Origin of the sequence: Chromobacterium sphagni, assembly GCF_001855555.1 — a bacterium.
GTDB classification, from domain to species: Bacteria; Pseudomonadota; Gammaproteobacteria; order Burkholderiales; family Chromobacteriaceae; genus Chromobacterium; species Chromobacterium sphagni.
Genome location: NZ_MKCT01000001.1, coordinates 1 through 56,593, shown reverse-complemented (window position 1 = coordinate 56,593; position 56,593 = coordinate 1). Strand labels below are relative to the sequence as shown.

The following is a 56,593-nucleotide window of genomic DNA, read 5'->3' as shown; positions in this document are numbered from 1 at the left end:
GGCACCGGCAGCGCCATCGGGCCGGCGCCGCCCAGGTAGCGGTACAGCGGCAGGCCGGCGTCTTCGGCGGCGGCGCGGGCCACGGCCATCGAGACCGCCAGAATGGCGTTGGCGCCGAGGCGGGACTTGGTCTCGGTGCCATCGAGTTCGATCAGGGTCTTGTCGATGAAGGTCTGGTCGGAAGCATCCAGGCCGAGGATGGCTTCGCAGATTTCGGTGTTGATATTGTCGACGGCCTTGAGCACGCCCTTGCCCAGATAGCGGCTCTTGTCGCCATCGCGCAATTCCAGGGCTTCGCGCGTGCCGGTGGAGGCGCCGGACGGCACCGCGGCGCGGCCCATTACACCGGATTCCAGCAACACGTCGGCTTCCACCGTCGGATTGCCGCGCGAATCCAGAATCTCACGAGCTACCACGTCAACGATCGAACTCATTGTCTTTCCCTTCATAGCTTTCGGTTGAACTTGCAGAGGCGGTCCGCCGGGCGTGCCCGGCGGACTCTACCGGCTGTGTATTACAGCGAGTGCTCAGGCCAGGGAGTTTGCTTGACCAGCTCGTCCAGCGTCTTGAGCGTGGTCAGCAATTCCTTGATGCGCGACAGCGGCCAGGCGTTCGGGCCGTCCGACATCGCGCAGGCGGGATCCGGATGGGTTTCCATGAAGATGCCGGCGATGCCGGCTGCGACGGCCGCGCGCGCCAGCACCGGTACGAAGTGGCGCTGGCTGGCGAGGCTTGCGCTGCCGGGCAGTTGGACCGAATGGGTGGCGTCGTACACCACCGGGCAGCCGGTCTCGCGCATCATGCTCAGCGAGCGCATGTCCGACACCATATTGTTGTAGCCGAATGAGGCGCCGCGCTCGCAAACCATGAAGCTGTCCTCTTCCAGGCCGGCTTCGCGCGCGGCCTCGCGGGCTTTGAGGATGACCTGGGTCATATCGTTCGGGGCCAGGAACTGGCCCTTCTTGATATTGACCGGCTTGCCGCATTGGGCGACTGCGCGGATGAAGTCGGCCTGGCTGCTGAGGAAGGCCGGCGTCTGCAGCACGTCGGCCACGCTGGCGACCTGCACCACTTCGTTCTCGGTGTGGACGTCGGTCAGCACCGGCACCTCGATCTGGCGCTTGACCTCGGACAGGATGCGCAGGCCCTCGTCGATGCCGAAGCCGCGGAACGAGTCGCCGTAGGTGTAGCTGGCCTTGTCGTAGCTCGACTTGTAGATGAAGTGGATGCCCAGCGCCTGGGCGATCTCCTTCAGCTGGCCGGCGGTATCCAGCGCCATCTGTTCGCTCTCTATCACGCTGGGACCGGCGATCAGGAACAGCGGCTGGTCCAGGCCGACTTCAAATCCGCACAATTTCATCTACTTCAGTTTCCTTGCTTGTCGGCCTGGTACGCCAGAGCGGCCTTCACGTAGGCGATGAACAGCGGGTGGCCGTCGCGCGGGGTGGAGGTGAACTCGGGGTGGAACTGGCAGGCAAAGAACCAGCGGTGGTTGGCCAGTTCGACCGTTTCCACCAGCTTTTCATGGCCGGACGAGCGGCCGCTGATGGTCAGGCCGGCCTGCTCCAGCCGCTGGATGTAGTAGTTGTTCACTTCATAGCGGTGGCGGTGGCGTTCGACGATCTCGGTGTTGCCGTAGACGCGCGCCGCCAGCGAGCCGGCTGCCAGATCGCACTGCTGGCCACCCAGGCGCATGGTGCCGCCCAGATTGGAGTTTTCGTCGCGCTTTTCCACCTTGCCGTCGTGATTGACCCACTCGTCGATCAGCGCCACCACCGGGTAGTTGGTGTCGAGGTCGAACTCGGTCGAGTTGGCGCCGGCGAGGCCGGCCACGTCTCGCGCGTATTCGATCAGCGCGATCTGCATGCCCAGGCAGATGCCCAGGTAGGGGATGTTGTTTTCTCGGGCGAACTTGACCGCCTTGATCTTGCCTTCCACGCCGCGCTTGCCGAAGCCGCCCGGCACCAGGATCGCGTCCATGTCCTTCAGCGATTCCGCGCCGTCGCGCTCGATCTCTTCCGAGTCGACATAGACGATGTTGACGCTGGTACGGGTGTGGATGCCGGCGTGCTTCAGCGCCTCGGTCAGCGACTTGTACGACTCGGTCAGGTCAACGTATTTGCCGACCATCGCGATATTGATGGCGTGGTCCGGATGCTGGATGGCGTCGATGATGCCGTCCCACACGGCGAGATCGGCCTTCGGCAGGTCCAGTTGCAGCTGTTCGGCGATGATGTCGTCGATGCCTTGAGCGTGCAGCATGCTCGGCACCTTGTAGATGGAGTCGGAGTCGTAACAGCCGATCACCGCGTTCTCTTCCACGTTGCAGAACAGGGCGATCTTGCGCTTTTCGTCTTCCGGCAGCTCGCGGTCCATCCGGCACAGCAGGATGTCCGGCTGGATGCCGATCTCGCGCAGCTCCTTCACCGAGTGCTGGGTCGGCTTGGTCTTGATCTCGCCGGCGGTGGCGATGTACGGCACGTAGGACAGGTGCACGTACAGGGTGTTCTTGCGGCCGTGATTGGAGCGCATCTGGCGGATGGCTTCCAGGAAGGGCAGCGATTCGATGTCGCCGACGGTGCCGCCGATCTCGACGATGGCGATGTCGGCGTCGGCTGCGCCTTCCTTCATCTTCAGCTTGATTTCGTCGGTGATGTGCGGGATCACCTGCACGGTGCCGCCCAGATAGTCGCCGCGGCGTTCCTTGGTGATGACCGATTCGTACACCTGGCCGGTGGTGAAATTGTTGCTCTTCTTCATCTTGGCCTGGATGAAGCGCTCGTAGTGGCCGAGATCGAGGTCGGTTTCCGCGCCGTCTTCGGTCACGAAGACCTCGCCGTGCTGGAAGGGGCTCATGGTGCCCGGGTCGACGTTGATGTACGGGTCGAGCTTCAGCATGGTGACTTTCAGCCCGCGAGACTCGAGGATGGCGGCGATGGACGCAGCGGCAATGCCCTTACCCAGGGAGGACACCACACCGCCGGTAACGAAGATGTACTTGGTCATGAGATTACGGCTCTATGGGAATCCGGGATTTTACCCTGAAATGGTCGTAAGTTAAATCACCTGACAGCATCTTGTTGCAGGAAAGAATGCAACACCGGATGCCGCCCTTAACGATAGTACTCGCGTCGCTGTGGCGAATCCGTTACAATCCTGCCGAATGTTTGATACGAGAATCGCACCCGGCAGCACCAAGGGTGCGTTTTATGCTTGAATGTCTGGCTTTATTTATGTTATAAATCCAGCTTTTACCGGTTTTGGGAGTTTAACCATGGCGCGTGTTTGCAAAGTCACCGGCAAGCGTCCGATGACCGGGAACAACGTTTCCCACGCCAACAACAAGACTAAACGTCGTTTCCTGCCGAACCTGCAATATCGCAAGTTCTGGGTAGAAAGCGAAAACCGCTGGGTACGTCTGCGCGTATCCAACGCTGCACTGCGTACCATCGATAAAGTTGGCATCGATGTAGTGCTGGCTGATCTGCGCGCTCGCGGCGAGATCTGAGCGGTCAACCAGATAAAGCACTGAGGTAGACATCATGCGCGATAAAATCAAGCTGGAATCCACTGCTGGTACCGGCCACTTCTACACCACCACCAAGAACAAGCGCACCATGCCGGAAAAGATGGAGATCAAGAAATTTGATCCCGTTGCCCGCAAGCACGTTCTGTACAAAGAAACCAAGCTGAAGTAAGCCTTGTTTCCGGTTGGTTGAAGAGCCCTTCTCTGGTGCACGGAGAAGGGTTTTTTATTGCCTGCGGCGCGCCGCAGGGCAGCGCATATGAAAAAGCCAGTCCGCGGACTGGCTTTTTGCGTTTGCGCGCGGCGCGGTCAGTTGCCGCCGGCCTGTTCGAACACCCGTTTGGCGAGCAGCAGGTCCTGCCAGGCCTTGGCCTTGTCCGGCTGATTGCGCAGCAGGTAGGCGGGGTGATAGCTGACCACCATCGGCACGTCTTGGTAACGATGTACCTGGCCGCGCAGCCGGCCGATAGACTCTTCAGTCTGCAGCAGGGTCTGGGCGGCGAAACGGCCCAGCGCCAGGATCAGCGTCGGCTGGATGTGATGGATCTGCTGCTGCAAGTAGCCGTGGCAGGCGGCGATCTCATCCGGGGCGGGGTTGCGGTTGCCTGGCGGGCGGCACTTGAGCACATTGGCGATATAGACGTCCTGCTCGCGGTCGAGGCCGGTGGCGGCCAGCATATTGTCCAGCAACTGGCCGGCCTTGCCGACGAAGGGAAGGCCTTGCCTGTCCTCCTGCTCGCCGGGGGCTTCGCCTATCAACAGCCAGCGCGCCTTGGGATTGCCGCGGCCAAATACGGTCTGCGTGCGGGTTTCGCACAGTCGGCAGCGCTGGCAATCGGCAACCTGGCGTTCCAGTTGTGGCCAGTCCAGCGTTTGTTCGGGCCGGGCTTGGACAATGGCGGTGGCGACGCTGGCGGCAAGCGGAGCCGGCTCAGGAGATGGCGGCATGACCGGGAGCGGCGCTGGCGCGGCATCCGCCGTCGCCAGCTGGATCGCGATAGGCTCGGCATCCATGGCGTCTTGCATGGCTTGCGGGGATGCAGGCGTGATGCCGGCATCGGTTGCGGCGTCTGCGGCGATTTTGGCTTGCAGCAGGATGGCCGGGTGTTGTTCGAACCAGCTGTCGCGCGGCTGCCAGGCGGGGCCCAGTCCCATGGTTTGCTGCAGCAGGCTATTGCGGCTCACAGTGTGGCCTCCATCAAAATGGCGTGTTCGCGGCCGTTGCCGGCCGGATAGTAGTTCTTGCGCAGTCCGCAGGGTTGAAAGCCGCAATATTGGTAAAGGCGCCGCGCCGCCGCGTTGCTCTCTCTGACTTCCAGGAATAGGCGCTTGACGCCGCTGGCGGCCAGCGCCTGCATGCTGGCTTGCAGCAACCGCCGGCCCAGGCCTTGCCCTTGATGACCGCTGGCGACGACGATATTCAGGATTTCGGCCTCGTCCAGTACGCGCATGATCAGCATGAAGCCCAGCAGGGCGTCTTCGCCATCGAACAGGCCGTGACAGGCGTAGCCGGCGGCGATGGCGTCGCGGTACTGGCCGCAGCTCCAGGCATGCTGCGCCGCTTGCTGTTCGATATCGGCCAGCAGTTGGGGATTGTCCGGAGCGAACGGGCGGACCGAACTCATCGATTGCGGACCTGCTGCTGCTCGATCGAGGTGAGCGCTACTTTGTTGCGCACATAAAGTAGTTCCGCCTCGCGCGGATGGCCGGCCGGGTAGCGGCCGCTTCTGGCTAACTGGATATAGGCCTCGGCGTGGGGGCGCGGGTGGGGAGACAGGGGCAGCTGCGCGCGGCTGTCGGCCAGCAGTTGCGGATAGCTGTCGAAACCGTCACCAGCCAGCAAGGTGGAGCCGGCGGGCAGGCTGACTTCCTCCGGCGAGACCACGCTGATCGGGGATAGCCGCTGCCAGTCCGCGCCGGTCTGGTACAGCGCGGTGTATACCTGTTGCATGCGGGCGTCGAAGCAGACCAGCACCTGGCCTTCCCCTGCCTGCCAGGCGAGATTGTCCAGCGTCGGGATGCCGGTTACCGCTAGGTCGGCGGAGTAGGCCAAGCCCTGAGCCAGGCCGCAGGCGATGCGCAGGCCGGTGAAGGAACCCGGCCCCTGGCCGAAGACGATGCCGTCCAGCGCCGACAGGGAGACGCCGGCTTCGGCGAGCAGGCGCGACACCTCCGGCAGCGTGCGCTCGGCGTGCTTCTGGGCGACGCATTGGTGGAAGACCAGCGTTTCCGTTTCCAGGCTCAGCGCCAGGGAAAGATAGGTGGTGGAGGTGTCTAGGGCTAACAGTTTCATTGGGCTTGAGGCAACCTTGCAAGGTTGTGGATTATAAGCCCAGTTCCTCCACCCAGGCGAGCGCGGAGATATGGGCCTGGTTCAGTTGCTCGCTTGAGAGTCCCAATTGATCGCATAGTTGCGGTACGCCATCCAGACTGCCGTCTTCGCAGGCCCTGGTTAGCCGCAGGTAGTGGCTCATGGCGCCGCGTTCGTGCAGCAGCGCGTCGGTGATGGGGGCGGGAAGCTGCAGATGCTCGATGATCTTGTCCATCGGCATGTCGAACAGCACGTCCAGCAGGCTGAACAGGCCGACGATGAACAGGTTGTCGTTGACGTCATGGCGTTCGCCCAGCGTGATGCCCAGCAGCTCCATGAAGCGGCCGCGGGTGACGGCGGTTTTCTGCAGCGCCGGCGGCGCATGGTTGTCGTCTGAGGCGGTGACCAGCAGCAGCGTCAGCCAGCGGTATAGCTTCTGGTAGCCCAGCACGGTGACGGCGTGGGAGAACGAGCTGATCGAGGTATTGAGCCCGGCGGCGGCGGAGTTAACATAGCGCAGCAGCTTGTAGGACAGCGCCACGTCGCGTTTGAGCACCTGCTCGATGTCGCGGATGTCGGCATCCAGCCGCAGCAGATTTAGCAGTTCCAGGGTGTTGCTGAAGGTGGGGTGGATCACCTTGGCGGTCAGGGTTTCCGGCTTGGCGAAATAATAGCCCTGGAAGCCGTCCATGCCGAGTTCCTTGCACAAATGGAACTGGGCGTGGGTCTCCACGCGTTCGGCGATGCGGATCAGCGGATAGCTGCGCAGCCGCGCCGCCAGCATCTGGAAGCGGGTGGTGTCCTGATTCTGGATGTCCAGCTTGACGTAGTTGGCCAGCTCGAGAAAGGCGGCGGCGGGTGACTCGAAACTGAAGTCGTCCAGCGCGATGCCGAAGCCCATCGAACGCAGATGGCGCGTGCGCGACAGCAATTCATTGCTGGGCACGATGCGTGGCGAAATATCCAGGATGATGCGGCGCGGCGGCAGCAGCTCGAGGAATTCGCTGTTGAGCATGGCCTCGCCGATATTGATGAAGGCCAGCTTGTTGCCTATCAGCCAGCTGGTGCCCATATTGTTGAGCGTGTTCACCAGCACGTCGGTGTCGGCCTGCAGTTCGGTATGCTTGCCGACGTCCACCGCATCGCCGCTGGGACGAAAAAGCAGCTCATAACCTATGAGCTGCTGATTGCGGTTGAGGACCGGCTGCCGTCCGATGAAGGCGGTGTTTGAGGTCATTATTGCACCTTACGGTAAGGTTAGGTGGCAATCACATCGGTCGTCCGCACCGTGGTGTTGTTGCTTTCGCTGGAGGCGAGCAGGTCTTCCATGTCGAGCACCAGCACGACGGAGCCGTCGCCGGACAGCGTCGCGCCGGCCACGCCTTTGGGGCGGATGTTCTGCAGCGGCTTGATCACGACGTCGTCGCGGCCGACGAAGGAGTCGATCGCCAGGATGAAGGACTTTTCCGCGGACTGCATCAGAACGCCGAAATACGGTTTCTGCGTCGGCGCCCAGCCTAGCAGGCCGGCCAGCGTCTTCAACGGCAGGATTTCATCGCGCACCACGATGGTGGGCTTGCCTGAGACCTCCTGGATCGCGCTGCTGTCGATGGTGATGATTTCACGCACCATGGCCAGCGGAACGGCGAACGGTTGATTGCAGGCACGCACTACCAGCACCGGCAGGATGGCGAGGGTCAGCGGCAGCGAGATGCTGATGCGGGTGCCTTCGCCGGCTACCGAGTTGATGTCGATGCGGCCGTTCAGTTTCTGGATGTTGGTGCGCACCACGTCCATGCCGACGCCGCGGCCGGATACGCTGGAAATCTGATCCTTGGTGGAGAAGCCCGGCAGGAAGATCAGCTGCAGGCATTGCTTCTCGTCCAGCGAGTTGGCGGTTTCCTGGTCGATCAGGCCCTTTTCGATGGCTTTGCGGCGCAGCGCGTCGGGATTCATGCCCTTGCCGTCGTCGGTGATCTCGATCAGGATGTGGTCGCCCACCTGTTCGGCGGTCAGTTGCACCAGGGCCTGCGGCTTCTTGCCGCTGGCGATGCGGTCTTCCAGCGACTCGATGCCGTGGTCCACCGCATTGCGCACCAGGTGAACCAGCGGATCGTTCAAGTCCTCGATCATGGTCTTGTCGAGTTCGGTTTCCTCGCCGGACAGCACCAGCTCCACTTCCTTGCCCAATTGGCGGGCCAGGTCGCGGGCCAGGCGGGGGTATTTCTGGAACAGGCGGCCGATCGGCTGCATGCGGGTTTTCATCACCGCGTTCTGCAGATCGCCGACCAGCAGATCCAGCTGGCTGATGGCTTCGTCCAGCGAGCGCAGCGTGTTGGTGTCGCGGTTGCCCTGCAGGATTTCCGTGCGCAGCGTGGTGAGGCGGTTCTTGGTCAGGCCGATTTCGCCGGACAGGTTGAGCACCATGTCCAGGCGCACAGTGTCGATGCGGATGGTGTTTTCCTGCGGGCCGCTGGCTGCGGGGGCGTTGCCGCTGGGTTTGGATTGCTGCGCAGGTTTTGGCGCTGGCGGTTTTGCCGCCGCGGGTGCAGGAGGCACGGCTTCCACGCGAGCGGGCGTTGCCGGGGCAGCCGCCTGCGGCGCTGCCGGAGCGGGCGCGGCGGTCGCTGCTGCGGGGGCGACGGCTTGGTACAGCTGATTCCAGTCCGGACTGCCTGCGGCCGGAGCGGCTTGAGGCGCGGCTGGAGCAGGCGCAGCCGCCTGAGCGGCGACCTCCGCCAGCGGCTGGCCGGCCAGCGCTGCGTCCAGAGCCGACAGGATGCGCGGATCGGCGTCGCCCGGCATCAGGCCCTGGCCCAGAGTGCCGAACATGTCGCGGACGATGCCGGTGGCGTCCAGAATCACATCCATCACTTCCGAACTGATGTGCAACTCGCCGTTGCGCAGCTTGTCGAACAGGTTTTCCGTGCGGTGGCACAGATTGACCATGGGGATGACATTGAGAAAGCCCGCCCCGCCCTTGATGGTATGGAAGCCGCGGAAGATATCATTGAGCAGCGCTTTGTCTTCCGGACGCTTTTCCAGTTCGACCAGTTTATTGTCCACATCGGACAGAAGGTCGGTGGACTCCATCAGGAAGTCCTGTAGCAACTCTTCCATGCCGCCAAATTCGCTCATTTTTCCACCCCACGCGTCGTGCGTTGTCTGCTTTTGCTTGCGTTGCTCAGAAGCCCAGGCTTTCCAGCAAGTCGTCGACCTGCTGTTGGCTGCCTACCACGTCGGTCCGTCCTTCGGGATTGATGACCGGGCCGTTCAGCAGGCTGCTGTTGAGCTCGCCCTTCTTTTCATCTGGGGAGAACTCGATCAGGAAGCTGACCAGTTCGGTCTCCAGGATCTTGACCATGCCCATCATCTTCTTGATCACCTGGCCGGTCAGGTCCTGGAAGTCTTGCGCCATCACGATTTCAAGCAACTGGGTATTGGTGGCCTGGGTCTGGTTCGGCACGTCCTTCAGGTACTGCCGGGTCTCGTTGGCCAGGTTCTTGAACTCTTCCACGCTCAGCAGGTTGGCGAACAGTTTTTCCCAGCGCTCGCTCAGCGCCTGGGCCTGGCGTTCGAGATTGTCCTGAAACGGTTTGGCGATGTCTGTGGCGTTCAGCACGCGCTCGGCCGAGTTTTCCGTCAGCGTGGCGATATAGGCCAATCGGTCCTTGGCATCGGGAATGGTTTCCGCTACCCTTTCCAGTGATTTGTCATAGCCGAGGTCGCGCAGGGCGTCATGCATCTTGCGGGTCATCTGCCCGATGTGTTCATACATCGTGGAGGGATTGGTTTCGCTTGAGAATATCTTGGAGTCCGCGCCTTCGCCCGCCGATTCGACTGCTGGCGGCTCCGGCTGCTGCTGGCGCGCGACGCTTTCAAACAGGGCTTCGAGCTCTGGCGAGTCTCCATTATTCAAAATAGGGTCCGGCACTTTCAATCCTCCTCAATGCGAATGCGGGCAGTCTTGTGTGATGCTCAGGCTGGCTTGTTCATATTCTGGAAGATTTTGTTCATCTTCTCTTCCATGGTGGCTGCGGTGAAAGGTTTCACAATGTAGCCACTGGCACCGGCCATCGCCGCCTCGATGATGTTTTCTCTCTTGGCCTCGGCGGTAATCATCATGAACGGGAGATGCTTCAGTTGGGGATCTGCCCGGACTGCCTTGAGTAGCTCAATACCCGTCATATTGGGCATGTTCCAGTCGGAAACGACGAAGTCGAAGCTTTGGGTCTTCAGCTTGTGCAACGCCACCTGGCCGTCTTCAGCCTCGTCGACGTTGGTGAAGCCCAACTCTTTCAACAGGTTGCGGACGATCCTTCGCATGGTGGAGAAGTCGTCCACGACCAGAAATTTCATATTCTTGTCTGACATCGAGGTATATCCTGAATTATCTGTGTTCCATCAAGGCGCACATTGTAGCGACTACCTTTGCAGGAATGGAATCAAAGTTTCTGCCAGCACGCCCGGGTCAAACTTCGCCACATAGGAATCCACGCCCACGCTGGAACCCATTGCACGGTTGGCATTGGACGACAGCGAGGAGTGCATGATCACCGGTATGCCCTTGAAACGCTGGTCGGATTTGATCAGCTTGGTCAGCACGTAGCCGTCCATTTCCGGCATTTCGGCATCGACCAGAATGATCTTCAGATAGTCGTGCAGGCATTCGCCTTCTCCCCAGTTGCGTCCGGCAAGCACCTGCAACCGGTCCCAGGCTTCGCGGCCATTGGTGGCCTGCTGGAACTTGATGCCCATTTTCTCCAATACGCCGGTGATCTCCTTGCGCGCGACTACCGAGTCGTCGACAAAGAAGATGTATTGGTCGATTTCCAGCTGCGCGGTGGGCACGTCCGGCAGGCGGGGTTCGCCCACTACGCTGGCGAGGATCTGTTCCACATCGAGAATGGATACCAGCTTGCCGTTTTCCAGTTCGGTGATGGCGGTGATCAAGTTCTGATTGGCGCCGGCGGCCGCCATGATGTTTTCCGGCGCGCGCACCTTGTCCCAGTCCACCCGAATGATGCGGTCCACCGAGTCCACCAGGAAGGCCTGGGTGCTCTTGTTGAATTCGGTGACGATCATGGTGTCGAACTTGCTTTCGTTGTTCTCGTGTCGGATGAACTTGGCGAGCGAGATGACCGGAATGATGTTGCCGCGCAACGACAGCACCCCTTCGACGCCGAACGGCATATTGGGAGTCTTGGTGATGGCCGGCGTCTGCGAAACTTCGCGCACCTTGAACACGTTGATGCCGAATGTCTCACGGGTTCCCAGCGAGAACAGCAGAATCTCCATCTTGTTGGAGCCGGCAAGCTTGGTCCTGGCGTCAACACTGGCAAGCAAGGAGGCGTCGGTGCTAGGCATGTCTGATCCCTATCCCTTGAAAATCTTGAAGAAGACTGTATTTAGTTGCTCGGTTCCAGTTTCAGCATCTGGCGCAGCTTGCTGGCCAGTTTCTGAGGTTCGAACTTGGCAACATAGGAGTCGACGCCGACCGATTCTCCGAGCTTCTGGTTGGACGAGCCGGAGAGTGAGGAGTGCATGAGAACCGGAATGCCGGCAAAGCGCGGGTCGCTCTTGATCATCTTGGTCAGCATATAGCCGTCCATCTCCGGCATTTCAACGTCGGTCAGCACCAGATGCAGCTCATCGCACAGCTGGCGGCCGGCGGCCTCGGCCTGGTGGGCCATCTTCTGCAGGTCTTCCCAGCCGCGCATGCCGTTGATGGCGGAGGTGTACTTGATGTTCATCGCCTCCAGCGTGCGCTCGATCTGCTTGCGTGCCACGGCGCTGTCGTCGGCGAAGAAGATGCGGCGTTCTTCCTTGACCGGTTCGATATTGATGAAGGTATGCCCGTCTTCGACGATGCTGGTTTCCGCCAGCACCTTTTCCACATCCATCATCATCACCAGGGTGCCGTTGTCCAGCTCGGTGACGGCTGTCACCAAGCCGGCCATTCGGTTGGTGATCATGTCGGGCGGGACGCGCATGGCAGACCAGTCCAGACGCAGGATGGTGTCGACAGCCTCAACCAGGAAACCTTGCGTGTGGGCGTTATATTCGGTGACGATCATGATTTCCGGGCGATTGCTGGTCACAATGCCGGCATACTTGGCCAAGTCGATCACCGGCACCAAGGAGCCGCGCAGGCTGACCATGCCTTCGACCGAAGAGGGCATTTCCGGAGCGGATGTGATTTCGGGGGTGCGCATGACTTCACGCACCTTGAACACGTTGATACCAAAAACTTCTTTGCGGCCGGTACGCTGATCATGCCCTAGTGAGAACAGCAGGATTTCCAGCTTGTTGGTGCCTGCCAGTTTGGTTCTGGCGTCGATTTTTTTGAGAAGCTCTGACACAGAAACCTCCGCAGCATCTTTTGGAATGGCGTACTACTTCCCTTTATACGCCAGATATGAGTTTTTCCCGGTTTTTTTTGCTCGCGGCCATGTCGGACGCAAGTTGGCTCACCGTGGATGGATCATTATCATACTGTTTAAGGGGTTTTTACAAATGACAGTGAAGCGATGACGACTATGGTTTCAAGCCTGAAGGATCAGCAGCAGCTTGAGGCGGCATTTGAGCAGTTCAACGCGGTATCCAGTCAACTCATTGATGCATATAGGCAACTTGAGGTTCAAGTCAATGTTTTGAATGCCCAATTGGACGAGGCTAACAATCAGTTGCGAAAGCAACGCGACGAAAACGCGGCTCTGGCTGAACGGCTGGCACTGTTGCTTAAAGTGTTGCCGGCCGGGGTGGTGGAGTTGTCGCCGGAGGGGAGGGTCATCGCGGAGAACCTGGCGGCGGGGGTGCTGTTAAACCGCTGTTATATAGGTGAAAGCTGGTCGGATTTCCTGAGCGGGTTGCAGCGTTCGGAGCAGGACGACACCTATGCCTTGGCGCTGGAAGGCGCGACTAGGCGACTGACCTTGCAATATCAGGATTTGCCGGCATCGGGCGGAAGGATTGTGCTTATTCACGATGTGACCAGGCTGCACCAGCTGACCGGAGAACTGGCGCAGCAGCAAAAGTTGGCTTCGATGGGGAGCATGGCGGCGGCGCTGGCGCACCAGCTGCGCACGCCGCTGGCCAGCGCGATGCTGTATACCGCCAATTTGAAGCAGGACATCCCTCGTCCGGAGGACCGCGCGCGTTTCGTCGACAAGAGCCTGGCGCGGATGCGGGCGTTGGAAGGCCTGATCCAGAACATGCTGGGTTATGTGCGTGGCCAGGTTTCTTCGCTGGAGAAGGTGGAGGTGGTGGCGCTGCTGGAGGATGTCTGTTCGGTATTGGCGCCGCAATGCCATGACAAAGGTGTGTTTTTTGATTGCAATCTGCCGGAAAACTCTGCCATAACGGTCTTGATAGATCGCAAAGCCTTGCAAGGGGCATTGATCAATCTGCTGGAAAATGCCTTGCAGTTCACGCCCGCCGGAGCGAGGGTCGGGCTGGAGGTGGTCCGGGAGCCGGATGGCGTGGCTTTCCGTGTCGATGATGGCGGTCCCGGGGTGGACGTCGCGGTGGCGGACAAGATTTTCGAACCGTTTTTCACCTTGCGTCCGGGCGGCACCGGCCTGGGGCTGGCGATCGTTAAGAAGGTGGTGGAAGAGCTGGGTGGCAATGTACGTTGCTACAACAAGGCGGAGGGCGGGGCCTGCTTCGAATTGAAGCTCCCGGCTTGCCAGGATTAATGCCCGGTGCAGGCGGCGCCCATTCAATTTGTCTCGAATCTAAGGAAAGCCGAGGATCAGTGATGAAACCGATTGTGAGTGTAGAGGGGCGTGTCGGAACCATGCGGCTGATTGGGCAGTTTGATTTCAATCTGCACAAAGACTTCCGTCAAGCCAGTCAGGAATTGCTGGACAACGGGTCGGTGCAGGAGATTCATGTCGATTTCGATCAGGTCCCGTTTCTGGACAGCTCCGCGCTAGGCATGCTGCTGCTGTTGAAGGAGCGCGCCGCAGGACAGAAAAAGTCGATGATCCTGATCAATTGCCGCGAGGCGGTGATGCAGGTCTTCGAAATTGCCTGCTTCAACAAGATGTTCACTATCCGGCCCACCGCCTGAGACTGGGTGCCCCGGTCCGTGCCGACACCGCGCATCCATGCCGGCTTGATGGCCGTCGTCGCTGACCGGTGATGGGCATGGTTTCGTGCGCGGTTGCCGTATTGCGACCATTAAGCGGGGCAGCCGGGATGGTTTCTCCTTGCTAAAGACCCTTGCTTGGTAAGGGCGCAGCGGCTTGTCGCGTCGAGAGCTTGAAGGATGACGGGTATCTGGAACTAAAAACGCGCGTGGCGCGGCCGGCCGGGCATGTGGCGTCACGCCGCTGGCGCCTGATCCGGTTGCTTGCGTTATTGCTGCAAGGGGGCGGGGGGCGCATGCGTCTGGCTTGCTTGGCTTGTGTGCCCGCTCGGCCGATTGGAAGGCAAACCCGAGGAAAGCCGGGGATCCGCGATGAGACCGATAGTCAAAGTTGAGGGAAGCATCGGGCTGATGATTTTAATCGGACAGTTCGATTTCAATATGCACAGGGAGTTTCGAGAAGCCAGCCAGGGGTTGCTGGAAAACGATCAGATCAGGACGATCCGTATCGATTTCGCCGAGGTTCCGTGGATAGACAGCTCCGCGCTGGGGATGTTGCTGCTGCTTAGGGAACGGGCCAGCGCCACCAGAAACATTCCTCTGGAGCTGCTCAACTGCCGACCGGACGTGAAGCAGATTTTCGCGGTTGCCAGCCTTCTCAGAGAGTTCAACTTCCAACCCGCCTGAATGGTTGCCGGCCTGCGCTGCACGCGATTTCCCCGCACTGCGCTGCGTGCGGGGATGCTCCCGCAACGGGGTGGCGGCGGGTTCGCTTTTCCCTTCTTTCGAAACGCCTTTTCCAATTGGGCGCTTTCCCATTTTTCCGGATGTGTCTATGGCGATTCCGTCTGCTGGTTCCCAATGATTGCGTGTCTGCGGATATCCCGCATCTCATTTCGGCTATGTGAATGCCATTGCGCAGAATAAGCTTGATTCGCTACCGATTATTGCTGATCACGTAATGGAGGCGCGGGGGCGCGTGGCCCAGTATTGCCATGGCGACGGGCGGGGAGACGAGTTTGGTCCGTCAGGCGCGCCGGAGAGGCGTGTCTGACCCGATGTCGATAATTATTCTTCGTTTTATGCCGATATTGTCTAATCTGCGAATGGAATAACTGTTTTCGCAGTGGGGAATGCGCTTGCTGTCCGACCGGGCGCGGGCGGTTGCCAGGCTGAGCCTAGGGGAAGGGCGCCGCGAGGCTAGAGCGCCGGTCGGCATCCCGAATGGGCAGGACTGAAAAGGTTGCAGTGGTTGTATCAACTGGAATCACTAAATAGCGGAAATGCCATGTCTAAGAGAATCCTCACAGTGGACGATTCGGCATCGATTCGTCAGATGGTCAGTTTTACCCTCAAGAGCGCAGGTTACGAGGTGGCGGAGGCGGTTGACGGCAATGCCGGGCTGAGCAAGGCGCAGAGCGCGCAGTTCGATCTGGTGCTGACTGACCAGAACATGCCGGGCATGGATGGCTTGACCTTGATCCGCTCGCTGCGCAAGCAGCCGGCCTACACTTCCACCCCCATCCTGATGTTGACCACCGAGTCCAGCGACCAGATGAAGGCGTTGGGCCGCGCGGCCGGAGCCTCGGGCTGGCTGGTCAAGCCCTTCGACCCCCAAAAGCTGCTGGATGTCGTCAAGCGTTTGGTCGGCTAACGCTTCATCGCTACGAGGGGGGACGATTGTGGCGATCGATATGTCTCAGTTTCATCAGGTTTTTTTTGATGAAGCGGATGAGCACCTGGCAACCATGGAGTCGCTGTTGCTGGCGATGGATATCGCCAGCCCGGAGTCGGAAGACCTGCACGCGGTTTTTCGGGCTGCGCACTCGATCAAGGGCGGCGCCGCCACCTTCGGTTTTTCCGACATGGCCGATCTGACCCATGTGCTGGAAAACCTGCTGGACCGGGTGCGCAAGGGCAGTATGGCGCTGACTGCGCCGATGGTGGACGCCTTCCTGCAATCCAAGGATGTGCTGCAAGGCATGCTGACCGCCCACAAGGGCGGCGAGCAGGTGGACCCGGCGCAGGTGGCGGAGGTCAAGCAGCAGCTGGTGGACATCGAGAGCGGTGGTGGCGAAGTGCCAGCCGCGCCGCCGCCGTCGGCGGAGGACGGCCTCCCAGACCATGGTCCGGACAAGATCTGGACGTTGTTCCTCGAATTTACTCCGGCTGATGGCGTAGACGTGCGTCCGGTGCTGGATTCGCTGGCGCAGCATGGCGATCTGACCGTGGTTCAGGAAGGCGGCGCTGCCGAGGAACTGCCCTGGGTCGCGGTATTCACCTCCGGGCTGGAAGCCAGCGAGGTGGCCGAGTCGCTGGCCTTCATGCTGGCGCCAGAACAGTTTCGCATCAGCATCGATCACGGCGGCGAAGAGAGCGGCGATTTCGGTTTTTTCCTGCCTGGCGACAGCGTGAATCCCGGCCAGGGCCGCCCGGCCGCCGGCGCCGACTCCTTGCAGGAGGATGGCGGTTTCGGTCTGTTCGAGCCATTGTCGCATCCTGCGGCCGCCAAAGCGGCGGAACAGGATATCGAAGGCGATGGCTTCGGCTTGTACGCCAAGGCGCCGGGTGTGCCCAAGGCCGCGGACGAGCAGGCAGCCAAGCCTGCGTCGGTCGCCGCCAGCCCCCGCCTGGCGGACAAGGCCGATAAGGCTCCCGCTGCGGCCGGCGCGGCGGCGGCCGGCGAGAACTCGATCCGCGTCAATATCGAAAAAGTGGACCTGCTGCTCAACCTGGTGGGCGAGCTGGTGATCACCCAGTCGATGCTGATGCAGTCCGGCAGCGCGCTCGATCCTGTCGAACACGAGCGGCTGTTGAACGGCATCAGCGCCTTGCAGCGCAACTCCCGCGAGCTGCAGGAGGCGGTGATGTCCATCCGGATGACGCCGATCGCCTTTGTTTTCAACCGCTTCCCGCGCGTGGTGCGCGATCTGGCCAGCAAGTTGGGCAAGCAGGTGGATCTGAAGATGGTGGGGGAGAATACCGAGCTGGACAAGGGCTTCATCGAGAAGCTGTCCGACCCCCTGACCCACCTGGTGCGCAACAGCCTGGACCATGGCATCGAATCCCCCGATATCCGCCGCGGCAAGGGCAAAGCGCCGTCGGGCAGGCTGACGCTGCGTGCTTTCCACCAGGGCGGCAGCATCGTGATCGAAGTCAGCGACGACGGCGCCGGGCTCAACCGCGAGCGCATTCTGGCCAAGGCGCGCGAGCGTGGCATGGCGATAAACGACGGCATTTCCGATTCGGAAGTCTGGGGGCTGATCTTTGAGGCCGGTTTTTCCACCGCGGCCGAGGTCACTGATGTATCGGGCCGCGGGGTGGGGATGGATGTGGTCAAGCGCAATATCCAGAACATGGGCGGGCGGATCGAGATCGATTCGATGGTCGATGTCGGCACCACCATGAGCATCCGCCTGCCGCTGACGCTGGCCATCATGGACGGCATGTCGGTGCGGGTGGGCAAGGAAATCTATGTGCTGCCGCTGGGCTTCATCCTGGAGTCGCTGCAGCCTGAGCCGCGTGAAATCAAGACCGTGGCTGGCCGTGGCGAGGTGGTGCACATCCGCGGCGAATACCTGCCGATTGTCACGCTGGGCAAGTATTTCGGGGTGGCGGACGCCAGGGTTTCCGCCGAGGAGGGCATTCTGGTGATCGTCGAGGCGTCGGACTCGCGGGTGGCCTTGCTGGTAGACGATCTGATTGGCCAGCAGCAGTTCGTGGTGAAGAACCTGGAAACCAATTACCGCAAGGTGGATGGCCTGTCGGGCGCCACCATTCTGGGAGACGGCCAGGTGGCGCTGATCCTCGATATTTCAACCATCGCCCGCTGCAATAGCAGCCAGCGGAGCGCGCAGAACGCCGCGCCGCAGGCGGCGACCGTTGCCGAATAACCGGCGGAGAGGCCAGACATGCAGGCGGACAACCTGAACGATATCCAGGCGCGGGGCGCCGAGGCGCGCGAGCTGCTGGTTTTCACGCTGGGTAGCGAGGAGTACGGCATCGACATCCTGAAGGTGCAGGAGATCCGCGGCTATGACACGGTCACTCGCATCGCCAACGCGCCGGACTTCATCAAGGGCGTAATCAACCTGCGCGGCAGCATCGTGCCGATTGTCGACTTGCGCCTCAAGTTCGGCCTGGGCGATCCGCAATACAACGAATTCACCGTGGTGATCATCCTCAACGTCAGCAAGCGGACGGTCGGCATCGTGGTGGACGGCGTCTCCGACGTGATCCAGCTGGACAAGGATTCGTTGCGCGCGCCGCCGGAGTTCGGCGCTTCCGTCGACACCGCCTATATCGAGGGGCTGGGGACGGTGGAGGAGCAGATGATCATCATTGTCGATATCGAGCGCCTGATGAGCAGCGACGAGATGGCGTTGACCGACGTGACAGCCCGGGCCTGATGCCCGCACCCTTGGGAGAAGCAAACATGAGCGACATCAAGTTGAAGCACCTGCTGACCCTTGGTTTCGGGTTGTTGGTAGTGGCGATGGCGGCGGCGCTGTATTTGGCGCAGTCGCAACTGCACCGGTTGCAGGGAGCTGCGGACGATTTTTCCTCATCCCAGTCGGTACAGGTCGCTCAATTGGTGCAGGCCAGCCGGGCGCAGGAGGCGGCCGGCCAGTTGGCGCGTCAGCTGGCTGGCCTGCTGGCCGGCGGCGAGACTGCGCAGCTGCGCGCCGCGCAGCCGCAGGTGGACGCCGCGCTGGACGGGGTGACGGGCAGGTTGAATACGTTGTCGGCCCACGTGTCCAACGAGGGAAAGCCGCTGCTGGACGCCGCGCGGGGCGGAGACTCGCTGCTGCGCAACCAGGTGGCGAGCTATCGCCAGTTGCTGGCGGCGAACCATGGCGACGAGGCGCGCGGCTACCTGCAAGCCACTTTGTGGCCGACGGCGCTGAAGTATCAGGACGCGGTCAGCCAGTATGCCCGCTTCGAGAGCGAGCTGTCGTTGAAGATGGCCCCGGCCGCAGGAGCGGGCGCGGCCGATCAGGCGGCGAACGAAATCATCGGCATGGGCGGCGCGGTGGCGGCACTGGCCATCGTCCTGGCCTGGCTGCTGACCCGCGCGGCGGAGCGGCAGATCGGCGGGGATCCGCAAGTGCTGGCGGCGGTGCTGCGCGAATTGGCCAGCGGCGAGGTGCGCACCGAGTTCCGCGTCCGCAAGGGCGACCAGAGCAGCCCGTTCGCCTTCCTGCACGACGTGGTGGCGCGCACGCTGGAGAATCTGCGGCTGCGCAGCGCGCTGGACGTGTGCACCACCAATGTGATGATCGCCGACGCGGAGCATCAAGTGGTGTATGCCAACCGCGCGGTGCTGGACATGTTCCAGCAGGCCGAGGCGGACATCCGGCAGGATCTGCCGCAGTTTTCCGCGCGCGGCATCCTGGGCAGCAATATCGACAGCTTCCATCGCAATCCGGCCTACCAGCGCGGCGTGCTGCAGCAGCTGCGCAACACCCATCGCGGCACCATCAAGGTGGGCGGACGCACTTTCAGCCTGGTGCTGACCCCGATACTGGACGGGCAGAACCGCAAATTGGGCTCGGTGGTCGAGTGGGTGGACGCCACGAGGGAGCTTGAGCGGAAGGCCGCCGAGGACGGGCGCCAGGCCGTGGATCGCCAGGCGGCGGCGGAGAACGCCCGCATCCGCAGCGCGCTGGACGTATGCACCACCAATGTGATGATCGCCGACGAGAACCATCAGATCATCTACGCCAACCAGTCTGTCCTCAATATGTTCCGCAACGCGGAGGCGGATATCCGCAAGGATATTCCGCGCTTCTCCGCCAGCAGTCTGCTGGGCGCCAATATCGACCAGTTCCACAAGAATCCCAGCTACCAGCGCGGGCTGCTGCTGCAAGTGAAGGAGACCCATCGTTCATCCATCGTGGTGGGCGGACGCACCTTCGGCCTGATCCTGTCGCCGATATTCAACGACAAGGGCGAGCGGCTGGGCGCGGTGGTGGAGTGGCAGGACAACACCGAGATGCTGCGCCTGCAGCATGAGGCCCAGCTGCGGACAGACAAGGAACGCGAGCAGGCGGCGGAAAACGCCCGCATCCGCAGCGCGCTGGATGTCTGTACCACCAACGTGATGATCGCGGACGAGCAGCATCGCATCATCTACGCCAACCAGTCGGTCCTCGATATGTTCCGCAACGCGGAGGCGGACATCCGCAAGGATATCCCGCGTTTCTCCACCGGCAACCTGATGGGGACCAAGATTGACGAATTCCACAAGAACCCCAGCTACCAGCACGGCATGCTGCAGCAGGTGAGGGAGACGCACCGCTCGTCCATCATGGTGGGCGGGCGCACTTTCGGCCTGATCCTGTCGCCGATATTCAACGACAAGGGCGAGCGGCTGGGCGCGGTGGTGGAGTGGCAGGACAATACCGAGATGCTGCGCCTGCAGGCCGAGGCCGATGTCCGCGCCGCGGAGGAGCGCAAGGTGGCGGCGGAGAATGGCCGCATCCGCAGCGCGCTGGACAATTGCACCACCAATGTGATGATCGCCGACAATGATCGCAAGATCATCTACATGAACCACAGCGTCACCGACATGCTGCGCGGAGTGGAGGGCGATCTGCGCAAGGCCTTGCCCAATTTCGATGTGCGCGCGCTGATGGGCTCCACCATCGACGAATTCCACAAGAACCCGGCGCACCAGCGCGACCTGCTGGCCAATATGCGCTCTACCTACCGTACCGAGATCGTTGTGGCCGGACGTACCTTCTCCCTGGTGGCCAATCCGGTGTTCGGCGCCGATGGCACCCGGCTGGGTTCGGTGGTGGAGTGGAAAGACCGCACGGCCGAGGTCGAGATCGAGCGCGAAGTGGCGGAAATCGTCAGCGCGGCCTCCGCGGGCGAGTTCGGCAAGCGCATCGAGGTGGAAGGCAAGCAGGGGTTCTTCAAGCTGCTGAGCGAAGGCATGAACCAGCTGATGGGGGTGACCAGCCAGGGGCTGAGCGATATCGCCACGGTGCTGGGCGCGCTGGCGCGCGGCGATCTCACCCGAACCATTGCGGCCGACTATCAGGGGCTGTTCGGCCAATTGAAGACGGATAGCAATGCCACCGTGGACAAGCTGAAGGAGATCGTCACCAATATCAAGGACTCCACCGACGCGATCAATACCGCGGCCAAGGAGATCGCCGCCGGCAACTCCAACCTGTCCGGCCGCACCGAGCAGCAGGCGGCCAGCCTGGAGGAAACCGCGTCCAGCATGGAGGAGATCACCAGCACGGTGCGGCAGAACGCCGAAAACGCCAAGAAGGCCAACTCGCTGGCAACCGGCGCTTCCGACATCGCCGCGCGCGGCGGCAAGGTGGTGGGCGACGTGGTGTCCACCATGAACGAGATCAATGAAAGCGCCAAGAAGATCGTCGACATCATCAGCGTGATCGACGGCATCGCCTTCCAGACCAATATTCTGGCCTTGAACGCGGCGGTGGAGGCCGCGCGGGCGGGCGAGCAGGGCCGTGGCTTCGCGGTGGTGGCGAGCGAGGTGCGCAATCTGGCGCAGCGCTCGGCGGCGGCGGCGAAAGAGATCAAGTCGCTGATCGGCAATTCGGTGGACAAGGTGGAGTCGGGCAGCCGGCTGGTGGACGAGGCGGGCCGCACCATGAACGAGATCGTGGTTTCCATCCGCCGGGTGGCGGACATCATGAGCGATATCTCGGCCGCCTCGGCGGAGCAAAGCTCGGGCATCGAGCAGGTGAACCTGGCCGTCACCCAGATGGACGAGAACACCCAGAAGAACGCCGCGCTGGTCGAGCAGGCCGCAGCCGCCGCCGAGTCGCTGGAGGAGCAGGCCCGCTATCTGTCCGACGCGGTGGCGGTGTTCAAGCTGGACGAGAGGCTGTCGCATGGCAGGCCGCCGGCCGGCAAGCCGTCGGTCCAGCATGGCTTCACCAGCGGCAGCACCAGCCATCTGAGCAACCAGCACTCCACGCACCAGCTGGCTTCCGCCGCGGCCGGCAAAAGCGCCAGCCATGCCGGCAGCTATCATGTGAAGTCCCGGTCGCCGGAGCCGATCCGCCCGCAGGGCGACTCGGGCGAAGGCTCGTGGGAGGAGTTCTGATCCGCTGAGTCGGCGAGGCTCCCTCCATCCCGCTGCGATGCGCACCGCTGGATGGAGGGAGCCGCGGCGCGGATAGGCCGGCGGAGCGGGCGCAGAGCGGGGATGGCTACATGGCGGAAGACACGGAACTCAAGTTCACCCAAAGCGATTTCCGGCGCGTGCGTGACATGCTTTACCAGCGGGTGGGCATCTCGCTGAACGAGTCCAAGACCCACATGGCGTATGCGCGGCTGGCCAAGCGCGTGCGTTCGCGCGGGCTGCGCAGCTTTACCGAGTATCTGGATTTGCTGCAGGACAGCCAGGAGGCCGATGAGTGGCAGGGGTTCATCAATGCGTTGACCACCAATCTCACCTCCTTCTTCCGCGAGTCCCACCATTTCGACATGCTGCGCGAGCATGCCCGCCAGCACCGCCGGGCCGGGGAGACGTTCCGGGTATGGAGTTCGGCCTCCTCCACCGGGGAGGAGCCCTACTCCATAGCCATCACCATGCTTGAGCTGTGGGACGGGGCCGGCGGCGGCTTCGAACTGCTGGCGTCGGACATCGACACCAATGTGCTGCAGCAGGCGGCGCTTGGCGTTTATGGCCGGGAACGCACCGAAAAAGTCTCGCCGCAACTACTGAAGAAGTATTTCGACAAGGGCGTCGGCGCCAACGAGGGCAAGGTCAGGCTCAAGCAGAAGGCTAGGGACGCGTTGTCGTTCTTCCAGTTCAATCTGGTGGAACCGCGCTGGCCGGATATCGGGCGGTTCGACGTGATTTTCTGCCGCAATGTATTGATCTATTTCGACAAGCCCACCCAGGCGGAAATACTGTCCAAGATGGAGAGTTGCTTGAAGCCGGATGGTCTGCTGCTGCTGGGGCATTCGGAGAATATCGTGCATCTGACCGATGCTTTTGTCGGTTGCGGCAGGACGGCTTACCGCCTGGCGCATCCGGAGCGTGGAGGGTAGGAGACATGGCGGCTGCCATCCAGAACAGAATCAGGGTGGTGGTGGTGGACGATTCGGCGCTGATCCGCAATCTTCTGACCGCCATCATCAACGAGGCGCCGGATATGGAGGTGGTGGCGACCGCCTCCGACCCCATCATCGCCCGCGAACGGATACGCGAGACCAATCCGGACGTGGTGACGCTGGACGTGGAGATGCCGCGCATGGATGGGCTGGAGTTCCTGCGCCGCCTGATGCGGCTGAAGCCGACGCCGGTGCTGATGATCTCGTCGCTGACGGAGTCGGGTTCGGAAACCACCCTGATCGCCTTGGAGCTGGGCGCGGTGGATTTCGTGCACAAGCCTTCCGAGGATGTGTCGCGCCGGATGCAGGAGTACGCCGAGGAAATCCGCGAGAAGCTGCGGGTGGTGGCCGGCGCCCGGCTGCGGCAGCCGATGCGCTTCAAGCAGCCCCCGCCGCCGCCGGCGCCGGCACGCAGCGGCCCGCTCCTGTTCCGGCAGAACGCCGTGATCTTCGTCGGCGCCTCCACCGGCGGCACCGAGGCGATCAAGGACTTCCTGATGGGTATGCCGGCCAATTGCCCGCCGATATTGATCGTCCAGCATATGCCGGAGCACTTCACCTTCACGTTTGCCGCCAGGCTCAACAATCTGTGTCCGATGCAGGTGAAGGAGGCGCAGGACGGCGAGCAGGTGAGGAGCGGCATGGCGTATATCGCGCCGGGAAACTGGCACATGCGGGTGTGTCCGGGCGGACCGACCGGCTACCAGATCGCGCTGGATCAGGGGGATCAGGTCAATCGCCATCGTCCGGCGGTGGACCCACTGTTCGATTCGGCCGCGCAGCATCTGCGCAAGAGCGCGATCGGCGTGATTCTCACCGGCATGGGCCGGGACGGCGCCGACGGCATGCTGCGGATGCGCAATGCCGGCGCCGTCACATTTGGCCAGGACGAGGCCAGCTGCGTGGTATACGGCATGCCCAGGGAGGCCTTCAAGGCCGGCGGGGTGACGCACGTCTACCCGTTGGGCCAATTGGCGTCCAGGGTCGTCGAGTGCCTGCAAAATCATGCCGAAAGGGCGAGTACATGAATCATGCCGACGCGATGAACGGCCATCAGTACTACGACAAGCATTTCCAGATCATGGCGGTAAAGGTGTTCCCGGGCGAGTTTCATGCCACCAATCAGCCTAGGATGCTGGTGACGCTGCTGGGCTCCTGCGTGGCGGTGTGCCTGAGCGACCGCACGTCTGGCGTATGCGGCATGAACCACTTCCTGTTGCCCGAAGGCTCGCTGGATCTGGGCGCGGGCACGTCCGCCGCGCGTTTCGGCGTCAACGCGATGGAGCTGTTGATCACCGACATGCAGAAGCTGGGAGCGATGCGGCACCGGCTGGAGGCCAAGATATTCGGCGCCGGCAACGTGCTGGAGGGCATGACCGTGGTGAATGTGGGCGAGCGCAATACCAACTTTATCCGCGGCTATCTGGCCAACGAGCAGATTCCGGTGCTGGCGGAGGACCTGCTGGGCGAATGCGCGCGCAAGGTGTATTTTTTCACCCATACCGGCAAGGTGCTGATCAAGAAGCTCAAGCGCAGCAGTTTGGCGATCAAGGCCGAGCAGCCATACCGCGGCCGCATCCTGGAGCAGAACGAAGGGGCGAAGACCGGCGATATCGATCTGTTCATTTGACGATGCGAGCGAATGGCGAGGATCTTGGGGTGGGCGGACGCTTCGATTGGCCAAGGCGGATGGGCGGGTGGCTGGCAGCCGGCTGCCTGGGCGGATGCGCCTTGCACGGCATCGCCTTTGTCGCGCCGGGAGAGACGGTGAAACCATGGTCTTCTTCTAGCGCGGGCATCACATACCAGTACATGCATGTGTACGACGGCGAGCTGCCTTACGCCGCCGGGTTGGCGGATGGCTATTGCGGCGGCTTGGGCAGGCGCGCGGTTCTGGCGCGGGTGGGGAAGCAGGCCGCGGATCGTAGTCTGGCGATATTCAAATGCCAATAGTTCCGCGATGCGCGAGGGAGCCGGCCGTTGTCACTTTTCCAGGTGTTGCAACTTGCCGGACACCTGGGCCCAATCGGCGTGGTCGGCCGGCGGATCTGCCCGCTGGGTGATGGTCGGCCAGCCTTTGGCCAGTTCGGCATTGAGCTGGATGAAACCTTCCTGGCCCTGGGGCACATCGTCCTCCGCGTAGATGGCGTTCACCGGGCACTCCGCCACGCACAGCGAGCAATCTATGCATTCGTCGGGGTCTATCGCCAGGAAGTTGGGACCCTCGTGGAAGCAGTCCACCGGACACACTTCCACGCAGTCGGTGTATTTGCATTTGATACAGGCATCGGTTACAACGTACGCCATTCGTGTACCCTCATTAAAGCGGAATCGTGAATCGGGATAGTTGTATTTTAGCGATAATTTGTCCCGTTGTAGATTTCGGCCTGCCTAATCAAGATGTCTAAGTCATTATACCGGGGCCGTTTCGCCCCCAGCCCGACCGGCCTGTTGCATGCCGGGTCTCTTTGCACCGCAGTCGGCAGCTATCTGGAAGCGCGCAGCCGCGGCGGCGAGTGGCTGCTGAGGATGGAGGACCTGGACCCGCCGCGCGAGGTGGCTGGCGCGGCGGACGATATCCTGCGCACGCTGGAGGCCTTCGGTTTTGAATGGGACGGCGAAGTGGTTTACCAGAGCCGACGCCACCACCTTTACCGCGCCGCGCTGCAGCAATTGATTGCCAGCGGCCACGCCTATGTCTGCTGCTGCACCCGCAAGGAAATCGCCGCCCGCGCCCAGCGCGGGTTGGATGGCTACGTCTATCCCGGCACTTGTCGCCGCGGCTGCCCGGACGGGCGGGAGGGCAGGGCCTGGCGTTTGCGGACGCGGGATGGGGACCGGGTGGTGATGGACCGCCTGCAGGGCGAAAGCCGGCAGAATCTGGCGCGGGATATCGGCGATTTCGTCCTGCTGCGCGCCGATGGATTCTGGGCCTACCAGCTGGCGGTCGTGGTGGATGACGCCGATCAGGGCATCAACGACATCGTGCGCGGCGCCGATCTCCTGGTGTCCACGCCGCGCCAGCTGCAGGTGTACGACAGCCTGGGGCTGGCGCCGCCTGACTATTGCCATCTGCCGGTGCTGACCAATGCCGCCGGAGAGAAGCTGTCCAAACAGACGCTGGCGCCGGCGATATGCGTGGACGACGCCGCCCGCCAGCTGCGCGCCGCGCTGACCTTGCTGGGCCACCCGCCGCCGCCGGAGTGCGGCAGTCTGGATGAGCTGTGGCGCTGGGCTATCGCCAGCTGGTCCCTGAGCAGGGTGCCGCGCGGCCCGCTGGTCTTGTCCGACATATAAGGCCTTTCTTATTCTCTTGACATAAGCATTTGTCGCGGCACGATTTTTTTGTAAAAAAATCGGCAATGCGACATGTTTTTACGTCAAAACTGTGTTTTAATGCGCCCTTTTTTTCCGGCGCGGCGGTTGGCGCCCAGGCCGGCCGATGTCGAGAGATCGGCCAAGCAGCCAGGGCTGGGCTATCTTGAAGCCTGCAAGACAAGCCAGCCTAAGCCGTCGTTTTCCCCAATCATCCGCATGTTTGCGCCCGACTCTCGCGAGTCCGGCGCGGGATGCTTTCCGCCTCAACGGAGAATCTGGTTTGAGCGAAAACAGTTCCATCCAAAAGAAAGGCTCGCTCGGGGTCTGGATGTGCACCGCCTTGGTGGTGGGCAATATGATAGGTTCCGGCGTGTTCCTGCTGCCGGCGTCGCTGGCGCCGTTCGGCGGCATATCCATGCTGGGCTGGCTGCTGACTTCGTGCGGCGCGATCTGCCTGGCGCTGGTGTTCGCCCGCCTGTCGGCGATGCTGCCGCGCGAAGGCGGGCCGTATGCCTATATACATGCCGGTTTCGGCGACTTCGCCGGCTTCTGGATCGCCTGGGGCTACTGGATTGCGCTGTGGGCCGGAAATGCGGCGCTGGCGGTGGCCGCCACCAGCTATATGCAAGTGTTTTTCCCCATCCTGGGACACAGCGAGCCTTTGGCGGGAGCCTTCGCCATCAGCCTGATCTGGATCGTCACCTGGATCAACAGCCGCGGCGCGCGCAGCTCCGGGATGGTGGCGGTGGTGACCACGCTGCTCAAGCTGCTGCCGCTGGCGGCGGTGACCTTCATCGGCTTTTTCCATTTGAACGCGGATAATCTGGTGTTCAACCCGCATCACAAGCCTTTGATGTCGTCGTTGTCCGCGACCATGGCGCTGACGCTGTGGGCCTTCCTTGGCCTGGAGTCGGCCTCTGTGCCGGCCGGAGACGTGGTGGAGCCGGCCAAAACCATCCCGCGCGCCACCGTGATAGGCACGCTGCTGGCCACCCTGCTGTACATCCTGTCCACCGTGTCGCTGATGGGTCTGATGCCGGCCGACGTGCTGGCGGCTTCGCAGGCGCCGTTCGCCGACGCCGCCCGGCTGATGTGGGGCGATTGGGGCTATTGGGCGGTCGGTTTCGGCGCGGTGGTGTCCTGCTTCGGCGCGCTCAACGGCTGGAGCCTGATGCAGGCGCATGTGCCGGCGGCGGCGGCCAAGGACAAGCTGTTCCCCAGCCGTTTCGCGCGGCGCAACGCCGCGGGCGTGCCTATTTTCGGCCTAGTGCTGTCCAGCACCCTGGTGACCATTCTGATGGCCATCAAGTATGCCGGCGGCGACAGCGGCGTGAAAATCTTCGAATTCATCATCCTGCTGGCCACCGCCGCCACGCTGCTGCCATACGCCTTCTGCTCGATGGCGCTGATTGCCATCATGCTGATGCGCGGCAAGGCGTTTTCCAAGCGGGACTTTGTGGCGCCGGGCTTTTTCGCCGGGGTAGGCTTTGTCTACTCGCTGTGGGCCTTGTACGGCTCCGGCGCGGATACCGTGATGTGGGGCATGCTGCTGTTGCTGCTGGGTCTGCCGGTGTATGTCTGGCAGCTGAAGGAGCGGCACGCCGCAGCCTGACGGCGCGATGGCTCACCGTAAAAGCGCAGCGTTCAGCGCTGCGCTTTTTTCATGGCAGGCCGCCGGCAGGTCCATAAGCATCTTGGCAGCGGCTGTTAGCGGATAGGCTGGTTTGACCGGTGAAATTTTCGCATCCGAATGGCAATTATTATTATTTTTGTAATATTCTTTTCTTATAAGAACAGAAAAACAAACTGTTTTACTTCGAAATAAACTCGGCTTGCCAAGCCGCCGCGACTGCTACCATAATCGCCGGGTCATACAGGAGAGAGCGGTCCTTGCGATCGCCGCCGAAGGCGCAAGTGCACCCGCAATCGCTCAGGCAAAAGGACTGTATCATCGGGCTGGCGGCTGCCGGCTTGCAGAATCTGGAGAGCGGCGTCCCCGTGGCGCCCACCGAAGGGGCTAACGGCTGATCCAGCCGGAAAATCTCAGGTGCAGGGACAGAGGGGTGTGGTTGATAGAGGAAACACACACCTGCAAGAGGACCACCGCACCATGACGGCCCCGAAACGTACCCCGCTGTTCGACGCCCACGTCGCCGCCGGCGCGAAGATGGTTGACTTCGCCGGTTGGGAAATGCCCATCCATTACGGTTCCCAGCTCAAGGAACACGAAATCGTCCGCAGCGACGCCGGCATGTTCGACGTCTCCCACATGACGGTGATAGACGTCACCGGCTCCGACGCCAAATCCTGGTTGCAAAAACTGATCGCCAACGACGTCGCCAAGCTCGGTTTCGAGGGCAAGGCGCTGTATTCCGGCATGCTCACGCCGGAAGGCACCGTCGTCGACGACCTGATCGTCTACCTCACTTCCTACGGCTACCGCATGGTGGTCAACGCCGGCACCACTGAAAAAGACTTGGCCTGGATGGACGCGCAGAAGGCCGGCTTCGACGTGGCGCTCAAGGTGCGCCGCGACCTCGCCATGCTGGCGGTGCAGGGTCCGCAGGCCATAGACAAGGTTTGCAGGATCAAGCCGGAACTGGCCGACGCCATCCGCGCGCTGAAAGTGTTCCAGGGCCTGCCGCAGGATGAATGGTTCTACGCCCGCACCGGCTATACCGGCGAGGACGGCCTGGAAATCATGGTCCCCGCCGATCAGGCCATCGCCTTCTTCAATCAGTTGCAAGCCGTTGGCGTCGCGCCGATCGGTCTGGGCGCGCGCGACACGCTGCGCCTGGAGGCCGGCATGAACCTGTACGGCCACGACATGGACGAAACCGTATCGCCGCTGGAGGCCGGCATGGGTTGGACCATCGCCTGGGAGCCTAAGGAGCGCAAGTTCAACGGACGCGAGGCGCTGGAAGCGCAAAAGGCCAAGGGCGTGGCGATGAAGCAGGTGGGCCTGGTGCTCGAAGGCCGCGGCGTGTTGCGCGAAGGCCTGAAGGTGGTGGTGGAGGGCGTCGGCGAAGGCGTCATCACCAGCGGCACCTTCTCGCCCACGCTGAAGCACTCCATCGCGATCGCTCGGGTGCCTGCCGCCACCGGCGCCGCCGCCCAGGTGGATCTGCGCGGCACGCTGACCGATGTGCGCGTGGTGAAGATGCCCTTCGTGCGCAACGGCAAGAAAGTATTCGAATAATAGGGCGGCGTCCAAACGACGACCGCCATGACCATTGATCTGATCTTAAGCTGGAGAACTTCAAGATGAGCAACATCCCCGCCGAACTGAAATACGTCGAAAGCCACGAGTGGCTGCGCCTGGAAGCCGACGGCTCCGTAACCGTGGGCATCACCGAGCACGCGCAGGAGCTGCTGGGCGACATCGTTTTCGTAGAGCTGCCCAAGGTGGGCGCGCAACTGGCCCGCGACGAGCAGGCCGGGGTGGTGGAGTCGGTGAAGGCCGCGTCCGATGTGTACTGTCCGATCGCAGGCGAAATCCTGGCGGTGAACGAAGAGCTGGAAGGCGCGCCGGACCTGGCCAACAGCGAGCCTTACGGCGCCGGCTGGTTCTTCAAGCTCAAACCGGCCAATCCGGCCGATCTGGACGGCCTGATGGACGCAGCCGCCTACGCCAAGGAAATCGGCGCCTGATCGCTGAACCCGCCCTGCAGTCGCGAGACTCAGGGCGTTTTTTTTGGCCGCGAACCGTAAACGGCATGAACATCGATGGGCGAGCGCTGGCAGTTCTCGCCGACATCTGGGCATGGCGGGTTTCGCGGCAGCAATGGAAGGTCTTGAACATGTCGCTCTCCGAACTCTTCAATCGCAACGAATTCATCGCCCGCCACATCGGACCCTCCGACGACGAGCGCCAACAGATGCTGGCGGCCATCGGCGCGGCGTCCATCGACGCGCTGGTCGGCGAAACGCTGCCGGCCGACATCCGGCTGAACCGCGCGCTGGACCTGCCGCCGCCGCAGCCGGAGGCCGAGGCGCTGGCCGCGCTCAAGGCAGTTGCCGCCAAGAACGTGGTCAATAAATCCTTCATCGGCCTGGGTTACTACCCGGTGAAGACGCCGGCCGTCATCCTGCGCAATGTGCTGGAAAACCCCGGCTGGTATACCGCCTATACCCCGTACCAGGCCGAGATCGCCCAGGGCCGGCTGGAGGCGCTGCTCAATTTCCAGCAGATGGTGATAGACCTCAGCGGCCTGGAAATGGCCAACGCGTCCTTGCTGGACGAGGCCACCGCCGCCGCCGAGGCGATGGCGATGGCCGGCCGCGTGTCCAAGTCCAAGTCGCGCCGCTTCTTCGTCGACAGCCGCGTGCTGCCGCAAACCTATGATGTGATGTCCACCCGGGCCAAGTACTTCGGCTTCGAGCTGGTGCAGGGCCATCCGGAAGAAGCCGGCAACGGCGACTACTTCGGCGCGCTGTTCCAGTATCCGGGCGAGGCCGGCGACCTGATCGACCTCACCCCGCATATCGCGGCGGTCAAGGCCAAGGGCGGCATCGCCGCGGTGGCGGCTGACGTGATGGCGCTGGTGGCGCTGAAGTCTCCGGGCGAGATGGGCGCCGACATCGCGCTGGGCAATACCCAGCGCTTCGGCGTGCCTATGGGCTTCGGCGGCCCGCACGCCGCCTATTTCGCTTTCAAGGACGAGATGAAGCGCTCGGCGCCGGGCCGCATCATCGGCGTGTCGGTCGACGCCAAGGGCAAGACCGCGTTGCGGATGGCGCTGCAGACCCGCGAACAGCACATCCGCCGCGAGAAGGCCAATTCCAATATCTGCACCAGCCAGGTGTTGCTGGCCAATATGGCCAGCATGTATGCGGTGTATCACGGCGCGGAGGGCGTCAAGCGCATCGCCGCCCGCATTCACCGGCTGGCCGCCATTTTCGCCCACGCGGTGCGGGCCGCCGGCGGCAAGCTGGTGTTCGACCGCTTCTTCGACACGGTGCAGGTGGAGGCCGTCAAGGCCGACGCCATCTATGCCGCCGCCTTGGCCGCAGGCTACAACCTGCGTCGCGCCGGCAAGAATGTGCTGGGCGTGGCCTTCCATGAAGCCGCCAGCGAGGCGGACCTCGTCAAGCTGATCGAGCTGTTCACAGGCCAGAGCGCCGACATCGCCCAGCTTGACGCCGCCGCTCAGGACGCGATCCCGGCGGCGCTCAAGCGCGAGTCCGCGATCCTGACGCACCCGGTGTTCAATGTTCACCATAGCGAGCACGAGATGCTGCGCTATATGAAAAAGCTGGAAAACCGCGACCTGGCGATGAACCACTCGATGATCAGCTTGGGCAGCTGCACCATGAAGCTGAACGCCACCAGCGAGATGATTCCCGTCACCTGGCCGGAATTCGCCAATATGCACCCGTTCGCGCCGCGCGAGCAGACTGTGGGCTATCTGGAGATGATCGCCGGCCTGGAGACGCAGTTGCGCGCCATCACCGGCTTCGACATCATCTCGATGCAGCCCAACTCCGGCGCTCAGGGCGAGTACGCCGGCCTGTTGGCCATCAGCCGCTACCATGAGTCGCGCGGCGAGGCCCACCGCAACATCTGCCTAATTCCGCGCTCGGCCCACGGCACCAATCCGGCCACCGCGCAGATGATGAACATGCAGGTGGTGGTGGTGGACTGCGACGAGGCCGGCAATGTGGACGTGGCCGATCTCAAGGCGCGCGCCGAGCAGCATTCGGCCAATCTGGCGGCGCTGATGATCACCTATCCGTCCACCCACGGCGTGTTCGAGCAAGGCATCAAGCAGATCTGCGAGATCGTGCACCGCCACGGCGGCCAGGTGTACATGGACGGTGCCAACCTCAACGCCCAGGTGGGGCTGACCCGTCCGGCCGACATCGGTGCCGACGTGTCGCACATGAACCTGCACAAGACCTTCTGCATTCCGCACGGCGGCGGCGGCCCGGGCATGGGGCCGATAGGCCTGAAGGCGCATCTGGCGCCCTTCATCGCCAACCACGTGGTGACGCCGGTGCCGGGCGCCGAAGCCGGCCAGAGCGCGGTGTCCGCCGCGCCGTTCGGTTCCGCCTCCATCCTGCCCATCTCCTATATGTACATCGCGATGATGGGCGCGGAAGGCATGAAGCAGGCCACCGAGAATGCGCTGTTGTCAGCCAACTACTTGGCCACCCGTCTGGGCGAGCACTTCCCGGTGCTGTACACCGGCGCCAACGGCCGCGTCGCGCACGAGTGCATCATCGACCTGCGCCCGCTCAAGGCCGCCAGCGGCGTCACCGAGGTGGATGTGGCCAAGCGGCTGATGGACTACGGCTTCCACGCCCCCACCATGAGCTTCCCGGTGCCGGGCACGCTGATGATAGAGCCCACCGAGTCCGAGCCCAAGGCCGAGCTGGACCGCTTCGTCGCGGCGATGGCGGCCATCCGCCAGGAGATCGACCAGGTGCAGAGCGGCGCATGGCCGGCGGACAACAACCCGCTGGTGAACGCGCCGCACAGCAAGGCCGATATCGCCGGCGACTGGGACCGCCCGTACAGCCGCGAGCAAGGCTTGTTCCCGCTGCCCTATGTGCTGGAAAACAAGTTCTGGCCCAGCGTGAACCGCATAGACGACGTTTACGGCGACCGCAACCTGGTGTGCAGCTGCCCGAGCACCGACAGCTACGAATAAACCCGTTGCCCTAGGGCAACAGTTGAAAAGCGCCGCCCCGCAAGGCTTTCCGCCTGCGGGGCGGTTTCTTTTGCCGCCGGACAGGGGAGGGGGCTGCTAATTCTACTTAGTAAGAATATCTAAGCTGACACTATGTCCTATGCTGATTACTAAGCCATGTAAGTGGTGGTACTTAGTCCGAATGATATGGAATGAGTGCCGGTTTTGTAAGCAAGAGCGAGTAGGGGCAGGAAATGGGTGCTGCTGATTTTGATGGCGTTTATCGCAATAATGGGTCGTTGTATGGAGACAAGCCGTCTCCCTTTCTGGTGCATTATCTGGAGAAGTACGCTGTAGAAGGACGTGGAACGGGGTTGGATCTGGGATGCGGGCAGGGGCGCAATGCCCTGTATTTGGCAAGCTGCGGGTTTGCGATGCATGGCGTCGACGCCTCGTCCGTGGCGGTTGCCCGCCTGGCGAGCCTGGCGGACGAGCGGCATCTGGATGTCAAAGGCAGAGTGGCCGACCTGTCCGCGGTGTCGATTGAGCCGCAACGCTATCACCTCATTGTGGCCAATACCTCGCTCGATCATCTGGACGAGGCGGCGGGGGCGCGGCTGGCGGTGGCGATGATGGCGGGTCTGGCTCCGGGGGGATACCTGTTCGTGTCGGTGTTCATGGTCAATGATCCGGGGTGCGCGGTGCATGGCGGGCAGGCTAGCGAGACCGCCGCCTACGTTCGGCACTATTACCGGCCGGACGAGTTGCGCCAGCAGTTCTCCGCGCTGGCGGTGCTGGCTTATCAGGAGGAGTATGCGCTGGATATCGGCCATGGCCAGCCGCACTATCACGGCATTGCCAGACTGTTTGCGCGCAAGGCGGCTGATTTGCAAGCCAACTGAGCCTGCCGCGGCAGTAAAAGGCAGAACGCGCCGCGTTCTGCTTTTTTTATTTCCGCGCGCAATCGCCGGCGCAAAGGAAACCCTGCGGTTCATAAACGAACGGGCGGAACCGTTGCCGGCCGATGGGCGCGGGCAAGGGCGCCGGCGCTAGAAAAGAGCGGGCGACGACCGTTTGCTTGCTACAATACCCGGCGCCGGCAGTGGCAGCTTTGGCTATTTTCTGATGAATAAATAAAAGGTTAACGGCGATATGCCGATGAAGAATCCAATCTCCTGGCAGGGGGGCAATCTGTCGATGCTGGAGGCCTTGAGCCTGCCGGTGTGGGTTTTCGATATTGATCAAAAATACGTGTTCTGGGCCAATCCGGCCGCGCTGCGGGTGTGGGGCGCGCATAGTCTGGCGGAACTGCAGCAGCGCGACATGTCGCTGGACATGTCGGTATCGGTGGCGCAGCGGCTTTGCCAGTATCAGCAGGACTTCGAGCGCGAAGACGCCAGCTTCGTCGAAAGCTGGACCCTGTATCCCAACGGCCTGCCTTGCGTGCTGAAAGTGGCGTTCCGCGGCATCCGGGTAGACGGGCGAATGATGATGTTCTGCGAGGCGCAGAATCATCTCACCGCCGATCCGGCCAGCTTGCGCAGCGCCGAGGCGCTGATGCACACCTCGGTGCTGATCACCCTGTACGACGCGGCCGGAAGGGCGCTGTACCGCAATCCATCGGCGCGCGCCCAGGTGGCGCACGCCGGCGAAGCCTGGCGCCAGCATTTCATCCACGACGGCGACTGGCAGGCGCTGCAGCAGGGCGTGGCGGCCAGCGGCGAGGCCAGGCGATCGGCCCAGGTGTGCACGCGGCTGGGTACGCGCTGGCACGAGATCGCGGTGCGGGCTTGCCGCGACGCGGTGTCCGGGCAGGACGCGCTGCTGGTCAGCGAGGTGGACATCACCGATCTGAAGCACGCTGAGGGGCGCGCCAATTTCCTGGCCAATCACGACATGCTGACCGGCCTGCCCAACCGCAATGGCATCCGCAGCGATTTCCTGCCTTATTTGCAGCAGGCGCTGCGCGACGGGCGCCAGGTGGCCTTGATGTTCATCGACCTGGACCGTTTCAAGAACGTCAACGACTCGTTGGGGCACGCCAGCGGCGATGAACTGCTGATCGGCATGGCCGCCCGCCTGACGAAGCTGCTGGGGCACGACGAGAAAGCGGCGCGGCTGGGCGGCGACGAATTCCTGGTGATGCTGGCCGCGCCTGAGGCGGCAGAACGCGCTGACGCGCTGGGCCGCGGCATTCTGCAGGCGCTGGGCATGCCGATCCGGCTGGGGGGCATGGACATCAGCGTGTCGGCGTCGATAGGCGTGAGCGTCTGCCGCGCCGGCATGCTGGACATCGAGCAGATGATGCGCCACGCTGACCTGGCGATGTACGCGGCCAAGGATGCCGGCCGCAACAACCTGATGTTCTTCACGCCGGCGCTTGAGGCGCGCACCCAGGCGCAGCTGGCGCTGGAAAGCGATATCCGGCGCGGCCTCGAAAACGGCGAGTTCATCGCCTATTTCCAGCCGCGCGTCGATGTCGCCAGCGGCAGTGTGGTCGGCGCCGAAGCGCTGGCGCGCTGGAACCACCCGCAACGCGGTGTGCTGAAACCGGACAGCTTCATCCAGGTGTGCGAGGACAGCGGACTGATCCTGGCCCTGGGCAGGCAGATCCTGGCGCAGGCTGCAGAGCAGCAGAGACGGTGGCGCGAGATGGGGCTGGACCTGATGGTGTCGGTCAATCTGTCTCCCTGCCAGTTTGTCGATCCGGCGCTGCCGGCGATGGTGGCGGGCGTGCTGGCTGGCAGCGGCTGCCAGGCCGAGCGCCTGGAGCTGGAGATCACCGAGTCCGTGTTGCTGGGGCATGACGATCAGACCATGTGCACCTTGCAGGCGCTGCGCGGCCAGGGCGTGCGCATCGCGGTCGACGATTTCGGCACCGGCTATTCCAATTTGGCCTATCTGCAGCGCTACCCGCTCAGTTCGCTGAAAATAGACCGTTCCTTCATCGCCGATCTCGACAGCACGCCGGCCATCGCCGAACTGATCATCACCATGTGCCGGATGCTGGAATTGAAAGTGGTGGCGGAGGGCGTGGAGACCTCGCGACAGCTGGAATGGCTGCGGCAGCGCGGCTGTCAGGAGTACCAGGGCTATCTGTGCAGCCCGGCGCTGGCCGCCGGCGAGTTTCACAAGCTGTTGTTGTGAGCGGACGCTCGCCTTATATCAATATGTAGATTAAGTCGTTGGTTTTTGCACCATATTGACTTACTCTAGTGCGATTCATGCTGCCGGCATTGACGGTGGCCGCAAGGAGAAAGTCATGAAAACCATCAACGCCCTATTGTTCGCGGCGTGGCTGCCGGCCTTGGCCGCGGCCGCCAAACCGCTTACCGTCTGCACCGACGCCAATCCGGAAGGCTTCGACGTGGTGCAGTACAACTCGCTGGTCACCACCAACGCGTCGGCCGACGTATTGATGGACCGGCTGGTGGAATACGATGCCGCCGCAGGCAAGCTGCAGGCCAGCCTGGCGCGCAGTTGGGAGGCGGGCGCGGATGGTCTGAGCTACACCTTCCATTTGCGCTCCGATGTCGGCTTTCACGCCACGGAATACTTCAAGCCCAGCCGCAAGCTGAACGCCGACGATGTGGTGTTCACTTTCGACCGCATGCTGAATCCTGACAATCCCTGGTACAAGACCGCGCCCACCGGCTACCCGCACGCGCAGGCGATGCAGTTTCCCAAGCTGATCAAGGCGGTGCGCAAGCTGGACGGGCAAACGGTGCGCTTCGAACTCAATTATCCGGAAGCCACCTTCCTGTCCAGCCTGACCATGGGCTTCGCTTCCATCTATTCCGCCGAGTACGCCAGCCAGTTGCTGGCCGCCGGCAAGACGGCCGATCTCAACAGCAAGCCCATCGGCACCGGCCCGTTCATCTTCAAGAGCTTCGCCAAGGACGCGCAGGTGCGCTATCTGCCCAATCCAGCCTATTTCGGCGCCAAGCCCAAGGTGTCGGCGCTGATCTACGCGATTACGCCGGACTCTTCGGTCCGGCTGCAGAAGCTGCGCGCCGGCGAATGCCAGATCGCGCTGTCGCCCAAGCCGCAAGATGTGTTGGCGGCGCAGGGCGAAGGCAGGCTGCGGGTGCTGCAGACGCCGGCCTTCATGACGGCATTTGTCGCGTTCAACAGCCAGAAGAAGCCTTTGAGCAATCCGCTGGTGCGCCAGGCGATCAACCTGGCGTTCGACAAGGGCAGCTATCTGAAAGCGGTGTTTGGCAATACCGCCGTCGCCGCCAATCTGGTCTATCCGCCCAATACCTGGAGCTACGACAAGACCATCCGGCCTTATCCTTACGACCCGGCGCAGGCCAGGAAGCTGCTGGCCCAGGCGGGCTACCCCAACGGCTTCGACACCAGTATCTGGGTGCGTCCTGGCGGCAGCACGCTGAATCCCAACCCCAAGGCCGGGGCGGAGCTGCTGCAGGCCGATCTGGCCAAGGTGGGCATCCGGCTGCAGATCAAGGTGCTGGAGTGGGGCGAGCTGATCAAGCGCGGCAAGGCCGGCGAGCATGAGATGCTGTTCATGGGCTGGGCCGGTGACAACGGCGATCCGGATAATTTCCTTACTCCCCAGTTTTCCTGCTCGGCGGTGCAGTCGGGCACCAACTTCGCGCGCTATTGCGATGCGAAGCTGGACAAGCTGATAGCCGACGGCAAGAAGGCCAGCGATTTCAAGGCGCGCGCCAAGCTGTACCAGGCGGCGCAGAAGATCATCCACGACCAGGCGCTGTGGCTGCCGCTGGCGCATCCCACCGCCTTTGGCTTGGCGCGCAAGGAAGTCAGCGGCTATGCGGTAAACCCTTATGGCCGGGTCAGTTTTGCCGCGGTCGGCCTGAAATAGCGTGCGAGAGGCTGATGGACGGAGTCCATCAGTAATTAATGAAATAGAGTGGATTCTATCTTTTGTCGAAATGTTTGCGCCGCCACAAGGCTGGCGCGGCGGCGGCGGCGGACAATGCGTTCCGCCGCCGCATGATGCAGGCTGGCGCGGCAGTCCGCGCAAGCTCAGGCCAGAGCTTGATCCCGTAGGCTTGGCACCTGTTGTTTGGGCCAGTGTGGACTGGCGAAGCAAGTTGCATATTCCCCGGCAGGTTTTGGTAGTATTGCTGTAGTGGCCGGTTTCGATGTGGCTGCAGGGGAGAGAGGAGCGCCTGGTTGTTGGCGTGTCTTGCTTGTTCTTAGAATGTGCCCACCCTCGCTTGCATACGTTGTTTCACGTATCATCTGGCCGGGCTTGGGACGATAAATGATAAAACAATAGATGCAGACCAGACGAACACAGCAAAGCCGCAGGGAGTCCACCATAGGCAAACTGGTGGAAGCGGCGATCGAATGCCTGATGGAGTGCGGCTACCATGGCACCAGCGTGCAGTTGATCTGCAATCGCGCCGGCGTGTCGCAGGGCGCGCTGTTCCGGCATTTCGCCACCAAAAACGAGCTGATGCAGCCGGTAGGCCGCAAGGTGGTGGACGATATCTTCGACTCCGGTCTGGCGCTGGCCGGCCAGTTGCCTGCCAGCATGCCGGAGGAAGAGCGCATCGTCGCGCTGATGAAGGCGCTGGTGATGACGCCGCGGCATATCGTGCTGCTGGAATTGTTGATGGCGGCGCGCACCACGCCGGATCTGCGCGAAATCTTCCTCAGCAATGCCAGCACCTATTTCCGCGACCGCTTCGTCGCGATGATGGCGTCGCTATTTCCGCGCTACGCCATTTCCACCGGCTTTTTCGCCACTCTGCTCACCATGATGACCACCATGCACGGCATGGCGTTGTACCGCACGCTGTCCGAGCATCCGGATGGCGACAAGATGCGCGAGCAATGGCTGCAGAACGCGCTGCGCAGCGAGCTGGAGCGGATACGTCTGGAAGGCGCGGACAGCCGCAATCCGGTTTATCAGCTGCCGTTCTGATCCGCCGCCGGCCTTGCGCCAGCTAAGACCAACCCCGTCGCCGGCGACGGGGTTTTTGCTTGTCCCGGTTCAGCGCGGCGGCGCTTGGCAGGGGAGGGCCGGCTGCAAGTCGGGGATGGCCGCCGGCTCCGCGTCCACGGCGCTGCCCGAAGGCAACTGGACGAGGTTCAGTCGGCAACGGTCCGCTACGTTGAGCATGGCTTCGTAGTCGGCGCCGGCCTGGGGGGTGAAGCTGGCGGCCTGCGTGTCGCAATGCGGGCCGTTGACCGCATTGAGGCTGGCGCTGAAAGTCACCGCTTGTCCGGGCATCAGCGGGAATTCCTGGTAATAGGCGGTCGAGCCCAGCCTGCTGCGTTGAGATAGTTGCCGGGTATTCAGGCTTTCCGGCATGCCTATGCTCTTGTTGGACACGCTGCCGAACAGCGAGCGGAACGGATTGCCGGCGCCGGCGCGCACCAGATTGCCGGAGCGGAGCTTGGGGGGATAGCAGGAGCGGTTGGGATAGAGCCCGACGATGACGCTGTTTTGCATGAATACGCGGATACGGGCCGGGGCCGGCTCGGCAGCCTCATCGGCGCGGGCTGGCAGGCCGTTCAGGACCAGCAGCAGCGCGGGGAGATAAAGAGTTTTCATGGGGAATGCGCTTTATGGACGTAAAAAAGCCCGCCGAAGCGGGCTTTTCTTCTGTTCACGGGTTCTTGCGTCGAACCGGTTAATTAGAAGCTGTGAACCATGTTCAGGCCGAAGGCTTTGATCTTGTCTTCGCTGTTGTTCACCAGAGCCGCAGCGTTGTCGCCCAGTTTGATCTCGCCGTATTGCGCGCCAACGGTGGTGCGTTTGGACAGCGCATAGTCAACACCCAGAACGTACTGCTTGTAGTCGGTGTTGTCCAGTTTCACGCCGTTAGCCTTGAGGTTCTGGCCTTGAGCGTAGGTGAATTTCGGAGTGAAGGCGCCCAGGGTGTAAGCGGTGGTCAGCGCGAATTCGGTGGACTTGAACGAAACGCCATTGCCAACCAGAGCTTGAACTGCGGCAGTTTGTTGGGAGGTAGCCAGTGCGCTCAGGTCGGTGACGGACGCGTCGCCCTTGGATTGCTTGTAACCCAGGCCTACGAACAGGTTGTTGGCGTTGTAGCCAACTTCCAGTTGATGCTTGTCGTTGCGGGTAACGTTCGTGCCTTGGGTAACGGCAGTGCCTTCGCGTTGGAAGCTGTACTTGCCGAAGAAACCACTGTTTTCGTAGCCCAGACCCAGGCTGTAGACTTCGCGATCAGTGCTCGGCAGCTTGGTGGTCGGGTCAATGGTGCCGGCCTTGTTTTCCTTGGTGCCGTATTGCAGAGCGGCGGTCAAGCCCGGAACCACGGCCGGCAGGTCGTAGCGCACCGAGTTCTTCAGGCGGGTGTTGTCGCGGGTGAAGACGCCCAGGCCCAGAGCGTTGCTGTTGTATTGCCATACGTCAACAGTGCCCATGTCGCTGTCGCCGTAGTTGGAAATGTTACCCAGACGCAGGGTACCCAGATTGCTCTGCAGACCTACGAAAGAGTTGCGGTTGGCGAAGGTGCCACTGTTGGAAGCGCCGTATTGGTCTTTGTTGCCGTCAATGGCGAAGCCGGTTTCAACTTGCCAGATAGCCTTCAGGCCGCTGCCCAGATCTTCAGCGCCCTTGAAGCCGATGCGGGAACCCAGATCGTCGATATTGGTTTTCTTTACGGAACCGTTGTCGACGTTTTCAACGCCAGCCTTCAGGGTGCCGTAGATGGTTACGTCAGCAAAAGCTGCAGCCGGCAGAGTGGCTACCAGCAGGGCAATCAGACTTTTTTTCATGGTCAAGTCATCCTTTTTAGGTTTTAGGAATGTGAGCAAATGCTATTGGCTGGGTTGTGAAAATGCAACTATGGCTGGCGGATAGTGTTGCGATCAAGCAACGACTGTTGCTATTGAACATGCCTAATGTTCAATTTTTTATTTCGTAACTTGTTGAATAGTCAGGATAGTTACTGTGTATTTGCAAGGCTGTTAATGGTGTTGCAAAAAAGCATCATTCGGCTAGATTGCCCATACAGGCTTGATTCTCAGGCCGATTGGCCTGATTGCGAGTAAAAAAATAGCCCGCCGGTGTGGGCGGGCTGAAAAATCAACGTGACTTGAAGTGAATCCAGGTTGGCGCGGATTGCATCGACTTGAATTCGCTTGTGATCATGTTAAAAGAAAGCGTCAACTATGTAAATGGAAAGAGTGTTGAAACTATATTGCTGTTTCATGTGTAATGTGTGTGCAAGTTATTGGTATTAAACAAAAATATTTCTCCAGGTTTTGTTTTTGCTAGTTTTATACATGTGGCCAGGTGATGCATTTTGGCTACGGATTGGCGCTTGGCGCTTGCGCCGCGGTTTGACGGGGGTCAGGCGTGGCAATCTGGGATGTTCTACAATCCGGGCGGTTGCTGTCGATGACGGGTGTTGTGGGGCGGAGCATGAACCGAGGAAGGTATATATAAGGATGCAAGGGATGCAGACGCTGACAGTGATTGGCCCTGGGCGGCTGGGAAGCACCCTGGCGCGTCTGGCGCGCCAGTCCGGAGAGTTTGAGGTGGTGGACGTGATGGCCAGGCGGGTGGAGCCGCTGCGGCTGGCTTGCGACTTCATCGGCGCCGGGCGGCCGGTGAGCGAGATGCGCCAGTTGGCGCCGGTCGATCTATACCTGCTGGCGGTGCCGGATGCCGCCGTCGCATTCTGCGCCAGGGCGCTGGCGGCGGCCGGAGTGGTGCCGGCGGGCAGCGTGGTTTTCCATGCGAGCGGGGTGGGCGAGGCATCGCTGCTGCAGCCGCTGGCCGAGCGGGGCGCGCATGTCGCCAGCCTGCATCCGGCGTTTTCCTTCGCCGATCCGGCCAGGGCGGTGGCGGGCTTTGCCGGCACCTTGTGCGCGCTGGAGGGCGATGAGGCGGCCTGTCTGCGGCTGGAGCCGTTTGTGTTGGCGCTTGGCGGGCGGCCGTTCCGCCTGGCCGCCGGCGGCAAGGCGGCCTACCATGCCGCGCTGTCGGTGGCGTCCAATTATCTGGTGGCGCTGACGGCGATGGCGCAAGGCCTGACCCGGCAGGCCGGGGTGCCCGCCGAACTGGCGGCGCCGCTGCTGGGCGGGCTGATGCGGCAGACGCTGGACAATGCGCTGGAGTTGGGGCCGCGCGCGGCGCTGACCGGGCCGATTTTGCGCGGCGATGTCGGCACCGTGGAGCGGCATCTGTCGGTGCTGGCGGATGTGGAACTGGCATCCGCCTACCGGGCGCTGGGGCGGCAGACGGTGGCGCTGGCCGGGGAGCGGCTGCCGGACGAGGCGCGCCGGCAGCTGATGGCCTTGCTGTACTGAACGCCTATCGCGGCGAACTGATCCGGAACACCTGGCGCAGGTAGGCGAGGAAGGTTTCGTCGCTGCACATGGTCTTGCCCGGGCTGTCGGACAGCTTGGCCACCGGCTGGCCGTTGCAGCTGACCAGCTTGAGGACGATCTGCAGCGGCTCCAGCCCCATGTCATTGGTGAAGTGGGTGCCGATGCCGAAGCTCACCTGGATGTGCGGGCTGAAGTGGCGGTGCAATTGTAGCGCGCGGTCCACTGAAAGGCCGTCGCTGAAGGTCAGCATCTTGCTGGCGGGGTCGATGCGCAGCTTGCGGTAGTGGGCGATGGCTTTTTCGCCCCAGACGTAAGGATCGCCGCTGTCGTGGCGAAGGCCGTCGAACAGCTTGGCGAAGTAGAGGTCGAAATCCGCCAGGAAGGCGTCCATGCCCACCACGTCGGTCAGGGCGATGCCCAGGTCGCCGCGGTATTCCTGCACCCACGATTCCAGCGCGGCGGTCTGAAAGTCGCGCAGCCTCACGCCCAGCGCCTGGAAGGCCTGGAAGAATTCATGCGCCATGGTGCCGATCGGCGTGATGCCCAGCTTGCGCGCCAGGTGCACGTTGCTGGTGCCGCGGAAGATTTCCGGCAGCGTGCCGTTGAGCCTCTCCACCACATGCTCCTGCCAGTCGCGGCTGAAGCGGCGGCGGGTGCCGAAGTCGGCGATCAGCAGCGGGAAGCGCTGGCCGGCGGCCTCTTCGGCGCGGAAGCGCTGCAGCGTGGCGATCTTGTCCTCCAGCCGCCGCACGCCTTCCGATCGCACCTCCACGGTGTCCAGCGGGCGGAAATACAGCTCGTTGACGATGGACAGCACGAAGATCTCGAAGAACATCGCCTGCACCATCGGCCCTTTGATCCGTATTGCCAGCTGATCGCCTTCCTCGGTCACGTCGATGAAGCGGCGTTGCAGGTGGAACAGTTCCAGGTAATCGACGAAATCGCTCTTGATGAAGCGCAGGCCGCGCAGGTAGTCGAGTTCATCCTGGCTGAAGCGCAGCCGGCATAAATGATCCAGCTGCGCTTCCAGTTGTTGTTTCAGCTGGGTCAGCGGCGTATCCGGGTGGTTGCGGCACTTGAATTCGTATTCGCCGTGCGCGGCCGGAAACTGGTGCAGCACCACCTGCAGCATGGTGAATTTGTACAGGTCGGTGTCCAGCAGCGAGTGGATCAGCGGTGGGGTGTGCGGCATGCTTGGGCTCGATCAGGCGGCGTGGATGACGAAGATGGCCGGCCGCTTGTGCAGGTCGGGCGCATTTTGCGGCCAGTCCCGCACCGGGTGGCTGACTATGGTCTGCGTCGGCAGGGTCAGGTCGCAGGCTACCGCAAGGCGGGTGGTCGGCGCCAGCGTCTCGCGCAGTTGCTGCAGCAGCGCGTTGTTGCGGTACGGCGTTTCGATGAACAGCTGGGTTTCATTGTTCTTGCGCGAACGCAGTTCCAGCTCCTTCACCGCCTTGGCCTTCTCCGCCGCGTCCACCGGCAGGTAGCCGTGGAAGGCGAAGCATTGGCCGTTGGCGCCGCTGGCCATCAGCGCAAGCAGGATGGACGAGGGTCCGATCAGCGGCTCGACGCGGATGCCGTGCTGGTGGGCCAGCGCCACAAGTTGCGCGCCGGGGTCGGCCACCGCCGGGCAGCCGGCCTCGGAGATCAGGCCGACATCGTGGCCGGCCTTCAGCGGCGCGAGCAGCGCGGACACCTCGGCCGGCTTGGTGTGCTCGTTCAGCGTGTCCATCGCCAGTTCGCGGATGGGGGCGGCCACCCCCAGCGCCTTCAGGTGCTTGCGCGCGGTTTTCTCAGCCTCCACCACGAAGTGGGTGATGTGGACCACCTTGGCGCGTTCGCCCTCCGGCAGCCAGGCCGCGTTCTCGTCGCCCAGCGGGGCGGGAATCAGGAACAGGGTGCCGCTCATCGCAACACCTCCACGCCTTCGCCCGCCAGCATGCTGATCAGCTGGAACAGCGGCACCCCTATCAGCGCGTTGGGGTCGTCGGACTCCACTTTTTCCAGCAGCGCGCCGCCCAGGCCTTCGCTCTTGGCGCTGCCGGCGCAAAACAGCGCATCCGGTTCGCGGGTCAGATAATTGCGGATCTGCGCTTCGGTCAACTGGCGCAATGTCACCTTGGTGATGCCCACGCATTCCCGCAGCTTGCCGCTGTGGCTGTTGTACAACGCCAGCGCGGAGTGGAAGACCACGGTGCGGCCGCTCATCCACTTGAGCATTTCCACGCCGTTTTCATAGCTGCCGGGCTTGCCTATCTGGCGGCCGTCCAGCAGGGCGACCTGGTCGGAGCCTATGATCAGGGCGTCGGGGTGCTTGTCCGCCAGCGATTGCGCCTTGGTGCGGGCCAGGCGCACGGCGGTTTCCAGCGCGGTTTCGCCGGTTAGCGGCGTTTCGTCGCAGACGGGCGGCTCGGCGCTGAAAGGCAGGCCGAGGCGGGCGATGATCTCTTGGCGATAGCGTGAAGTGGAGGCCAGTACGATTTGCATGTTTCGAGCCGGGTTGCGGCAATGCCGGGCGCGCCATCCGGCCGCTCCGTCCTTGCCTTGTTTCTTTTGACAAATCAGGGGAGTGGATTGTAACATGCTGGGTTTATGTCTAAACCGATTTTGATCGACCCGCTCAAGTTCGCCCGGGAAGGGCGTTCGCAGTCCGGCCAGGTGCCGGTTTGCGAACTGGACGAGCGTGTGCACAGCGACCTGTCCGACACCTCCGGCGAGGTGTCGTATCAGCTCACCGGCTTTCGTGACGAGCTGCAGCGCTTTGCGCTGCGCATCCAGCTGGATGCCAAGCTGCAAGTCACCTGTCAGCGCTGCCTGGACGGCATGCCGTTCAGCCTGGCCACCGATTCGGTGATCACGCTGTTTGCCAGTCAGGACAAGCTGGACGAAGCCTGCGAGCTGGACGAGGAGCTGGACGCCATTCTCGCCGAGCCCGAACTGAACGCGATTGCGCTGATCGAAGACGAAATCATAATGGGCTTGCCGCATTCGCCCAAACACGACGAATGTAGCAGGGATACTCTCTCGCTCGCCAAGGCTGACAAGCCCAACCCGTTTGCGGTGCTGGCGGCGCTTAAGGGACCCAAGTCCGAGTAAAACCCGGATTCGCATTAGAATCTACTTGAATTTCTTAGGAGTCGACCATGGCTGTTCAACAGAACAAAAAGTCCCCGTCCAAGCGCGGTATGCATCGTGCCCACGATTTTCTGACCGCTCCGGCACTGGCAGTTGAAGCCAGCACCGGCGAGGCTCACCTGCGCCACCACATCAGCCCGAACGGCTTTTACCGTGGCCGCAAGGTTGTGAAGACCAAAGGCGAGTAATCGCCCGCCGTTTTTACTTCCTTTCCTTAGTTTGGTGGGCACTTTATACCGCAATCGTTGATGACTATCACCGTCGCGGTTGATGCTATGGGCGGTGACGTTGGCCTCAAGGTTACCGTCCCGGCATCGATCCAATTCCTGCAAGACCACCCCGACATCCATCTGATTCTCGTAGGCGACCAGCCAGCCCTAGAGGCGGAACTGGCCCTGCACGACGGTGCCGTGCGTGAGCGCATCCTCATCCAGCATGCCACCCAGGTGGTGGGCATGGACGAGGCGCCTCAGCTCGCCCTCAAGAATAAAAAAGATTCGTCGATGCGGGTGGCAATCAACCTGGTCAAGGAAGGCAAGGCTCAGGCCGCCGTATCCGCCGGCAACACCGGCGCGCTGATGGCGACCGCGCGTTTCGTCCTCAAGACCATTCCAGGCATCGACCGCCCGGCCATCGCCAAGCTGCTGCCCAATGTGAAGGGCACTTCCTGCGTGCTGGACCTGGGAGCCAACGTCGATTGCACCCCAGAACAACTGTTGCAGTTCGGAATCATGGGTTCCGAGCTGGTGGCCTGCCTGCAAGGGCGGACCAACCCCAGCGTCGGGCTGCTGAATATCGGCAGCGAGGACATCAAGGGTAACGACAACATCAAGAAGACTGCCGAACTGCTGCGCCAGTCGGAGCTGAATTTCTACGGCAATGTGGAAGGCGACGACATCTGCAAGGGCACAGTGGATGTGGTAGTCTGCGACGGTTTCACCGGCAACGTGGCGCTCAAGACAGCTGAGGGGCTGGCGCACATGTTCGCCGTATTCCTGAAGGAAGAGTTCGGCCGCAGTTGGTGGACGCGCCTGTGCGCGCTGGCCGCGCTGCCGGTATTGGGACTCTTCAAGAAGCGCATCGATCCGCGCCGCTACAATGGGGCCAGCTTGCTGGGCCTGCGCGGCATCGTGGTGAAAAGCCATGGCGGCGCCGATGTCACAGGATTTCGTTACGCGTTGGCGCAGGCATGCGAGGAGGCCGGCTCCGACGTAATTGGTCACATCGCCGAACGGGTTGCAAACCAATTAAACAATCTCAAGCAATCCGAGGCAGAAGCGAACTGACAACCATGGGCTATTCCCGCATTCTCGGCACCGGCAGTTTTCTGCCAGCTCGGGTGCTTACCAATGCGCAATTGGCCGAACGTGTGGATACCAGCGACGAGTGGATTGTTTCTCGCACTGGTATCCGCGCGCGCCATATTGCCGACGATCAGCACAAGACCAGCGACCTCGCGTTCAAGGCGGCGCAAGCTGCCATTGAAAGCGCTGGCATAGACAAGCACGAGATCGACCTGATCATCGTGGCCACCACCACTCCCGACATGATTTTCCCCAGCACCGCCTGCATCTTGCAGGAGAAGCTGGGTCTGCCCGGCATTCCCGCTTTCGATGTGCAAGCGGTGTGCGCCGGCTTCATCTACGCGCTTTCTACCGCCAACGCCTATATCAAGAGTGGCATGGCGAAGAAGGCCCTGGTGATCGGCGCCGAGATCATGTCGCGGGTGCTGGATTGGGACGATCGGCGCACCTGCGTGCTGTTTGGCGACGGCGCCGGCGCGGTAGTGCTGGGCGCGTCCGACGAGCCGGGCATTTTGCACGCCAAGCTGGCGGCCGATGGCCGCTACCAGGGCCTGCTCAACACGCCGGCGCAGATTTCCGGCGGCAAGATCCAGGGCATGCCCTATCTGCACATGGACGGTCCGGCGGTATTCAAGTTCGCTGTCAAGTCGCTGTCCGAGATCGCCGTTTCCACTTTGAAGGAGGCCGGCGTCGACAAGGCGGCGGTGGACTGGCTGGTGCCGCATCAGGCCAATCTGCGCATCATAGAATCCACGGCCAAGCATCTGGGGCTGAGCATGGAGCGGGTGGTGGTGACCCTGCCGACGCAGGGCAATACCTCGGCCGCCTCGGTGCCGTTGGCGCTCGATGTCGCGGTGCGGGATGGGCGGATCCGGCGCGGCCAGACCGTGCTGCTGGAAGGCATAGGCGGCGGTTTCGCCTGGGGTGCGGTGCTGCTGACTTTTTAAAAAGTGACGCATAAATGGTGGTTTTGCCGCCTGATCGCCGATAATGACGGGGTTTATTGATCGGCGTGCTTGGCAACAGCCATTGCTTTGCGTCATTCTTTGCGTCGAATTCTCTGGAGTCGACTATGGCTTTTGCTTTTCTTTTTCCGGGTCAGGGCTCGCAAAGCCTGAAAATGATGGACGGCTTCGCCGACCTGCCCGTGGTACAGCACACGTTTGAAGAGGCGTCCGACACCTTGTCGCTGGATCTGTGGGCGATGCTCCAGGCCGACAGCGCCGATGCGATCAACGCCACCGTCAATACCCAGCCCATCATGCTGGCAGCCGGCTATGCCGCCTATCTGGCGTGGCAGGAGTTGAACGGCAAGCAGCCGGCGCTGGTCGCCGGCCATAGCCTGGGCGAGTACACCGCCCTGGTGGCCGCCGGCGCGCTGCCTTTCGCCGAGGCGGTCAAACTGGTGCGTCTGCGCGCCGAGGCGATGCAGGCTGCGGTGCCGGCCGGCGTCGGCGCGATGGCCGCGATACTCGGCCTGGCCGACGAAGACATCCGCGCCGCGTGCGCGGAGGCGGCGCAGGGCGAAGTGGCTGAGGCGGTGAATTTCAATTCGCCAGGCCAGGTGGTGATCGCCGGTCACAAGGCCGCCGTCGAGCGCGCGATGGCGTTGTGCAAGGCGCGCGGCGCCAAGCGCGCCTTGCCGTTGCCGGTTTCGGTGCCGTCCCACTGCGCGCTGATGCGTCCGGCGGCCGAGCGTCTGGGCGAGGCGCTGAAGGACGTGCACCTGAATGCGCCGGCGATACCGGTTTTGCACAATGCGGATGTGGCCAGCTATGGCGACGCCGCGCAGATCCGCGATGCGCTGACGCGCCAGCTGTATATGCCGGTGCGCTGGACCGAGACCATTCAGCAGCTGGCGGCCGATGGCGTCACGCTGATGGCCGAATGCGGTCCGGGCAAGGTGCTGGCGGGTCTGGCCAAGCGCATAGACGGCAACGTCAAGTGCCTGGCGCTGACCGACCGCGCCGCGCTGGAAGCCGCGCGCGAGCAACTGGCGTAGCAGGATTAAACCGGGCAGGCCGCGAGGCCGGCCTGCGGCGGCCTGCCGGAGCGATGGCGGGCGTCAACAACAGGGAGACACATTGATGAGTCTGCAAGGCAAAGTGGCGCTGGTGACCGGCGCTTCGCGCGGCATTGGCGCGGCTATCGCCGATGCGCTGCTCGCCGAGGGCGCCATCGTGATCGGCACCGCGACGTCCGAATCGGGCGCGGCGGCCATCCACGAGCGTTTGTCCACCGGCGGCGGCGCCGGCCGAGTGCTGAACGTGACCGAACCGGGCGCGGTGGAAGCGCTGATCGAATCGGTGGAAAAGGAGTTCGGCGGCATCGCCGTGCTGGTCAATAATGCCGGCATCACCCGCGACGGTTTGTTGATGCGGATGAAGGACGATGACTGGGACGCAATCATGGACACCAACCTGAAGTCGGTGTTCAGGGCCTCCAAGGCCGTGCTGCGTGGCATGATGAAGGCGCGTTTCGGCCGCATCATCAACATCGCCTCGGTGGTTGGGGTGATGGGCAACGCCGGCCAGGCCAACTACGCGGCCGCCAAGGCGGGCATCATCGGCTTCACCAAGTCGATGGCGCGCGAGGTCGGCAGCCGCAATATCACCGTCAATTGCGTGGCGCCGGGTTTCATCGATACCGACATGACCCGCGCGCTGCCGGAAGCGCAACGCGAAGCGCTGGTGGGCCAGATCGCTCTGGGCCGCCTGGGCGACGCCAAGGATATCGCCGATGCCGTTGTGTTCCTGGCATCGGCTCGTGCGGCCTATATCACGGGCCAAACCTTGCATGTCAATGGGGGCATGCTGATGCCGTAATCCTGCCCGGCTAGCGCCGGAGCAAGATTTAGGTAGGCTGCTCTAATTTTTTTTTGTAGAATACCGGGGTTTTGCGATCCCGAATCAGAAAGGTCAAGGGTTTATACAATGGAAAACATCGAAGCGCGCGTTAAGAAGATCGTTGCCGAACAACTGGGCGTGAACGAGGCTGAAGTCAAGATTGAGTCCTCCTTCGTTGACGATCTGGGCGCCGACTCCCTCGACACCGTTGAGCTGGTCATGGCTCTGGAAGAAGAGTTCGAGTGCGAAATCCCGGATGAAGAGGCCGAGAAGATCACTACCGTTCAGCAAGCTGTAGACTACGTCAGCGCTCACCTGAACAAATAATCCCCTTTTGAGGGACCAGGACCTCTGCCCGGTGCTGCTTCGGCTCGCCTGCAGAGGTTCTTTTGCTAAGAGGATTCCAAACGTGCGTTTGAATTATCATATGGTTCGGACGGGCGGCAAGGTTTCATGGGGAGACTGCCCTCCCATCTCTCACGGAGATTCTTCGTGTCCAAACGCAGAGTAGTAGTAACCGGCCTGGGCCATGTGTCCCCGGTCGGCAATGATGTCGCCACCGGTTGGGCCAACCTGTTGGCCGGCAAGAGCGGCATCGCCAAGATCACCCGTTTCGACGCCAGCGACATGGCATGCCAGATTGCCGGCGAGGTCAAGGATTTCGACATCAGCCAGTACATCTCGCCGAAAGAGGCGCGGCGGAACGACCTGTTCATCCACTACGGCATTGCTGCGGCGCTGCAGGCGGTGGCGGATGCGGGCCTGGACGATGTGCCGGGCCTGGACAAGACCCGCGTCGGCGTCAACATCGGTTCCGGCATCGGCGGCTTGCCGCTGATCGAGGAAACCGGCGTGGCGCTGATGGATGGCGGCCCGCGCAAGATCGGCCCGTTCTTCATTCCCGGTTCGCTGATCAATTTGATCGCCGGCCAGGTATCGATCCTGAAGGGCTATCAGGGGCCGACCTACGGCATCGTGTCGGCCTGCACCACCGGTGCGCACTGCATCGGCGATGCGGCGCGGCTGATCCAGTACGGCGACGCCGACGTGATGGTGGCCGGTGGTTCCGAAGGCGCGATCTCGCGCCTGGGCATTGGCGGCTTTGCCGCGATGAAGGCGATGTCGACCCGCAATGACGACCCCGCCGCAGCTTCGCGTCCCTGGGACAAGGGTCGCGACGGTTTCGTGATGGGCGAGGGCGCCGGCGTGCTGGTGCTGGAGGACTACGAGCACGCGGTGAAACGCGGCGCCAGGATCTATGCGGAGCTGATCGGCTTCGGCATGAGCTCGGACGCCCATCATATCACCGCGCCCAGCTCGGAGGGGCCGGCGCGCGGCGTGGCCAACGCCTTGCGCGACGCCGGCATCAATCCGGACCAGGTGCAGTATGTCAACGCGCATGGCACCTCGACCCCGCTGGGCGACGCCAACGAAACCAGCGCGCTGAAAATCGCGTTTGGCGACCACGCCAAGAAGCTGGCGGTCAATTCCACCAAGTCGATGACCGGCCACCTGTTGGGCGGCGCCGGCGGCGTGGAGGCGATCTACACCATTCTGTCGGTGCACAATCAGGTGTCGCCGCCGACCATCAACCTGGTCGATCAGGATGTGGAGGCCGGTTGCGATCTGGATTACGTGGCCAATACGGCGCGCGACATGAAGATCGACATCGGCATCTCCAACTCCTTCGGTTTTGGCGGTACCAACGGCACGCTGGTATTCAAGCGAGTCTGATACCGCATTCGCCGATTGACAGTCCGAACCGCTGCGTTACACTCGCAGCGGTTTTTCTTTTTTTTGTCACCCGCCGCGGTGCCGGGCGGGGACGCGTATTTCGAATCAGCGCCGGGCCGTTCCGGCCCAGGACTTCAGATGTACACCCAGAAACTCGAATTCATTCCCGATCTGTTGGCGCTGCATGCGGCCGATCGAGCCAACTTTCCCTACCTGATGCAGTCGTCCGGCGACAGCGGTTGGGATTTGCTGCTGATGCAGAGCGAGCGCCGCGTGTTCGCGGCGGACCAAGGCCGGGATTTCCTGCGCGAAGTGCGGGGATTCCGGCCGCAGCCGGTGTCCAATCCGCACCAGCTGCCTTTTGTCGGCGGCTGGTTCGTCTACATGGCGTACGATCTGTTGTCGGAATTCGAACCGCGGGTGCCGACGGCCTTGCCGGACAGCTTTCCGCTGGCGGTGTGGGCGCGCACGCCGGCCGCGGTGCTGGTGGACCGCGCCAATAGCGAGGCCTGGCTGGTAGGCGAGACCGCCGAAGACTGGCACCGGCTGGAGCAACTGGTAGGCTGCCAAGCCGGTTTCGAGCCGGCAGCCGTGGAGCTGGCGGCGCTGGAGGAAGACCCGCCCGAGTGGTATACCGATGCGGTGGTGCGGCTGAAGCGGTACATCTACGAGGGCGACGTGTTCCAGGTGAACATCTCGCGCGGCTGGCGCGCCACCCTGGCCGACGGCATCGCCGCGCCCGACCTGTTCGCCGCGCTGCGCCGCGCCAATCCGGCGCCGTTCTCGGCGCTGGCCGACTTCGGCGATGCACAGATCGTCAGCTCCTCGCCGGAGCGGCTGGTGCGGGTGCGCGACGGCTGGGCGGAAACCCGGCCCATCGCCGGCACCCATCCTCGCTCACAAGATGCCGCCGAGGACGCCGCGCTGAAGCAGCGGCTGATTTCCAGCATCAAGGAACGAGCCGAGCATGTGATGCTGATAGACCTGGAACGCAACGACCTGGGCCGCATTTGCCAACCCAGCACGGTGGAGGTCAACGAATTGATGGCGGTCGCCAGCTACGCCTATGTCCACCATATCGAATCCAATGTGCGCGGCAAATTGCGCGATGACATCGCCCCGGCGGACGTGCTGCGCGCGCTGTTCCCCGGCGGCACCATCACCGGCTGTCCCAAGGTGCGTACCATGCAGATCATCCGCGAGCTGGAAAACAGCGCGCGTCGCGCCTATACCGGCAGCCTGGGCTACCTCAACCGCGACGGCACAATGGACATGAATATCCTGATCCGCACCTTCATGCAGCAGGGCAGCCAGCTGCGCTTCCGCGCCGGCGGTGGCATCGTCGCCGACTCCGACCCCGAGCGCGAGCTGATGGAAACCCGCCACAAGGCGCGCGGCCTGCTGCGCGCGCTGGGCGTCGAGCAGGCCTGATGGCGATGCTGGTCAACGGCTTGCCGGCGGAAGTGGTGTCGGCGCGGGACCGCGGCCTGAGCTACGGCGACGGCGTGTTCCGCACCATGCAGCTGCGCGATGGCAGGCCCCGGCTGTGGCGCTGGCAGTATGCGCGGCTGGCCGACGACGCGGCGCGGCTGAGCCTGCAACTGCCGGATGAGCAACTGCTGCTGGACGAGCTGGCGGCATTGGGGCGCGGGCATGCGCTGGCGGTGGGCAAGATCACGCTGACCCGCGGCGCGGGGGCGCGCGGCTATGCGATGGCGGCGGCCGGCGCGCCAACCCGCATCGTCGCGGCCGCGCCGTGGCAGGGCTATCCGGAAGAGCAGGGTCGCGATGGCGTCCATGTCCGCTGGTGCGAACTGAAGCTATCCCTGCAGCCGCGCTTGGCCGGCATCAAGCACCTCAACCGGCTGGAAAGCGTGCTGGCGCGCTCGGAGTGGGACGATCCGGCGATCCAGGAGGGCCTGCTGCTGGACCAGGATGGCTGGCTGGCGGAAGGCACCATGAGCAATGTCTATCTGCTGCGCGATCGGCAGGTGCTGACGCCCAGGCTGGACAGATGCGGGGTGAACGGCGCAGTGAGGGATTGGTTGACAGAAAATGTTTCTCAATTCGGACTTGAATTTATCGAATCGCGACTTTCTGCCGCCGACTTGATTGACGCTGACGCGGTGTTTCTCTCCAATAGCCTGATGGGCCTCTGGCCGGTGGCCCGCCTAGGCGACCGCGTCTGGACGCCTTCCCCTTTGCTGCAGACGCTGCGGCAAGCCTTATTACAACAAGCCTGATGCCTTGCGCCGGAGGGACTGCCGGCGCGAGGTTCCGCTTGCCGTTTCGGCAGGCTTCCCGTTTTCTCCCGATACCTGCCGGCAGCCATGGCCGGCGGGGACGGTTTTGCCTTGCGCATCGCCGCATGGGAGGACGGCAGGCTGGATAAGCTGACAAGAGGTTGCCTGTGAGGTTGATTCTGAAGTTGCTGGCCGGCATGGCGCTGGGCATCGCGCTGGGGCTGTTCGCGCCGGTTCCGCTGCTGTCGTTGCTGTTGACGTTCAAGGGCCTGTTCGGCCAATTCATCGGATTCATGATCCCGCTTATCATCGTGTTCTACATCATGAGCGGCATCGCCGCGTTGGACCGCGGCTCGGGGCGGATGCTGGGCTGGACTGTCGGCCTGGCCTACGCTTCCACCGTGCTGTCCGGCATGCTGGCTTTTGCCGCGGCGTCGGCAGTGCTGCCGCAATGGGTGGGCGAGGCCGCCGCGGTTCCGGCTGTGGCGGCGCAGACCGCTCCGTTGTTCAAGCTGGAGATCAAGCCGCTGTTCGATGTGATGACGGCGCTGATGCTGGCCTTCGTCTTCGGCCTGGGCATCGCCGCCACCGGCGCGCAGCGGCTGCGTGAGGTGGCGGAGCAGGGCAAGGAGATTGTCGAGCGGGTGCTGGCGCGGGTGTTGGTGCCCTTTTTGCCGGCCTATATCGCCTGCGTGTTCGCCGAGATGGCGGCCGCCGGCAGCGCGCTGGACACGTTGAAGACCTTCGGCGTGGTGTTGCTGCTGGCGGTTGCGCTGCATGGCCTGTGGCTGACGCTGCTGTACGGCGCCAGCGGCCTGTTGCTCGGCCGCAATCCGCTTTCGCTGCTGCGCGCCATGTTGCCGGCCTATTTCACCGCGCTGGGCACCATGTCCTCGGCGGCCACCATCCCGGTGGCGCTGCGTTCGGCCGGCAATATGAAGGTGGCGCCGCCGGTGGCGAATTTCGTGATGCCGCTGTGCGCCACCATCCACTTGTGCGGCTCCACCATCACCCTGGTCAGCTGCGCCACCGCGGTGATGCTGATGACCGGCGGCCTGGAGGTGCCGGGCTGGGAGGTGATGCTGCCCTTCATCCTGCTGTTGGGCGTCACCATGGTGGCGGCGCCGGGCGCGCCGGGCGGCGGCGTGATGGCGGCGCTGGGCATCCTGTCCAGCATGCTGGGCTTTCCCGAGGCCAGCCTGGCGTTGATGATCGCGCTGTACCTGGCGCAGGACAGTTTCGGCACCGCCTGCAACGTGGCCGGCGACGGCGTGATCGCGCTGTGGGTGGAGAAGCTGGTCGGAGGCGCGGCGGAGTCGGCCGCAGAGGCGGCGGCGCAGCGCGGTTGACGGTGATTTGCTAAGCAGAACAAGTGATTTGGTAAGGGCGCGAGCCTTGAGTATATTGATTGCCTAGCCGTTTTCGCTTGCCGCCTCCGGGCGGAAGGTTTCGGTTTCTCTCGTATCGTGTTTCTTTGACAGGCTGGGCCAGGCGCCCGGCCTTTTTCTCGTCCGTGGCGGCTACAGCGGCTGAAACCATTCCCGATGGCAGTCCATGTCCAGGCCGTGTCTCAGGCGGGCGGCCTGCCAGACCTCCAGGAAAGCGGCGCGGTCGGATATTTCCGGGTAGACCTCCATCCAGGTGTCCGCGTCGTCGCAGCGGCGCAAGAGCTGCCCCGGCCAGCCGGCGGCGGCCATTTCCTCCTGCAGCGCGCGCAGTCGCGCCAGTTGCGCGGGATGATCGGTCCCGGCCTTGAAATAGCAATACAGCGTGGGCTTCATCGGCGTCTCCCGGCCATGGGCTGGCCATGGCGGCAAAATCGCTTATGATAGACCTTCATGCCGCCCTGGTGGCGGCGAGCATAGGGGGAGCGCAGTGCAGCAGCAGATAGACACCCTGGTGGTGGCGGGCGTCGGCCTGATCGGCGGGTCGTTCGCGCTGGCCTTGAGGCGGGCCGGCCGGGTGCGGCGGGTGATAGGCGTGGGCCGCACCCTGGCCAACCTGGAGCGGGCGCTGGCGCTGGGGGTGGTGGACGAGATCAGCCAGGACATCGCCGAAGTGGCGGGGCGGGCCGATCTGGTGCTGCTGGCGTCGCCGGTGGGGCAGATGGGCGCGCTGATGGCGGCGTTGGCGCCGGGCCTGCGCGCTGGGGCCATCGTCACCGACGGCGGCAGCACCAAGAGCGATGTGGCGGCGCTGTATCGCGAGCATTTGCCGAATCATCTGGCCTACTGCGTGCCGGCGCATCCCATCGCCGGTTCCGACATGTCCGGCGCGGTGGCCGCCCAGTACGGCCTGTACGAAAACCGCCGGGTGGTGCTGACGCCGCTGGACGAAACGCTGCCGGAGTCCGCCGCCATGGTGGCCGGCTGGTGGCAGGCCTGCGGCGCCGAGATCCACAGCATGAGCGCCGCCGAGCACGACGCGGTGTTCGCCAGCGTCAGCCATCTGCCCCATCTGCTCGCCTTCGCTTATGTCGACCGGGTGGCGGCCAAGGACAATGCCGAGCGCTGTTTCGACTTCGCCGCCACCGGTTTCCGCGACTTTACCCGCATCGCCGGCAGCCATCCGGAAATGTGGACCGATATCAGCCTGGCCAACCGCGAGGCGCTGCTGGCTGAGCTGGCCGACTACCGCGCCGGGCTGGAGCGCTTGAGCGGCATGCTGGAGCGGGGCGACGCCACTGGACTCAATCGGTTGTTCAGCGAGGCGCGCGGCGTGCGCAGCCGCTGGCATCAGCAATTTCTACGCAAGGGATGAGCATGGACGGCAAGGTGGCGCTGGTGACGGGGGGCTCGCGCGGCATCGGCGCGGCGACGGTGCGGCAACTGGTGCGGAAGGGCTGGCGGGTGGCGGTCAACTACCGCAGCGACGAGACCAGCGCCGCAGCGTTGAAGGGCGAACTGGGCGAGGCGGTGGAGCTGTTCCGCGCAGACGTCTCGCAGGAGGCTGCCATCGTGAGGCTGTTCGAAGATGTGCTGTGCCGCTTCGGCCATCTGGACGCGCTGATCAACAATGCCGGCGTCACCGCGCCGATGTGCCGG

General features: G+C 62.8%; 55 protein-coding genes and 2 riboswitches (1 of these 57 cut by a window edge). Of the genes, 36 read left to right on the top strand and 19 right to left on the bottom strand.

Translation table 11 applies throughout. From position 1 onward, the window contains the following. The 3 genes from eno to BI344_RS00265 form a co-directional block, all read right to left on the bottom strand. Positions 1-434: the 5' portion of a phosphopyruvate hydratase gene (gene eno, locus BI344_RS00275; RefSeq protein ID WP_071110987.1), read on the bottom strand. It extends 850 nt beyond the left edge of the window; 434 of the gene's 1,284 nt are visible here — the first part of the coding sequence; it begins with the start codon at positions 432-434; its stop codon lies beyond the left edge, outside the window. Positions 435-514: 80 nt separating this feature from the next. Further along, entirely contained in the window at positions 515-1,360 is an 846-nt protein-coding gene (gene kdsA / locus BI344_RS00270; protein ID WP_071110986.1) for a 3-deoxy-8-phosphooctulonate synthase, read from the bottom strand. 5 nt (positions 1,361-1,365) lie between these two features. Further along, positions 1,366-3,006: a CTP synthase gene (locus tag BI344_RS00265; protein WP_071110985.1), complete on the bottom strand. Its 1,641-nt coding sequence runs from the start codon at positions 3,004-3,006 to the stop codon at positions 1,366-1,368. A 268-nt stretch (positions 3,007-3,274) separates the two neighbouring features. On the opposite strand from BI344_RS00265, the gene rpmB reads away from it, so the two are divergent. Further along, positions 3,275-3,508: a 50S ribosomal protein L28 gene (rpmB, locus tag BI344_RS00260; RefSeq protein WP_011137003.1), complete on the top strand. Its 234-nt coding sequence runs from the start codon at positions 3,275-3,277 to the stop codon at positions 3,506-3,508. Positions 3,509-3,542: 34 nt separating this feature from the next. Beyond that, positions 3,543-3,698: a 50S ribosomal protein L33 gene (gene rpmG / locus BI344_RS00255; RefSeq protein ID WP_017506994.1), complete on the top strand. Its 156-nt coding sequence runs from the start codon at positions 3,543-3,545 to the stop codon at positions 3,696-3,698. A gap of 137 nt (positions 3,699-3,835) precedes the next feature. Here rpmG and BI344_RS00250 read toward each other — a convergent pair whose 3' ends face one another. Genes BI344_RS00250 through BI344_RS00210 form a run of 9 tightly spaced genes read right to left on the bottom strand, consistent with a single transcriptional unit; the run spans position 3,836 to position 12,199 of the window. Beyond that, entirely contained in the window at positions 3,836-4,711 is an 876-nt protein-coding gene (locus BI344_RS00250; RefSeq protein WP_071110984.1) for a uracil-DNA glycosylase, read from the bottom strand. Next, a complete protein-coding gene (rimI, locus tag BI344_RS00245) occupies positions 4,708-5,151 on the bottom strand; it encodes a ribosomal protein S18-alanine N-acetyltransferase (protein ID WP_071110983.1) in 444 nt (147 codons plus the stop codon). The genes BI344_RS00250 and rimI overlap by 4 nt, the downstream gene beginning before the upstream one ends. Then, positions 5,148-5,819 carry a tRNA (adenosine(37)-N6)-threonylcarbamoyltransferase complex dimerization subunit type 1 TsaB gene (tsaB, locus tag BI344_RS00240; protein WP_071110982.1) on the bottom strand — a complete coding sequence of 224 codons (672 nt, stop codon included), beginning with the start codon at positions 5,817-5,819 and terminating at the stop codon, positions 5,148-5,150. The genes rimI and tsaB overlap by 4 nt, the downstream gene beginning before the upstream one ends. 31 nt (positions 5,820-5,850) lie before the next feature. After that, a complete protein-coding gene (locus tag BI344_RS00235; RefSeq protein ID WP_071110981.1) occupies positions 5,851-7,074 on the bottom strand; it encodes an EAL and HDOD domain-containing protein in 1,224 nt (407 codons plus the stop codon). A gap of 20 nt (positions 7,075-7,094) precedes the next feature. Then, positions 7,095-8,975: a chemotaxis protein CheA gene (locus tag BI344_RS00230; protein ID WP_071110980.1), complete on the bottom strand. Its 1,881-nt coding sequence runs from the start codon at positions 8,973-8,975 to the stop codon at positions 7,095-7,097. A gap of 46 nt (positions 8,976-9,021) precedes the next feature. Continuing rightward, complete coding sequence (gene cheZ / locus BI344_RS00225; protein WP_071112001.1) at positions 9,022-9,771, bottom strand: protein phosphatase CheZ; 750 nt, start codon at positions 9,769-9,771, stop codon at positions 9,022-9,024. 44 nt (positions 9,772-9,815) lie between these two features. Beyond that, entirely contained in the window at positions 9,816-10,211 is a 396-nt protein-coding gene (gene cheY, locus BI344_RS00220; RefSeq protein WP_080509481.1) for a chemotaxis response regulator CheY, read from the bottom strand. A gap of 51 nt (positions 10,212-10,262) precedes the next feature. Further along, positions 10,263-11,204, bottom strand: coding sequence for a chemotaxis protein (locus BI344_RS00215; protein ID WP_071110979.1), 942 nt, complete (start codon positions 11,202-11,204; stop codon positions 10,263-10,265). A gap of 41 nt (positions 11,205-11,245) precedes the next feature. Beyond that, positions 11,246-12,199 carry a chemotaxis protein gene (locus tag BI344_RS00210; RefSeq protein ID WP_071110978.1) on the bottom strand — a complete coding sequence of 318 codons (954 nt, stop codon included), beginning with the start codon at positions 12,197-12,199 and terminating at the stop codon, positions 11,246-11,248. 324 nt (positions 12,200-12,523) lie between these two features. Here BI344_RS00210 and BI344_RS00205 point away from each other — a divergent pair, with 324 nt between their 5' ends. The 11 genes from BI344_RS00205 (at position 12,524) to BI344_RS00155 (ending at position 24,990) form a co-directional block, all read left to right on the top strand. After that, positions 12,524-13,534 carry a sensor histidine kinase gene (locus BI344_RS00205; protein ID WP_239690833.1) on the top strand — a complete coding sequence of 337 codons (1,011 nt, stop codon included), beginning with the start codon at positions 12,524-12,526 and terminating at the stop codon, positions 13,532-13,534. Positions 13,535-13,596: 62 nt separating this feature from the next. Next, positions 13,597-13,911, top strand: coding sequence for an STAS domain-containing protein (locus BI344_RS00200; RefSeq protein ID WP_071110976.1), 315 nt, complete (start codon positions 13,597-13,599; stop codon positions 13,909-13,911). 390 nt (positions 13,912-14,301) lie between these two features. Then, the gene (locus BI344_RS00195; RefSeq protein WP_071110975.1) at positions 14,302-14,616 is read left to right on the top strand and encodes an STAS domain-containing protein; all 315 of its coding nucleotides are present in this window, start codon (positions 14,302-14,304) and stop codon (positions 14,614-14,616) included. Positions 14,617-15,217: 601 nt separating this feature from the next. Next, entirely contained in the window at positions 15,218-15,583 is a 366-nt protein-coding gene (locus BI344_RS00190) for a response regulator (protein ID WP_071110974.1), read from the top strand. Next, positions 15,558-17,822: a chemotaxis protein CheW gene (locus BI344_RS00185; RefSeq protein WP_277620414.1), complete on the top strand. Its 2,265-nt coding sequence runs from the start codon at positions 15,558-15,560 to the stop codon at positions 17,820-17,822. Before BI344_RS00190 ends, BI344_RS00185 begins: the two co-directional genes overlap by 26 nt. An 18-nt stretch (positions 17,823-17,840) precedes the next feature. Beyond that, on the top strand, positions 17,841-18,338 hold the full coding sequence (locus BI344_RS00180) for a chemotaxis protein CheW (RefSeq protein ID WP_071110972.1): 498 nt from the start codon (positions 17,841-17,843) through the stop codon (positions 18,336-18,338). A 26-nt stretch (positions 18,339-18,364) separates the two neighbouring features. Next, on the top strand, positions 18,365-22,021 hold the full coding sequence (locus BI344_RS00175; protein WP_241499219.1) for a methyl-accepting chemotaxis protein: 3,657 nt from the start codon (positions 18,365-18,367) through the stop codon (positions 22,019-22,021). A 110-nt stretch (positions 22,022-22,131) separates the two neighbouring features. Beyond that, positions 22,132-22,974: a CheR family methyltransferase gene (locus BI344_RS00170; protein WP_071110971.1), complete on the top strand. Its 843-nt coding sequence runs from the start codon at positions 22,132-22,134 to the stop codon at positions 22,972-22,974. 5 nt (positions 22,975-22,979) lie between these two features. Continuing rightward, entirely contained in the window at positions 22,980-24,065 is a 1,086-nt protein-coding gene (locus BI344_RS00165) for a protein-glutamate methylesterase/protein-glutamine glutaminase (protein ID WP_071110970.1), read from the top strand. Then, complete coding sequence (cheD, locus tag BI344_RS00160) at positions 24,062-24,667, top strand: chemoreceptor glutamine deamidase CheD (protein ID WP_071110969.1); 606 nt, start codon at positions 24,062-24,064, stop codon at positions 24,665-24,667. Before BI344_RS00165 ends, cheD begins: the two co-directional genes overlap by 4 nt. A gap of 29 nt (positions 24,668-24,696) precedes the next feature. Then, positions 24,697-24,990 carry a hypothetical protein gene (locus BI344_RS00155; RefSeq protein ID WP_206600298.1) on the top strand — a complete coding sequence of 98 codons (294 nt, stop codon included), beginning with the start codon at positions 24,697-24,699 and terminating at the stop codon, positions 24,988-24,990. A gap of 30 nt (positions 24,991-25,020) precedes the next feature. On the opposite strand, the gene fdxA is transcribed toward BI344_RS00155, so the two are convergent. Further along, positions 25,021-25,344, bottom strand: coding sequence for a ferredoxin FdxA (fdxA, locus tag BI344_RS00150; RefSeq protein WP_071110967.1), 324 nt, complete (start codon positions 25,342-25,344; stop codon positions 25,021-25,023). 93 nt (positions 25,345-25,437) lie between these two features. Between fdxA and gluQRS the strand changes: the two genes are divergently transcribed. From gluQRS to BI344_RS00105, 9 genes are all read left to right on the top strand, one after another. Then, positions 25,438-26,334, top strand: coding sequence for a tRNA glutamyl-Q(34) synthetase GluQRS (gluQRS, locus tag BI344_RS00145; protein WP_071110966.1), 897 nt, complete (start codon positions 25,438-25,440; stop codon positions 26,332-26,334). Between the two features lie 301 nt (positions 26,335-26,635). After that, entirely contained in the window at positions 26,636-27,967 is a 1,332-nt protein-coding gene (locus BI344_RS00140; RefSeq protein WP_095210762.1) for an amino acid permease, read from the top strand. A gap of 252 nt (positions 27,968-28,219) precedes the next feature. Beyond that, a riboswitch (glycine riboswitch) is annotated at positions 28,220-28,311 on the top strand. Between the two features lie 14 nt (positions 28,312-28,325). After that, positions 28,326-28,424: riboswitch (glycine riboswitch) on the top strand. A 41-nt stretch (positions 28,425-28,465) separates the two neighbouring features. Beyond that, positions 28,466-29,554: a glycine cleavage system aminomethyltransferase GcvT gene (gene gcvT, locus BI344_RS00135; RefSeq protein ID WP_071110965.1), complete on the top strand. Its 1,089-nt coding sequence runs from the start codon at positions 28,466-28,468 to the stop codon at positions 29,552-29,554. Positions 29,555-29,619: 65 nt separating this feature from the next. Next, positions 29,620-30,006, top strand: a complete 387-nt coding sequence (gene gcvH / locus BI344_RS00130; RefSeq protein ID WP_071110964.1) for a glycine cleavage system protein GcvH — start codon at positions 29,620-29,622, stop codon at positions 30,004-30,006. 149 nt (positions 30,007-30,155) lie between these two features. Beyond that, positions 30,156-33,008 carry an aminomethyl-transferring glycine dehydrogenase gene (gcvP, locus tag BI344_RS00125; protein WP_071110963.1) on the top strand — a complete coding sequence of 951 codons (2,853 nt, stop codon included), beginning with the start codon at positions 30,156-30,158 and terminating at the stop codon, positions 33,006-33,008. Positions 33,009-33,241: 233 nt separating this feature from the next. After that, positions 33,242-33,889 carry a class I SAM-dependent methyltransferase gene (locus BI344_RS00120; protein ID WP_083370003.1) on the top strand — a complete coding sequence of 216 codons (648 nt, stop codon included), beginning with the start codon at positions 33,242-33,244 and terminating at the stop codon, positions 33,887-33,889. A 256-nt stretch (positions 33,890-34,145) separates the two neighbouring features. Continuing rightward, entirely contained in the window at positions 34,146-36,134 is a 1,989-nt protein-coding gene (locus BI344_RS00115; protein WP_071110961.1) for a putative bifunctional diguanylate cyclase/phosphodiesterase, read from the top strand. Positions 36,135-36,249: 115 nt separating this feature from the next. Continuing rightward, positions 36,250-37,833 carry an ABC transporter substrate-binding protein gene (locus BI344_RS00110; RefSeq protein ID WP_071110960.1) on the top strand — a complete coding sequence of 528 codons (1,584 nt, stop codon included), beginning with the start codon at positions 36,250-36,252 and terminating at the stop codon, positions 37,831-37,833. Between the two features lie 420 nt (positions 37,834-38,253). After that, positions 38,254-38,904 carry a TetR/AcrR family transcriptional regulator gene (locus tag BI344_RS00105; protein ID WP_071110959.1) on the top strand — a complete coding sequence of 217 codons (651 nt, stop codon included), beginning with the start codon at positions 38,254-38,256 and terminating at the stop codon, positions 38,902-38,904. 69 nt (positions 38,905-38,973) lie between these two features. On the opposite strand, the gene BI344_RS00100 is transcribed toward BI344_RS00105, so the two are convergent. Then, positions 38,974-39,537: a hypothetical protein gene (locus BI344_RS00100; protein ID WP_071110958.1), complete on the bottom strand. Its 564-nt coding sequence runs from the start codon at positions 39,535-39,537 to the stop codon at positions 38,974-38,976. Positions 39,538-39,620: 83 nt separating this feature from the next. Beyond that, positions 39,621-40,727 carry a porin gene (locus BI344_RS00095; RefSeq protein WP_071110957.1) on the bottom strand — a complete coding sequence of 369 codons (1,107 nt, stop codon included), beginning with the start codon at positions 40,725-40,727 and terminating at the stop codon, positions 39,621-39,623. A gap of 684 nt (positions 40,728-41,411) precedes the next feature. Here BI344_RS00095 and BI344_RS00090 point away from each other — a divergent pair. Then, entirely contained in the window at positions 41,412-42,266 is an 855-nt protein-coding gene (locus tag BI344_RS00090; RefSeq protein ID WP_071110956.1) for a Rossmann-like and DUF2520 domain-containing protein, read from the top strand. Between the two features lie 4 nt (positions 42,267-42,270). Here BI344_RS00090 and pncB read toward each other — a convergent pair whose 3' ends face one another. The 3 genes from pncB to BI344_RS00075 are packed head-to-tail and all read right to left on the bottom strand — an operon-like array spanning position 42,271 to position 44,774. Beyond that, positions 42,271-43,479, bottom strand: a complete 1,209-nt coding sequence (gene pncB / locus BI344_RS00085; protein WP_071110955.1) for a nicotinate phosphoribosyltransferase — start codon at positions 43,477-43,479, stop codon at positions 42,271-42,273. Between the two features lie 12 nt (positions 43,480-43,491). Next, positions 43,492-44,196 (bottom strand): SAM-dependent methyltransferase, encoded by a 705-nt coding sequence (locus BI344_RS00080; RefSeq protein ID WP_071110954.1) that lies wholly within the window; start codon positions 44,194-44,196, stop codon positions 43,492-43,494. Next, positions 44,193-44,774 (bottom strand): Maf family protein, encoded by a 582-nt coding sequence (locus BI344_RS00075; RefSeq protein ID WP_071110953.1) that lies wholly within the window; start codon positions 44,772-44,774, stop codon positions 44,193-44,195. Before BI344_RS00075 ends, BI344_RS00080 begins: the two co-directional genes overlap by 4 nt. Positions 44,775-44,879: 105 nt before the next feature. Here BI344_RS00075 and BI344_RS00070 point away from each other — a divergent pair, with 105 nt between their 5' ends. From BI344_RS00070 to BI344_RS00020, 11 genes are all read left to right on the top strand, one after another. Further along, positions 44,880-45,383: a YceD family protein gene (locus BI344_RS00070; protein ID WP_071110952.1), complete on the top strand. Its 504-nt coding sequence runs from the start codon at positions 44,880-44,882 to the stop codon at positions 45,381-45,383. A gap of 47 nt (positions 45,384-45,430) precedes the next feature. Continuing rightward, positions 45,431-45,610 carry a 50S ribosomal protein L32 gene (gene rpmF, locus BI344_RS00065; RefSeq protein WP_011136965.1) on the top strand — a complete coding sequence of 60 codons (180 nt, stop codon included), beginning with the start codon at positions 45,431-45,433 and terminating at the stop codon, positions 45,608-45,610. A 60-nt stretch (positions 45,611-45,670) separates the two neighbouring features. Further along, complete coding sequence (gene plsX, locus BI344_RS00060) at positions 45,671-46,708, top strand: phosphate acyltransferase PlsX (protein WP_071110951.1); 1,038 nt, start codon at positions 45,671-45,673, stop codon at positions 46,706-46,708. 5 nt (positions 46,709-46,713) lie between these two features. Then, on the top strand, positions 46,714-47,673 hold the full coding sequence (locus tag BI344_RS00055; RefSeq protein ID WP_071110950.1) for a beta-ketoacyl-ACP synthase III: 960 nt from the start codon (positions 46,714-46,716) through the stop codon (positions 47,671-47,673). 125 nt (positions 47,674-47,798) lie between these two features. Further along, complete coding sequence (gene fabD, locus BI344_RS00050) at positions 47,799-48,728, top strand: ACP S-malonyltransferase (RefSeq protein ID WP_071110949.1); 930 nt, start codon at positions 47,799-47,801, stop codon at positions 48,726-48,728. An 85-nt stretch (positions 48,729-48,813) separates the two neighbouring features. Then, positions 48,814-49,551, top strand: coding sequence for a 3-oxoacyl-ACP reductase FabG (gene fabG / locus BI344_RS00045; protein ID WP_071110948.1), 738 nt, complete (start codon positions 48,814-48,816; stop codon positions 49,549-49,551). 108 nt (positions 49,552-49,659) lie between these two features. After that, entirely contained in the window at positions 49,660-49,899 is a 240-nt protein-coding gene (gene acpP / locus BI344_RS00040; protein ID WP_071110947.1) for an acyl carrier protein, read from the top strand. 165 nt (positions 49,900-50,064) lie between these two features. Then, on the top strand, positions 50,065-51,306 hold the full coding sequence (gene fabF, locus BI344_RS00035) for a beta-ketoacyl-ACP synthase II (RefSeq protein WP_071110946.1): 1,242 nt from the start codon (positions 50,065-50,067) through the stop codon (positions 51,304-51,306). Between the two features lie 138 nt (positions 51,307-51,444). Further along, the gene (locus BI344_RS00030) at positions 51,445-52,737 is read left to right on the top strand and encodes an aminodeoxychorismate synthase component I (protein ID WP_071110945.1); all 1,293 of its coding nucleotides are present in this window, start codon (positions 51,445-51,447) and stop codon (positions 52,735-52,737) included. Then, a complete protein-coding gene (pabC, locus tag BI344_RS00025; RefSeq protein WP_071110944.1) occupies positions 52,737-53,549 on the top strand; it encodes an aminodeoxychorismate lyase in 813 nt (270 codons plus the stop codon). The genes BI344_RS00030 and pabC overlap by 1 nt, the downstream gene beginning before the upstream one ends. 167 nt (positions 53,550-53,716) lie before the next feature. Next, positions 53,717-54,898, top strand: a complete 1,182-nt coding sequence (locus BI344_RS00020) for a dicarboxylate/amino acid:cation symporter (RefSeq protein ID WP_071110943.1) — start codon at positions 53,717-53,719, stop codon at positions 54,896-54,898. A gap of 171 nt (positions 54,899-55,069) precedes the next feature. On the opposite strand, the gene BI344_RS00015 is transcribed toward BI344_RS00020, so the two are convergent. After that, positions 55,070-55,330, bottom strand: a complete 261-nt coding sequence (locus BI344_RS00015; RefSeq protein WP_071110942.1) for a DUF4936 family protein — start codon at positions 55,328-55,330, stop codon at positions 55,070-55,072. Positions 55,331-55,424: 94 nt separating this feature from the next. Between BI344_RS00015 and BI344_RS00010 the strand changes: the two genes are divergently transcribed. After that, the gene (locus BI344_RS00010; RefSeq protein ID WP_071110941.1) at positions 55,425-56,309 is read left to right on the top strand and encodes a prephenate dehydrogenase; all 885 of its coding nucleotides are present in this window, start codon (positions 55,425-55,427) and stop codon (positions 56,307-56,309) included. A 2-nt stretch (positions 56,310-56,311) separates the two neighbouring features. Next, positions 56,312-56,593, top strand: a 282-nt coding sequence (locus BI344_RS00005) for an SDR family NAD(P)-dependent oxidoreductase (protein WP_139166832.1), incomplete at its 3' end; no start/stop codon positions are given.

What these genes read in the sequence shown, in the direction of transcription:
- kdsA (WP_071110986.1), bottom strand. Translation starts at nt 1,360, where the DNA reads ATGAAATTGTGCGGATTTGAAGTCGGCCTGGACCAGCCGCTGTTCCTG.
- BI344_RS00265 (WP_071110985.1), bottom strand. Translation starts at nt 3,006, where the DNA reads ATGACCAAGTACATCTTCGTTACCGGCGGTGTGGTGTCCTCCCTGGGT.
- rpmB (WP_011137003.1), top strand. Translation starts at nt 3,275, where the DNA reads ATGGCGCGTGTTTGCAAAGTCACCGGCAAGCGTCCGATGACCGGGAAC.
- rpmG (WP_017506994.1), top strand. Translation starts at nt 3,543, where the DNA reads ATGCGCGATAAAATCAAGCTGGAATCCACTGCTGGTACCGGCCACTTC.
- rimI (WP_071110983.1), bottom strand. Translation starts at nt 5,151, where the DNA reads ATGAGTTCGGTCCGCCCGTTCGCTCCGGACAATCCCCAACTGCTGGCC.
- tsaB (WP_071110982.1), bottom strand. Translation starts at nt 5,819, where the DNA reads ATGAAACTGTTAGCCCTAGACACCTCCACCACCTATCTTTCCCTGGCG.
- BI344_RS00235 (WP_071110981.1), bottom strand. Translation starts at nt 7,074, where the DNA reads ATGACCTCAAACACCGCCTTCATCGGACGGCAGCCGGTCCTCAACCGC.
- BI344_RS00230 (WP_071110980.1), bottom strand. Translation starts at nt 8,975, where the DNA reads ATGAGCGAATTTGGCGGCATGGAAGAGTTGCTACAGGACTTCCTGATG.
- cheY (WP_080509481.1), bottom strand. Translation starts at nt 10,211, where the DNA reads ATGTCAGACAAGAATATGAAATTTCTGGTCGTGGACGACTTCTCCACC.
- BI344_RS00215 (WP_071110979.1), bottom strand. Translation starts at nt 11,204, where the DNA reads ATGCCTAGCACCGACGCCTCCTTGCTTGCCAGTGTTGACGCCAGGACC.
- BI344_RS00200 (WP_071110976.1), top strand. Translation starts at nt 13,597, where the DNA reads ATGAAACCGATTGTGAGTGTAGAGGGGCGTGTCGGAACCATGCGGCTG.
- BI344_RS00195 (WP_071110975.1), top strand. Translation starts at nt 14,302, where the DNA reads ATGAGACCGATAGTCAAAGTTGAGGGAAGCATCGGGCTGATGATTTTA.
- BI344_RS00190 (WP_071110974.1), top strand. Translation starts at nt 15,218, where the DNA reads ATGTCTAAGAGAATCCTCACAGTGGACGATTCGGCATCGATTCGTCAG.
- BI344_RS00185 (WP_277620414.1), top strand. Translation starts at nt 15,558, where the DNA reads ATGTCGTCAAGCGTTTGGTCGGCTAACGCTTCATCGCTACGAGGGGGG.
- BI344_RS00180 (WP_071110972.1), top strand. Translation starts at nt 17,841, where the DNA reads ATGCAGGCGGACAACCTGAACGATATCCAGGCGCGGGGCGCCGAGGCG.
- BI344_RS00175 (WP_241499219.1), top strand. Translation starts at nt 18,365, where the DNA reads ATGAGCGACATCAAGTTGAAGCACCTGCTGACCCTTGGTTTCGGGTTG.
- BI344_RS00170 (WP_071110971.1), top strand. Translation starts at nt 22,132, where the DNA reads ATGGCGGAAGACACGGAACTCAAGTTCACCCAAAGCGATTTCCGGCGC.
- BI344_RS00165 (WP_071110970.1), top strand. Translation starts at nt 22,980, where the DNA reads ATGGCGGCTGCCATCCAGAACAGAATCAGGGTGGTGGTGGTGGACGAT.
- cheD (WP_071110969.1), top strand. Translation starts at nt 24,062, where the DNA reads ATGAATCATGCCGACGCGATGAACGGCCATCAGTACTACGACAAGCAT.
- fdxA (WP_071110967.1), bottom strand. Translation starts at nt 25,344, where the DNA reads ATGGCGTACGTTGTAACCGATGCCTGTATCAAATGCAAATACACCGAC.
- gluQRS (WP_071110966.1), top strand. Translation starts at nt 25,438, where the DNA reads ATGTCTAAGTCATTATACCGGGGCCGTTTCGCCCCCAGCCCGACCGGC.
- gcvT (WP_071110965.1), top strand. Translation starts at nt 28,466, where the DNA reads ATGACGGCCCCGAAACGTACCCCGCTGTTCGACGCCCACGTCGCCGCC.
- gcvH (WP_071110964.1), top strand. Translation starts at nt 29,620, where the DNA reads ATGAGCAACATCCCCGCCGAACTGAAATACGTCGAAAGCCACGAGTGG.
- gcvP (WP_071110963.1), top strand. Translation starts at nt 30,156, where the DNA reads ATGTCGCTCTCCGAACTCTTCAATCGCAACGAATTCATCGCCCGCCAC.
- BI344_RS00120 (WP_083370003.1), top strand. Translation starts at nt 33,242, where the DNA reads ATGGGTGCTGCTGATTTTGATGGCGTTTATCGCAATAATGGGTCGTTG.
- BI344_RS00115 (WP_071110961.1), top strand. Translation starts at nt 34,146, where the DNA reads ATGAAGAATCCAATCTCCTGGCAGGGGGGCAATCTGTCGATGCTGGAG.
- BI344_RS00110 (WP_071110960.1), top strand. Translation starts at nt 36,250, where the DNA reads ATGAAAACCATCAACGCCCTATTGTTCGCGGCGTGGCTGCCGGCCTTG.
- BI344_RS00105 (WP_071110959.1), top strand. Translation starts at nt 38,254, where the DNA reads ATGCAGACCAGACGAACACAGCAAAGCCGCAGGGAGTCCACCATAGGC.
- BI344_RS00100 (WP_071110958.1), bottom strand. Translation starts at nt 39,537, where the DNA reads ATGAAAACTCTTTATCTCCCCGCGCTGCTGCTGGTCCTGAACGGCCTG.
- BI344_RS00095 (WP_071110957.1), bottom strand. Translation starts at nt 40,727, where the DNA reads ATGAAAAAAAGTCTGATTGCCCTGCTGGTAGCCACTCTGCCGGCTGCA.
- BI344_RS00090 (WP_071110956.1), top strand. Translation starts at nt 41,412, where the DNA reads ATGCAGACGCTGACAGTGATTGGCCCTGGGCGGCTGGGAAGCACCCTG.
- pncB (WP_071110955.1), bottom strand. Translation starts at nt 43,479, where the DNA reads ATGCCGCACACCCCACCGCTGATCCACTCGCTGCTGGACACCGACCTG.
- BI344_RS00080 (WP_071110954.1), bottom strand. Translation starts at nt 44,196, where the DNA reads ATGAGCGGCACCCTGTTCCTGATTCCCGCCCCGCTGGGCGACGAGAAC.
- BI344_RS00075 (WP_071110953.1), bottom strand. Translation starts at nt 44,774, where the DNA reads ATGCAAATCGTACTGGCCTCCACTTCACGCTATCGCCAAGAGATCATC.
- BI344_RS00070 (WP_071110952.1), top strand. Translation starts at nt 44,880, where the DNA reads ATGTCTAAACCGATTTTGATCGACCCGCTCAAGTTCGCCCGGGAAGGG.
- rpmF (WP_011136965.1), top strand. Translation starts at nt 45,431, where the DNA reads ATGGCTGTTCAACAGAACAAAAAGTCCCCGTCCAAGCGCGGTATGCAT.
- plsX (WP_071110951.1), top strand. Translation starts at nt 45,671, where the DNA reads ATGACTATCACCGTCGCGGTTGATGCTATGGGCGGTGACGTTGGCCTC.
- BI344_RS00055 (WP_071110950.1), top strand. Translation starts at nt 46,714, where the DNA reads ATGGGCTATTCCCGCATTCTCGGCACCGGCAGTTTTCTGCCAGCTCGG.
- fabD (WP_071110949.1), top strand. Translation starts at nt 47,799, where the DNA reads ATGGCTTTTGCTTTTCTTTTTCCGGGTCAGGGCTCGCAAAGCCTGAAA.
- fabG (WP_071110948.1), top strand. Translation starts at nt 48,814, where the DNA reads ATGAGTCTGCAAGGCAAAGTGGCGCTGGTGACCGGCGCTTCGCGCGGC.
- acpP (WP_071110947.1), top strand. Translation starts at nt 49,660, where the DNA reads ATGGAAAACATCGAAGCGCGCGTTAAGAAGATCGTTGCCGAACAACTG.
- BI344_RS00030 (WP_071110945.1), top strand. Translation starts at nt 51,445, where the DNA reads ATGTACACCCAGAAACTCGAATTCATTCCCGATCTGTTGGCGCTGCAT.
- pabC (WP_071110944.1), top strand. Translation starts at nt 52,737, where the DNA reads ATGGCGATGCTGGTCAACGGCTTGCCGGCGGAAGTGGTGTCGGCGCGG.
- BI344_RS00015 (WP_071110942.1), bottom strand. Translation starts at nt 55,330, where the DNA reads ATGAAGCCCACGCTGTATTGCTATTTCAAGGCCGGGACCGATCATCCC.